This window comes from Pseudomonas sp. NY15374 (assembly GCF_048068255.1).
Taxonomy (GTDB): domain Bacteria; phylum Pseudomonadota; class Gammaproteobacteria; order Pseudomonadales; family Pseudomonadaceae; genus Aquipseudomonas; species Aquipseudomonas machongensis.
This window is the reverse complement of sequence record NZ_JBLUPZ010000010.1, coordinates 230,686-287,660: the sequence shown is the minus strand read 5'-3', so window position 1 is coordinate 287,660 and position 56,975 is coordinate 230,686. Positions and strand designations below refer to the sequence as shown.

Genomic DNA, 56,975 nt, shown 5'->3' with positions numbered 1-56,975 from the left:
CTTCCTTGTCGCCGTGCACCACATTGAGGATGCCCTTGGGCAGGCCGGCCTCCAGCAGAAGTTGGGCAATGAACAGGGTCGAGCTCGGGTCACGCTCCGACGGTTTGAGGATGAACGCATTGCCACAGACGATCGCCAGTGGGTACATCCACAGCGGCACCATCGCCGGGAAGTTGAACGGGGTAATGCCAGCCACCACGCCCAGCGGCTGGAAGTCGGACCAGGCATCGATGTTCGGGCCGACGTTGCGGCTGTACTCGCCCTTGAGAATTTCGGGCGCAGCACAGGCGAACTCGACGTTCTCGATACCGCGCTTCAGTTCGCCAGCGGCATCCTCGATCGTCTTGCCGTGCTCTTCGCTGATCATCTGCGAAATGCGCGCCTCGTTCTGCTCCAGCAGTTGCTTGAAGCGGAACATCACCTGGGCGCGCTTGGCCGGGGGCGTGTTGCGCCAGGCCGGGAATGCGGCCTTGGCCGAGTCGATGGCTTCCTGGATGGTGGCGCGGCTGGCGAGTTCGACCTTGCGCGTAGCTTGGCCGGTCGACGGGTTGAAGACATCGGCGGTGCGACCGCCCTTGGAAACCAGCTCACCATTGATCAGGTGCTGAACGATGCTCATGCAGAACTCCAGATAAAGAAGGTAGAAACAGGCGCGCTCAGGCGCCTGTCGTCAGCGTCGGAAAGATCAGTCGATCTGGTTCAGGGCTTCGCCTACCGCGTCGAACAGGCGATCCAGTTCCTGCGGCTTGGTGTTGAAGGTTGGGCCGAACTGCAGGGTGTCACCCCCGAAGCGGACATAGAAGCCGGCCTTCCACAGTTTCATGGCCGCCTCGTATGGACGCACGATCGCATCGCCATCGCGCGCTGCGATCTGGATCGCGCCAGCCAGGCCGTAGTTACGGATGTCGATGACATTCTTGGTGCCCTTGACGCCGTGCAGCAGGTTCTCGAAGTGCGGCGCCAGTTCGGCGGCGGATTGCACCAGGTTTTCCTTCTGCAGCAGGTCCAGCGCAGCGATACCGGCAGCGCAGGCCACAGGGTGAGCCGAATAGGTGTAGCCATGGGGGAATTCCACGGCGTACTCCGGCGTCGGTTGGTTCATGAAGGTCTGGTAGATTTCGCTGCTGGCGATCACCGCCCCCATCGGGATGGCGCCGTTGGTCACCTGCTTGGCGATGCACATCAGATCCGGAGTGACGCCGAAGGCTTCGGAGCCGGTCATCGCACCCATACGACCGAAGCCAGTGATCACTTCATCGAAGATCAGCAGGATGTTGTGCTGGGTGCAGATTTCACGCAGACGTTTCAGATAACCCTTCGGCGGAGGCAGCACGCCAGCGGAACCGGCCAGCGGCTCGACGATCACAGCGGCGATGTTCGAAGCGTCATGCAATTCGATCAGCTTGAGCATCTCCTCGGCCAGGGCGATACCGCCCTCCTCCGGCATGCCGCGGGAGAAAGCGTTCACCGGAAGCACGGTGTGAGGCAGATGGTCGACATCCAGCAGTTGGCCGAACATCTTGCGGTTGCCATTGACCCCACCCAGGCTGGTGCCAGCGATGTTCACGCCGTGGTAACCACGGGCACGACCAATGATCTTGGTCTTGGTTGCCTGGCCTTTCAGGCGCCAGTAGGCACGCACCATCTTCAGCGCGGTGTCGGCGCACTCGGAGCCGGAGTTGGTATAGAAGACATGGTTGAGGTCGCCCGGCGTCAGCTCGGCGATCTTCTCGGCCAGCTGGAACGACAGCGGATGGCCGAACTGGAAGGCCGGCGAATAATCCAGTGTGCTCAGCTGGCGCGTCACCGCGTCGGTGATTTCCTTGCGGGTATGCCCGGCGCCGCAGGTCCACAGGCCCGACAGTGCGTCGAAGATCTTGCGCCCCTTGTCGTCAACCAGGTGATTGCCTTCGGCGGCCACGATCAGGCGTGGATCACGCTGGAAGTTGCGGTTGGCGGTGTAGGGCATCCAGTGAGCATCCAGCTTGAGCTGGCTGGCCAGGCCGGACGGGGCGGTTTCGGGCATGTTCATCGGCGGTTCCTCGGAAGACGACTAGGCAACGATGGCTGTTGTTGCAGCTAAATTGTCACGGGGATAAAGTCTGAAAAAGCCAACATTTCTAATCTTCAGTTAGCAGCGGACTAAACTTATGAGTCGTCGCCCCGATCCTCTCGCGCAAGTCAGCGATTTCGATATTCGTCTGCTGAAGATTTACCGCAGTGTCGTCGAGTGCGGCGGCTTTTCGGCGGCGGAAAACGTACTGGGTATCGGACGCTCGGCCATCAGCCAGCAGATGAACGATCTGGAACAGCGCCTGGGCTTGCGCTTGTGCCAGCGTGGCCGGGCAGGCTTTTCGCTCACCGAAGAAGGCCGCGAGGTCTACCAATCGGCGCTGCAACTGCTCAGCGCCCTTGAGAGCTTTCGCACCGAGGTCAACGGACTGCACCAGCACCTGCGTGGCGAACTCAATATCGGCCTGACCGACAACCTGGTTACCTTGCCTCACATGCGCATCACCCACGCGCTCGCTGAGCTCAAGGATCGTGGGCCGGATGTGCGCATCCAGATTCGCATGATCGCCCCGAGCCAGGTCGAACAAGGGGTGCTGGACGGCAGCCTGCATGTCGGCGTGGTGCCGCAGACCAGCCCGCTCTCGGGCCTGGAATACCAGCCCCTGTACAGCGAACGTTCATTGCTCTACTGCGCAGTCGGCCACCCCCTGTTCTATGCCGAGGATCAGAAAATCGACGATCAGCGCCTCAACAGCCAGGAAGCCATCGCTCCGACCTTCCGCTTGCCAGCGGACATCCAGGCGCACTACCAGGCACTGAACTGCACCGCCAGCGCCTCGGACCGCGAGGGCATGGCATTTCTCATCCTCACCGGCCGCTACATCGGCTACCTGCCCGATCACTACGCCATGTTCTGGGTCCAGCAGGGCCGCCTGCGAGCACTGAAACCGACGCAACGCTTCTATGACCTGAGCCTGAGCTGGGTGACGCGCAAGGGACGGCGTCCGAATCTGGTGCTGGAAAGTTTTCTCGAAAGCCTTGCGGCAACGCGCTAATGCTTGTCACTTCGGCACAGGCAGGTAATCTGTCCGACATCCGTTGCCCACAGACCCCGTACGGAAACGTCCATGACCTTTGAAGTCCCTGCGCATCGCCTCTCCGCCTCGGGCAAGCCCGCCGGCCGCATTCGCCAAAAGAACGAACAGGCCATCATCCAGGCCGCCGAGGACGAATTCGCCCGTCATGGCTTCAAGGGCACCAGCATGAACACCATCGCGCTGAAGGCCAACCTGCCCAAAGCCAACCTGCACTACTACTTCACCAACAAGCTCGGCCTTTATATTGCCGTGCTCAGTAACATCATCGAATTGTGGGACAGCACCTTCAACGCCTTGAGCGTCGAGGACGACCCAGCCGTGGCGTTGAGCCAGTACATTCGCACCAAGATGGAGTTCTCCCGGCGCAACCCGCAGGCATCTCGGATCTTCGCCATGGAAGTGATCAGCGGCGGCCAGTGCCTGAGCGAATACTTCAGCGCCGACTACCGCGAGTGGTTCCGCGGGCGCGCCGCAGTGTTCCAGGCCTGGATCGAGGCCGGCAAGATGGACCGGGTAGACCCTGTGCACCTGATCTTCCTGCTCTGGGGCAGTACCCAGCACTACGCCGACTTCGCCACCCAGATCTGCCAGGTCACCGGCCGCAGCCGCCTGACCAAGCAGGACATGGAAGACGCCAGCAACAACCTTATCCACATCATTCTCAAAGGCTGCGGCATCACCCCGCCCGCGTGACCCGGACCTATGCCCTCTACCCTGCTTGAGCTCTGCGAGTTCCGCGAAGACATCCGCAAGAGCCGCTTCATCACCCTCGCCGGCCCTGTCAGCAGTGCCGCCGAGGCGATGAGCTTCATCGAACGTCACAGCGACCTGGCCGCCACCCACAATTGCTGGGCCTGGAAAATCGGCGCGCAATACCGCAGCAGCGATGATGGCGAGCCGGGCGGCACCGCCGGACGTCCAATTCTTGCGGCGATCGAAGCCCAGGACTGCGATCAGGTGGTGGTGCTGGTCATCCGCTGGTATGGCGGTATCCAGCTCGGCACCGGAGGCCTGGCCCGTGCCTATGGCGGGGGTGCCAACAAGTGCTTGCAACAGGCGCCGAAACGGCTGCTGGTACAGCGCAGCGAATTCACCTGCAGTTGCACGTTCAGCGAACTGGCCTTGCTCAAGCTGCGCCTGGCCGAGGCCCACGGGCTGGTGCTGGACGAACAGTTCACGGCAAACGGCGTCGATCTACTCCTGGCGCTGGGCAAAGAGCACGTACAGACCTTCCAGCAGCAATTGTCCGACCTCAGCCGTGGCCGGATTCGTCTCGAACCTCGCTGAAAGGTGCTCACAACTACTGTGGGCCTGCCTGTGGATAAGCTTGGGGCATTCTTTGGCAAGCCTTGCCACGTATGGCTTTCAGCCGATTGAGCATATTTTGATCACTGTTTGATGACACCCGCAAACGACTGAAACCCGGAGAGTTATCCCCATCGCCCGGTTTTCACGAGCTTTCCCGCTGCCCACGCGCTTGCACACAATAACTGTGGAACAGCCTGTGGATAACCCGTGCGCCAACAGGCAGGGCGCCCACCAGCACACGGCGCGGAGCGTCTGATCATTTTTTGTACAAACGCAACGCAGGCGAGTCGCCCCCGCCTGGAGTATCCTCGATATCCTTCTTCAAGCGACCTCGGAGCATCCACATGTCCACAAGCAAAAACGCCCTCATCATCGGCGCCTCCCGCGGATTGGGACTGGGCTTGGTACAACGTCTGCGTGAAGACGGCTGGAACGTGACAGCCACCGTGCGCGATGCAAGCAAGCCGGGTGCCTTGAAAGATGTCGCAGGTGTGCGCATCGAATCCCTGGAAATGAACGATACCGCCTTGCTCGACGACCTCAAGCAGCGTGTGCAAGACGAGATTTTCGACCTGGTCTTCGTCAATGCCGGAGTCATGGGACCGTTGCCACAAGACCTGGAAACCGTGCAAGACACGCAGATCGGCGACCTGTTCATGACCAATGCCGTTGCGCCCATCCGTGTGGCGCGTCGCCTGGTCGGGCAGATCCGCGAAAACACCGGGGTGCTGGCGTTCATGAGCTCGGGCCTGGGTAGCGTGACCAGCCCTGATGGCAACGAGATCTGCCTGTACAAGGCCAGCAAGGCCGCGCTCAACTCGATGATCAACAGCTTCGTGGTTGAGTTGCAGCGTTCCGACCTGAGCGTGCTGGCCATGCACCCAGGCTGGGTGAAGACCGACATGGGCGGCGAAAACGCGGAAATCGACGTGTTCACCAGCACACGCGGCATGCTCGACCGGATCAACGAGCAAAGCGGCCAGGGCGGCCTGCGCTTTATCAACTACAAGGGTGACGCCCTGACCTGGTGAATTGAAAGCCACGTGGCGAGGCAGTAGACTCGATGCCTCGCCTCGCGGCGGACCTGGATCAGCAGACAGGGCAACACTGAGCTGGCTAACCCTGAACCCACTTTCAGAGGAGCCGGCACCATGCCTGCGACCCGTATCTGGTTGAAATCCCCCCTTGCCATCTTCACTGCCAACGGCACCGATGCCCGCGGTGGCCTGGTCATTGAAAACGGCCGCATCACCCAACTGCTCGCCCTCGGCGAACAGCCCGACACCGCCTGTGACCAAGTGTTCGATGCCCGTGAGCACGTTGTGCTGCCAGGTCTGATCAACACTCACCACCACTTCTACCAGACACTCACCCGCGCCTGGGCTCCTGTGGTCAACCAACCACTGTTTCCCTGGCTCAAGACCCTCTACCCGGTGTGGGCACGGCTAACCCCGGCCAAACTGGCGCTCGCCAGCGAGGTTGCACTGGCCGAACTGCTGCTGTCGGGTTGCACCACCGCCGCCGATCACCATTACCTGTTCCCGGAAGGTCTGGACCACGCCATCGACGTACAGGTAGAGGTCGTACACAAGCTCGGCATGCGCGCCATGCTGACCCGCGGCTCGATGAGCCTGGGTGAAGCGGACGGTGGCTTGCCCCCGCAGCAGACAGTGCAACAAGGCGAAGTGATCCTGGCCGACAGTCAGCGACTTATCCACAGTTATCATGAGCGTGGCGAAGGTGCGCGCATCCAGATAGCCTTGGCGCCCTGCTCACCCTTCTCGGTCACGCCTGAGATCATGCGCGCCAGCGCCAGCCTGGCCGAAGAGCTGGACGTGCGCCTGCACACCCACCTGGCCGAAACACTCGATGAGGAAGACTTCTGCCTGCAGCGCTTCGGCCTACGCACCGTGGACTATCTGGACAGTGTCGGCTGGCTCGGCCCACGCACCTGGCTGGCCCATGGTATCCATTTCAACCCGGACGAAATCACGCGCCTGGGCGCTGCCGGCACCGGTATCTGCCATTGCCCGAGCTCGAACATGCGCCTGGCCTCGGGAATCTGCCCGACCATCGAGCTCGAAGCGGCCGGGGCCGCAGTCGGCCTGGGTGTAGACGGCTCGGCGTCCAACGATGCCTCGAACATGATCCTCGAAGCGCGCCAGGCCCTCTACCTGCAACGCCTGCGCTACGGCGCCGAGCAAATCACGCCCGAGCGCGCGCTGGGCTGGGCAACCCGTGGCTCGGCGCAACTGCTGGGCCGCAGCGACATTGGGGAGCTGGCGGTGGGCAAGCAGGCGGACCTGGCGTTATTCAAGCTCGACGAACTGCGTTTCTCCGGAAGCCACGATCCGCTGTCGGCGCTGCTGCTGTGCGCGGCGGACCGGGCTGACCGAGTCATGGTCGGCGGACACTGGCGCGTGATCGATGGCCAGATCGAGGGACTCGATGTCCAGGGCCTGATCGCCGACCATCGTCAGGCGGCAGCCGCACTGGTCGCCGGTTGAAGCACAGCGGGGCTGTCGGTCAGCCCCGCCCTACCGAATAGCGCATAGCCCTGTAGAATGTCGGCCAACCGTACCTGATTCGAGATCACACCCTATGTATGACTGGCTCAATGCCTTGCCCAAGGCCGAACTGCATATGCACCTGGAAGGTTCGCTGGAGCCGGAACTGCTGTTCGCCCTGGCCGAACGCAACAAGGTCGCCCTGCCCTGGGCCGACGTGGAGACGCTGCGCAGCGCCTACGCGTTCAACAACCTGCAGGAGTTTCTCGACCTCTACTACCAGGGCGCTGATGTATTGCGCACCGAGCAGGACTTCTACGACCTGACCTGGGCCTACCTGCAACGCTGCAAGGCGCAGAACGTCATTCACACCGAACCCTTCTTCGACCCACAGACCCATACCGACAGGGGTATCCCCTTCGAGGTGGTGCTCGGCGGCATCAACCAGGCGCTCAAGGATGGTCGCGAGCAGTTGGGTATCAGCAGCGGCCTGATCCTGAGCTTCCTGCGCCACCTCAGCGAGGCGGAGGCCGAGAAGACCCTCGACCAGGCCCTGCCATTCCGCGATGCCTTCATTGCCGTGGGCCTGGACAGCTCGGAGAAAGGCCATCCACCAAGCAAGTTCCAGCGCGTCTTCGACCGAGCCCGCAACGAAGGCCTGGTCGCCGTTGCCCACGCCGGCGAGGAAGGGCCGCCCGAGTACATCTGGGAAGCCCTCGACCTGCTGAAAATCAAGCGCATTGACCACGGCGTGCGAGCTATCGAAGATGAGCGGCTGATGCAACGCATCATCGACGAGCAGATTCCGCTGACCGTCTGCCCGCTGTCGAACACCAAGCTCTGCGTGTTCGATCATATGAGCCAGCACAACATCCTCGACATGCTCGAGCGTGGGGTCAAAGTCACGGTGAACTCCGATGATCCGGCCTACTTCGGCGGATATGTCACGGAAAACTTCCACGCCTTGTACCAGCATCTGGGCATGTCCCAAGAGCAGGCAATGCACCTGGCACAGAACAGCCTGGATGCACGTCTGGTTTGAGTGGACGAGCACAGCCGGCATTACAGGGGCACTTCAGCCCACCTGCAATGCCGGCACCCGCGCGATACGGTTGATCTCTTGAATACCCAGGGAAGAAATCTGCATCACGCGGGACCCCTCCTGCTCGCGTATCCAGCCAGACTGCATGAACAACCTGAGCATCGCTTGCCCAACACCACCGCCCAGGTGGGGGCCGTTGTCACTCCACTCGCTGCTGTGGCAGACCACACAGGCACCGCGCTGGCGCGGCGCCAGCGCATCGATGTAGACGCCAATCGCGGCCAGTTGCACACGCCCTTCCAGGCTCACGGTAGGGTGCAGGTCATTGCCCTCCAACCAACCAGCGGACACCATGCGCCGATACAGGTCTACCGCAATTTCGCCACCCAGGTGATCGCCACAACGTCGCGCCCTGCGCAACGACAGTGGCACCTGCAACGGCCTGACCGATCCCTGGCATTCGCCACGACCACCAAGCTGCACGCTGGCCAGTGCCTCGACCGCGGCGATCACCTCGGGGGTGGCCAGTCGAAAATAGCGCTTGCGCCCACGTGCCTCGAGGCGCAGCAGGCCGGCAGCCGACAACAAGGACAAGTGCGCGCAGGCCGATGACGGCGTAACGCCAATCATGAGTGCCAACTCGTCAGCGTGCCGAGAAGATCCATCGATCAGGGCCCAGAGCATGGCACTGCGCTTGGGCTCGGCCATCAGACCGGCGATCTGACTGATACTGCTGACTGCTTTCATACTCTATCAACTCCATTGCAAGGTCCGTTTTTTATCCAATGGCCATCATGGCAGTGGGACTGGCCAGAGGTTGCAGCAGATAGTGTGGGTTGCAGCCTGTCAGGCAGTGTGGGAAACACCGCCTGGTGGGGAAACCGCTCCTGGGGGCAAGTATAAGCCGCCGAAAGCCCTGTACTAGCTGGGTTTGGCCAACGTTTCGCGACACAAGACCGAGGGTAGTAGCACCCTTCACGAGATCGAAAAAAGCCGGTAAATGACGAGCGCTATCAGCATCCCCTCTAACATCCCGGACCTGGCCAGATTCCTTGCCAGATAAAGGCCACAGCAGAGGAACAATGCCGACAGTCGAGTTCCACAAGTAGGGCAAGAAAAAGCGAAGGTTCGCATCTTGGTTGAATCAGCCTTTCGTCCCTCGGGTGACCGTCAGTCAGGACGTCACCCCGGCATGTGGCGGGCAATAGGGACGGCGCTACACTGATTTCGCTCTCACCCCGACTGGAGGATGCCGCGATGAAGATTGTCGTCAGTACATCGAACCGCCACCCCAACTGCCCCTGGCAGGTACAGCTCGATCAACATGTGGTGAGTTTTCGCAGCGAGGCGGAGGCCCGGGCATTCGTCGCCGTTCTGGAGACACGCCTGAAGGCCCCTCACCCCCTCATGCAGCCTGCCTGGACTGGAGGCGTCGAGTCAGCATCGCGACATTGACCACCAGCACACCGCACAAGCTGATCACCAAGGCCATCGGCACTGCGCTGCCATCGTGCAGAACCCCCACCAGCGCTGCCGCGCCTGCGGCGACGCTGAACTGCAGGCTGCCCATCAATGCCGATGCGCTGCCGGCCCTGGCCCCCTGCCCGTTCATGGCACAGGCCGAGGCGTTGGGAATGATGCAGCCCAGGCTGGCGATGCAAACGAACAGCGGCACCAGCAATGGCCACAACTGCGTCGGACGCAGCAGCGCCACCCCCAGCAGTACCAACCCGGCAGCCAGGTAGAGCCATACCGCTCGGGCCAGCAGGAAGGCAGGGCCGCGCTTGGCCAGCAGTCGGGCGTTGACCTGGGCGCAGAGGATGAAACCGGCAGCATTGGTGCCAAACAGCCAGCCGTAATGCTCGGCCGGTACACCATAGAGCTTGATGAACACGAACGGGGAACCGGCGATATAGGCGAACATGCCGGCGATGGCGATGCCGCCCGTCAGCGCATGCCCCAGGAACACCCGATCGCCCAGCAGCCGCAGGTACTGACGCAAGGCACCCGACAGCGGCTGGCGGGGCACATGGGCTGGCAGGCTTTCCGGCAGCCCCAGGCTCACGGCCAGCAGGCAGGCGGCGCTGAACAGGCTGAGCACCAGGAAGATCGACTGCCAGCCAGACACATTGATCAGCACGCCACCGAGCATTGGCGCGAGAATCGGCGCGAGCCCCATCACCAGCATCAATTGCGAGAACGCTTTGGCTGCCCCCACCGCGTCACATTTGTCGACGACGATGGCACGCGACAACACCATGCCCGCACACCCACCCAATGCCTGGATGAACCGCGCCACCACAAGAGTGTCGAGGTCCGGGGCGTAGGCGCAGGCGAGCGACGCCAGGGTGAAAAGGCTGATACCGAACAACAGTGGCTTGCGTCGGCCGAAACGGTCGGCGATCGGACCATAGGCCAGTTGGCCAAGCGACAAACCAAGGAAATAGGCAGCCAGGGTCGTCTGGACGTGCTGTTCATCGGTGCCGAAGGCCTGGGCCATGGCAGGGAACGCGGGGAGATAGAAATCGATCGCCAATGGCGCGAAGGCCGAGAGAGCGCCGAGGATCAACAGGATGCGCAGGTTCATCGGAAATCCATAGCAGGCTAAGCAACGGGCTAGTCTAACTGCACTGGGGTCGGCCTGGTATGAAAAGCTTTGTAACAGTTACGCCCAAAAACGGTGATACCCGCAGCAGGTACCACCGTTCATCGTCGTCAGGCCGGATCGACCTGATAACCCTCTTCACGGATCGCCTCCAGGATCTGCTGCGCCCCGAGCTGGCTCTGCACCCGCACCTGTTTGGCGCCCAGGTCGACCTCCACCTGCGCCGTCGCATCCTGCTCCTGAACCGCACGGGTCACTGCCTTGACGCAATGACCGCAGCTCATGCCCTGCACATTGAAGACTTGCATTGGAACTACCTCCATCTGGGTTTTGCGGAGAGTTTCAAGCTTGCCATCATGGCAAGGTCAAGTTCTGCACAAAACGGCCGGGCTGGAAATCCGCGAGCGGCTCGGCCAAGCTGCGCTTTTGACGACTCGCCAACCAGGAGAAGTTTCATGATCAGGGCAGCATTGGGCCTCGTCGGGCTGCTGAGTGCCGTGGCCGTCGTGCCACCGGTCAGCGCCGAGGGCAATTCGGACTACAGCGTGCTGATCATTTCCCGGGAACGCCTGGAAGTGGCCACCAGCTGCGAAATCGGTGTGTATCTCAACGACCAGCTTTCCGGCCGTGTGTTCCAGGAACAATCGACCTCGTTCAACCTGCCGCCTGGACCGGTGGACGTGCGCCTGCGCCTGCTGCCCGGGCAGGTGCCCGGTTGTGCACCCGGCGTCGAAGACCAGCGCAGCACCCGCCTCAACCTGCAAGCGGGCCAGATCAACAAATACCGGATCGCCGTGGGCCAGAATGGACTGGAATTGAAGCGAGCCGGCCTGGGGTATTGACCTTACCAACATGGCAAGCTTGATGCTGCAGGCTCGATCACGGAGGAAAGCCCATGTCCGCATCAACTACCTTCGACCTGCCGATCAGCGGCATGACCTGCGCCAGTTGCGTCGGCCGCGTCGAGCGCGCGCTGCGTAAGGTCAACGGCGCCGAACAGGTCAGCGTCAACCTTGCCACCGAACAGGCCAGGGTCCAGGCTCCGGCCGAAAGCCTGCCGGACCTGCTCGAGGCCGTGCGCAAGGCCGGCTACAGCGTGCCGAGCCGCACCCTTGAACTTCAGGTGGGCGGCATGACCTGCGCCAGCTGTGTCGGCCGCGTAGAGCGCGCCCTGGGCAAGGTGTCCGGCGTCGAGCAGGTCAGCGTGAACCTGGCGAGCGAACGCGCCCACCTCAGGGTGCTCGAGGGCGTCAGCGACGACGCCTTGATCGGCGCCGTGGAAAAGGCCGGCTACAGCGCCAGCCTGCCACGTACCGCCCAGGACGATCGCCATGACGCGCAGCGACGCCTGCGCAACGAACGCCTCGCGGTGATCGCCGCCCTGCTGCTGGCCTTGCCCCTGGTACTGCCAATGCTGGTGCAGCCGTTCGGCTTGCATTGGATGCTGCCGGCCTGGGCTCAGTTCGTACTGGCGACACCGGTGCAGTTCATCCTCGGCGCACGCTTCTACAAGGCCGCCTGGAAAGCCGTGCGTGCCGGCGCAGGCAACATGGACCTGCTGGTGGCGCTCGGCACCAGCGCTGGCTATGGCCTGAGCCTGTATGAATGGTCGCAGGCCCATGTGGGCATGGAGCCTCACCTCTATTTCGAAGCCTCGGCCGTGGTAATCGCCCTGGTATTGCTGGGCAAATACCTGGAAAGCCGTGCCAAGCGCCAGACCGCCAGTGCCATTCGCGCCCTGGAAGCCCTGCGCCCCGAACGCGCATTGCGCGTGGTCGAAGGCCGCGAGGAAGACGTAGCGATCAGCCAGTTGCGCCTGGACGATCTGGTGCTGGTCAAGCCCGGCGAGCGCTTCCCGGTCGACGGCGAGGTGATCGAAGGCAGCAGTCACGCCGACGAAGCGCTGATCAGCGGCGAAAGCCTGCCAGTACCCAAACAGCCCGGCGACAAGGTCACCGGCGGTGCGATCAACGGTGAAGGACGCCTGCTGGTGCGCACCCTGGCCCTGGGCACCGAAACCGTACTTGCGCGGATCATTCGCCTGGTCGAAGACGCCCAGGCCGCCAAGGCACCGATCCAGAAGCTGGTCGACCGGGTCAGCCAAGTGTTCGTCCCGGCAGTGCTGGTGCTGGCTTTGATCACCCTGGTCGGCTGGTGGCTGGCCGGCGCACCGCTGGAAAGCGCACTGATCAACGCCGTGGCCGTGCTGGTGATCGCCTGCCCTTGCGCTCTGGGCCTGGCCACACCAGCGGCGATCATGGCCGGCACGGGTGTGGCAGCCAGCCATGGCATCCTGATCAAGGACGCCGAAGCATTGGAGCGAGCCCATGCGGTCAATCGGGTGGTCTTCGACAAGACCGGCACCCTGACCTCCGGCAGCCCCCGCATCGTCCACAGCGAAGCCGCCGTCGGCGATACACACGACCTGCTGCGCCTGGCCGGAGCCCTGCAACGCGGCAGCGAGCATCCGCTGGCCAAGGCCGTGCTGGATGGTGGCGCTGAGCAAGGGCTGGAGATGCCCCTGGTAAGCGATAGCCAGTCGCTCACCGGGCGCGGCATCGCCGGTACGGTCGAAGGCCGGGTATTGGCCCTGGGCAACCGACGCCTGCTCGACGAAAGCGGCCTCGAGCCCGGCGCCCTGCTCGATAAGGCCCAGGCCTGGGAAGCCGAAGGTCGCACGTTGTCGTGGTTGATCGAGCGCGCACCGCATGCCCGCGTGCTCGGGTTGTTCGCCTTTGGTGACAGCCTCAAGCCCGGCGCCGAGCAGGCGATCGCGGCACTGCGCTCACAGGGCATCAGCAGTCACCTGTTGACCGGCGACAACCGCGGCAGCGCCAAGGTGGTCGCCGAGGCGCTGGGCATCGACGATGTGCACGCCGAAGTCTTGCCAGCCGACAAAGCGGCCACCGTCAACGCACTCAAGCAGAACGCCGTGGTGGCCATGGTCGGCGACGGCATCAACGATGCCCCGGCCCTGGCCGCCGCCGATATCGGCATCGCCATGGGAGGCGGCACGGACGTAGCAATGCAGGCCGCCGGCATCACCCTGATGCGCGGCGACCCTCGCCTGGTACCTGCGGCCCTGGAAATCAGCAACAAGACCTACGCCAAGATCCGTCAGAATCTGTTCTGGGCGTTCATCTACAACCTGATCGGTATCCCGCTTGCCGCCTTTGGCTTCCTCAACCCGGTTCTGGCTGGCGCGGCCATGGCGCTCTCCAGCGTCAGCGTGGTGAGCAACGCCTTGTGGCACAAGACCTGGAAGCCCACCGGCATCGCTTCGAAGGAGACGCCATGAACATCGGCCAAGCCGCCCGGCGCAGCGGGCTCAGCGCCAAGATGATCCGCTACTACGAGTCCATCGGACTGCTCAAGCCGGCGCTGCGCAGCGACAGCGGCTATCGGCTGTACCAGCAGGAAGACCTGCACAGCCTGGCGTTCATCAAGCGCTCGCGCGACCTGGGGTTTTCCCTGGAAGAAGTGTCCCGGCTGCTGACACTCTGGCAGGACCGCCAGCGCGCCAGCGCCGACGTCAAGGCGCTGGCGACACAGCATATCGACGAACTGAACCGGCGGATCGAGGAGATGGTGAGCCTGCGCGATACCTTGAGCGAGCTGGTCGCCCACTGCCAGGGCGATGATCGCCCCGACTGCCCGATTCTCAGGGACCTGGCGAACGAAGGTGAATGCTGCCACTGAGCGCTGCCGGGGGCTGCCTGACGGCCCGCGGCAGTATTTTGGTATGCCATATTAGCCATCCCTGGCCGAACCGACCTCAATTTCAAGTTTCATCCAATAAATACGGGAGTTTCACTCAGAAATTCCTGCGCCCTGCCGATGCCCTGTATACCAGTTTCATGCGTCGACAAGAAAAAATCCGGGAGCGTGGATGAACATCAAGCAAAAATTGACCTGGGCCTTCGCCGTCATTGCCGGCCTGCCCATCGTTCTGGTCGCCACCGTAGTGGTACTGAACCTGCGTGAAGAAGCGCAGGACGACTTCCTGGATGGCAGCAGCCGGGAGATCCGCCAGGTCGGCAACGCGATGAACATCTTCTTCCAGGGCATTGCACAGAACGTCGAGTACCTCGCCAGCCAGCCCTTGGTCACCGCCAGCGCCGACAATCTCAAGAAGTACATTGCCGCCGACGCCGCGCAGATTCCCCTGGGCGAGCAGGACAAGGCGCTGTACGACCAGTTCACCCGCCTGGCCCAGAGCCACCCCGACTACGCGTACGTGTCCTACGGCGTGAAAGACGGCGGCTATGCGTTCTGGCCGGGCGATCCGAAGATGGCCAGCTACGACCCACGCACCCGCCCCTGGTTCCAGGCCGCCATGGCCAGCCCCGGCAAGACCCTGCGCACCGCGCCCTACTACTGGGCCGGCGACGACGCCGTGCTGGTCAGCACCGTGCGCACCGTGGCCAACCAGCTCGGTAGCCCGGGCGGCGTGGTCAACATCGACGTCTCGCTCAAGGGGCTGACCGAGATCGTCAAGCAGATCAAGCTGGGTGACAGCGGCTACCTGATCCTGATGGAGAACAACGGCAACGTCATGGTCGACCCGCGTGACGCCAGCCACAACTTCAAGCAGCTGGACAGCTTCGGTGGCGGCTACGCCGAGTTGGCCAAGGCCGGCAAGGGCCTGGCCCAAGTGACACTCGACGGCGAGCGCTACATGGCCAACATCTACCCCGACGAGCGCCTGGGCTGGACTTTCATCGGCCTGATCCGCCAGGACGAGGTGATGCAGACCACCACCCGCCTGACCTGGCTGATCGGCACCCTCGCACTGGTGCTGGCGGCAGTCTTCGCCGTGGCTGGCGCTGCCTTCGCCAAGCTCATCGTCCGGCCGATCAACAGCGTCACCAGCGGCCTGGAAGACATCGCCCAGGGCGAAGGCGACCTGACCCGTAATCTCGAAGTGCGAGGCAGCGACGAAACCGCGCAACTGGCCAACTGGTTCAACCAGTTCCTGGGGGCGATTCGCAGCCTGATCCAGCATATCGGCGGCGCCGCCGGCAAGATCCTCAGCACCTCGGCCAGCTCCACCCGGGTGTCCGGCGACATGGCCGAAGCCGCCGGCCGTCAGCGCGAGGCGGTGGACATGGTGTCCACCGCCTTCCATGAAATGGTCGCCACCGCCAACGAAGTGGCGCGCTCCTGCAGCCAGGCTGCGCAGTCGGCCGACAGCGGTCAGCAACAGGCACGCGAAGGGCAACAGCAGATAGATGCGGCCGTACAGAGCGTCGACCGCCTGAGCCAGGAGATCGAGCAATCGGCGCAGTCGATCCAGCAACTGGAGCGCGACAGCAACGCGATCCAGTCGATTCTCGGCACCATCCGCTCGATCGCCGAGCAGACCAACCTTCTGGCCCTCAACGCCGCCATCGAAGCGGCCCGCGCCGGAGAGCAGGGCCGTGGCTTTGCCGTGGTAGCCGACGAAGTCCGCGCCCTGGCCAAGCGCACCGCCGACTCCACCGCCGAGATCGACGGGCTGCTGGGCAACCTCGCCAACCGTACCGCCGAAGTGGCCGAGCAGATGCATGCCAGCCTTGAGGTGTCGCAGCAGTCGGTCAACCGCATCGGCCTGGCGCGCGACAGCTTCGGGCAGATCCGCGAGTCGGTAGACATCATCCGTGACATGAACACCCAGATCGCCACCGCCGCCGAAGAGCAGCACCAGGTGGCCGAGGACATCAATCGGCATATCAGCCAGATTCACGGCGATGCGCAGTTGGTGGCCGAGCTTGCGCAAGCAGCGCGGCAGGACTCCCAGAGCCTGGAAGGGTTGTCCAACGAGCTGGATGCGTTGGTGCGGCGGTTCAGGACCTGACGTTCACGCGCCACACCGCAACCCTCGGTGTGGCGCGCCTCACTCAGAACGAGTGGCTCAGGCCGAGGTTGATCCCATAACGCTGATCAACATTGCGCCCGCGGGCCGCCTCAACCTCCGTGCTGATTGTCCAGCCTGACAGCACCTCGGACGATACGCCCAATGCCATCTCGGTGCGCCCGCTGCTGAACCTGTTGTCGAGTTCATGACCGTTGAGGCTGACCCTGCGCGTGCCACCCAGGTTGTCCATCACCGCGATGCGGCCATGAGTCGACAGTTCCAGACCATTGTTCAAGACGATGACGCGCCCCCCCTTGATACCGAGCGCCCCCATGTTCAGGTGTTGGTTGGATGACTCGACCTCAAGCCCATTACTCAAGCTGCTGCGCTGCCCCTGCACGATCGCGGCACTCAGTTGTACAAAAGGCTGCACATACCAACCTTGATCAAGGCTCAAGCGACGACCAGTCTCCAGCGTGAGCCCATACCCCCCCTGACGGCGATTGCCGGACACCTTGCGTCCATCGTGAGCCCGGGCATCGAGGGTGCCATCGAACAGGTTGAGCTTGAGCGCAGCATCGGCGTAGTAACCGGAGTTGTCGCCCCAACCGGCATACAACGCGGAGAAGTAGCTGTTCAGTGTTGCAGATGAGCCGCGCTGCAGGCCAATCGCCGAATGACTGAGTCCCACTGCCGCACCGACCCGCCAAGTATCATCGAGCAAAGTATCAGCGCCCAAGGCAAAGCCACCAACGCGCTGGGTATAGCGGGTGCCGACGGCACTGTCGACATCAAAGCCGGTCGTGCCGGTATGCATCCACAACCCGGCTGAACCACCATTGGTCCGCAGTTTTTCGAGGCGTCCGACAACCCATCGGGACTCGACCTGCGACGCGGCTTCAAGCGAACTGTCGAACGCCATCGCCGTCTCACCGGCATTGCTCAGTCTCGCCTTGCCCCGCATGTCGACCTGTGGCCGTAAACTCCACTGGTCGCCTTCGCGGACCAACTCGTGAGCAAAGGCCCCTGCATCGACCGGGCCGGATGCCAGATCGAACGTCGCATCACCACTGCCGATTCCGACCACCGGCCCCTGTGGCTCATGGCCAGAACTTGCCAGGTGCAAGGCAAAGCTGCCGCTGGCATGACTGTCTATCTGCAAGCGGCCATGGTCGAGCCAGAACGTGCCTTCTCCTTGCAAGGTCTCGGCTCGCAAAATACTGCCTGACTGCACGACTACCGAACCCTGGCGCAAGTCGAGAGCGCCGACCTGAGCGTCCGCTACCGTCTCCCACCTGGACTGCGCGCCAATCTGCAACTGCTGGACATTATGTAGCTGACCGCGTAACTGCGCCGCATTGTCCAGGGTGATATCAGCACTGGCACCCTGCTCGACGCGGATGTCGCCTTCCAGGCGACTGTTGCTCACGTGAAGCGAGGCCTCGCCCCCCTCGATGACCTCAAGCAGCACGCCGTTGGCGCCTTTGAGTTGGCCTCCGTCGGCCACCCGAATGTCCACCTGTGCGTCACGAACCACTACCGCACTACCCTGCAGACCCTCGATCAGACTGGCTTGAACAACGACCTGATTGGACAGATCCTTTTGCCAGAACTCCGGTGTACCAACTTCCAGGCCGACGCCCCCCGACACCACGGTCCCTTCATGCAACGCAAGTGTTCCGCCCTTGAGTACCACACCTGCTCTGTCACCGTGGATGCGCGAACTGCGCGCGTGCAGATCAGCCGAGTCCAACTCCACCCCAGTGGTGGCACCGCGCACACTGCTGCCGCTCAAGATTGCCGTAGACGTCAAAGTGTCATCGCCCAGCGTTCCAAGGGCCATACCGATGGAGCCTGTGCTGACTACCGTGGCGTTGGTCAGGTTGACCGCACCGTCCACGATGCTGATCGCAGCCCTGTCGGTCGAACTCACCTTGGCTCCCTCGACGTTGACCTGACCGCCGTCGAACCCTGTGATACGCCCGGTCTCGGCGCCCGGACGCACGTCAAGACGCGCTCCGCTGCCCAGGTGCCAATCCTCGACAGGGTCTCCAGGGGAGACCTGCGCAAACTCGCCAGGCCCCAAGTCCGCGGCATTGGCAGCCAGACTTGCGCCCAAGGTGAACGTCAGGGTTGCCGCCAGCGGATGGCGCCGCAGTAAAATCAGTGATCCAGTCATGGAAATGCCTCTCAGGATATTGGCTCGAGAGGCGGACGTTACGTTGGAGCAAAAGGAAGATCGGTCAGACAGTTCCGTATTGAACGTGAGAAGCGAGTTGTTCGCATTAACCGTTCGAAGTAACGCCGGGTAAAACTTGGTCGGTCGTCGCTAGAAACGAAGCTCCCCAGGCGTCGCACCGAACAGTTGCTTGAACGCCGCGATATAGGCCGATGTCGAGTCATACCCGCAGCCTAGTGCTGCATCGGTCACACTCTCCCCCGCCTCCAGCAACGCCAGCGATGACAACAGCCGCATGCGCTGGCGCCAGTTACGGAAGCTCAGCCCCGTTTCGCGCTGGAACAGGCGCATCAGGGTCTTCTCCGAGCAGCCCAACTGCAGCGCCCATTGCTGCAGGGTCTGCGCCTGGTCCGGCGCGGCGATCAACTGATTGCACAGTGCGAGCAACCCGGCATGGCGCGGCAGCGGCAGCGAAAACCCCACCTGCGGCAACGCCTGCAACTGGTCGAGCAAGACGGCTACCAGGCGCGCCTCGGCGCTGTCGCCTTCGGGATACGACGCTGGCATCTGGCAGAACTGCTTGATCAGCTCCCGCGCCAGCGGAGTCACTTCGAGTACCCGGCATTCGTCGGCAGCCCAGGTACAGGCATCGCGACGCACATACAGGCTGCGCATCTCGGCCTGCATCGAGGTCACCACTTCGTGTTCGAGACCGGCCGGGATCCATACCCCCCACTGCGGTGGCGCGAAGTAGCTGCCACCGCTGGTGTAGACCCCCAGCACACCGCTGATCGCGTAGGAAAACTGCACCCAATCGTGCCGGTGACGCGTGGTCCAGGAGCCCGCGCCAAGGCTTTCGGCACGGGCGTAGAGTGGCCTGGGCAGTTGCTCGAGGTCGGGGATGGCGCGGGGGGCGGAAATCTGTCCGAGGGTCTGCATGGCACTGTTAATTGTCGTGGGTCCGACAAGGTTAACACCTCAACGCTCGACGATCGCCGTCACCCCCTGCCCGCTCGCCGCGCAGATCGAGATCAAACCGCGCCCCTTGCCCGCCGTGGCCAGCAGCTTGGCCATGTTGGCCAGAATGCGCCCACCGGTGGCGGCGAACGGGTGCCCTGCCGCAAGCGAGCTGCCCTTGACGTTGAGTTTGCTGCGATCGATCGACCCTAGCGCGCCCTCCAGCCCCAGTGTCTCGCGACAGTACCGCTCGTCCTCCCAGGCCTTGAGCGTGCAGAGCACCTGGGCCGCGAAGGCCTCGTGGATTTCGTAGTAGTCGAAGTCCTGCAGGCTCAGGCCATTGCGCGCCAGCAGCCGCGGCACGGCATGAACCGGCGCCATCAGCAGCCCCTCCTGGCCTTTGACGAAGTCCACCGCCGCGGTCTCGCCATCGACCAGATAGGCGAGTACGGGCAAACCGCGCGCCTCGGCCCAGGCCTCGCTGCCCAGCAACACCAGCGAGGCGCCATCGGTCAGCGGCGTGGAGTTGCCGGCAGTCAGGGTGCCTTGAGCGCCCTTGTCGAACACCGGTCTGAGCTTGGTCAACTGCTCAGGGGTGAGGTCCGGGCGCAGGTTATTGTCGCGGGTCAGGTCGAGGTAGGGCGTGAGCAGGTCGTCGTGCCAGCCTTCGGTGTAGGACGCAGCCAGATGGCGATGACTGAGCAGTGCCAGTTCGTCCTGTTCGGCACGGCCGATCTGCCAGGTCTGCGCCATGCGCTCGCAGTGCTCGCCCATCGACAGCCCAGTGCGTGGCTCGCCGTTGCGTGGAAACTCAGGTTTCAGGAAGCTCGGACGTACCTTCAGGAAGGGCTTCAGGCGCTCGCTCAACTGCTTGCCCCGGTTCGCCTGCAGCAAGACTCGGCGCAGCCCTTCATTGATGGCGATCGGCGCGTCCGAGGTGGTATCCACGCCGCCAGCAATACCACTGTCGATCTGCCCTAGAGCGATCTTGTTGGCCACCAGCAGCGCCGCCTCAAGGCCCGTGCCACAGGCTTGCTGGATATCGTAGGCAGGGGTTTGCGGCGACAGGCGTGAACCGAGCACACACTCGCGGGTCAGGTTCATGTCCCGCGAATGCTTGAGCACCGCCCCCGCCACCACCTCGCCCAGGCGCTGGCCATGCAGGCGGTAACGCTCCACCAGGCCTTCGAGAGTGGCAGTGAGCATCGCCTGGTTGCTGGCAGTGGCGTAGGCGCCATTGGAGCGGGCGAAGGGAATACGGTTGCCCCCCAGGATCGCGACCCGTCGAGGTGAATGCATGCGCTGATTCCTCCTGAAACAATTTGATCCGATTGGATGACGGGCTCAAGGCCTGTCACTTCGGCTAGCTTGGCTACAGCCTAGGCGTTTTTGCCGCATTCGAACGACCTTGCCGCAAACATGGTCCACACTTGCATGCTTGCCTTCAGGGAGACCCGCACCATGAGTGACCGCTATCTCGGCTTTGCCAACTCCAACCTCGGCCGCCGCCTGGTCGATGCCCTCGGCCTGCCGCGCCCGGCGCCGCTGGAGCGCTGGCAGGCCGGACGCCTGCGCCCGATCGAAGGCGCGCTGGTGCTGGGCGGCGGGCCGCTGGTACGCAAGGTCGAAGCCATCGCCCCGGCACTCACCGACGAGCGCTACAGCTTTGCCGGCGAAGACCTCGAGGCTCCCGCCTGGGTCGCCGGGCTCGGCCCGAAACTCAAGGCGGTGGTGTTCGATGCCAGTCATCTGTCCGACAGCGACGAGCTTCGGCAGTTGCGCGAATTCTTCCAGCCGCTGCTGCGCAGCCTGGCACCCTGTGCCCACGTAGTGATCCTCGGGCGCCCCCCTGAGCAGGTCGAAGCGCCCCAGGCCAGCGTCGCCCAGCGCGCCCTTGAAGGCTTCAGCCGCTCGCTGGCCAAGGAGCTGCGCAACGGCGCAACGGCGCAACTGCTGTATGTCGCCTCCGGCGCGGAGGATCAGCTCGAAGGCGCGCTGCGGTTCTTCCTTTCACCCAAGAGCGCGTTCATTTCCGGCCAGGTGCTACGTCTTGAAGCCTGTGCAAGCCAGGTGCAGGACTGGACGCGACCGCTGGCAGGCAAACGCGCATTGGTCACCGGGGCTGCCCGCGGCATTGGTGCATCCATCGCCGAAACCCTCGCCCGTGACGGCGCCGAGGTGATCCTGCTGGACGTGCCGCCCGCGCAGAAGGACCTCGATGCCCTCGCCGCACGTATCGGCGGCCACGCCCTGGCTCTAGACATTTGCGCCAGCGATGCCTCGGCCAAACTGCTCGAAGGGTTACCTGAGGGCATCGACATCGTGGTGCACAACGCCGGCATCACCCGCGACAAAACCCTCGCCAACATGACCCCGGAATACTGGGACGCGGTCATGGCAGTGAACCTCAAGGCTCCCCAGGTGCTGACCCAGGCCCTGCTCGACGCCGGCCAGTTGCACGACAACGCGCGCATCGTGCTGCTCGCCTCGGTCAGTGGCATCGCCGGTAACCGGGGCCAGGCCAACTACGCCGCGAGCAAGGCCGGCCTGATCGGTTTCGCCCAGGCATGGGCGCCTGAACTCGGTGCGCACGGCATCAGCATCAACGCAGTGGCACCCGGCTTCATCGAAACCCACATGACCGCCGCCATGCCCATGGGTCTGCGCGAGGCTGGCCGTCGCCTGAGTTCGCTGGGCCAGGGCGGACGCCCACAAGACGTCGCCGAGGCTGTCGCCTGGCTCGCCCAGCCCGGCACTGGTGCGGTCAGCGGCCAGTACCTGCGCGTCTGCGGGCAAGCACTGATGGGGGCATGAACATGAACCGGACATGGCAGGACCTGCACACCCCCGATACTCGCACCCGGCTTTACCTGCGAGCGCTCGGCAAGCGCAAGATCAGTGGCGACCGCCTGCCCACAGGTGGCTTGCGTTGTTTCCTGCGGGTCGACCCGACAAACCTTGCGGCTTATCGTCGCCTGTGCCACTTCAGCGACGATGGTCGCCTGCCGCCCACCTATCCGCACGTGATCGCGTTCAACCTGCAGTTGCAACTGCTGACCGCCAGCGACTTTCCCTTCCCCCTGCTCGGGCTGGTGCACCTGCACAACGAGATCCAGGTGCTGCGCCCGTTGGGCGCCATCGAAGGCCTGCGTTTTGCCGTGCATGCCGACAACCTGCAGGCACATCCCAAGGGTGGCACCTTCGACCTGGTCACCGAGGCCCAGGACGGGCTGGGTCTGCTCTGGCGCGAAACCAGCCGCATGCTGGTGCGGGGGCTGAAGCTCGAAGGCGAAACGCACGAGGACAACGACGAGCCAGCCATCGAAACGCCGGAAGTGACGCGCTGGTATGCCGACAGCGATATCGGCCGCCGCTACGCCAAGGTGTGCGGCGACTACAACCCCATCCACCTGAGCGCGGCGAGTGCCCGGCTGTTCGGTTTCCCCAAGGCCATCGCCCACGGCATGTGGAACAAGGCCATGGCGCTGGCGGCACTGCGCGGGCATCTGCCGGTGGCGGGCTATGAGTTCGCGGTGGACTTCCACAAGCCGGTGCGCCTGCCTTCGGAGGTGGTACTCGGCGCGACTGCCGCTGGGCCGCAAGGGCAACTGAATCTGACCGGGCACGGGGGCCTGCTGCACATGACCGGCAAATGGAGCGCCCTGTAACCAAATCAAGCGCGCGCCAGGGCCGCTCCCTCGGCTCCAACAATGGCCTGCAATTCACTTGATTTGCTCCCTGGCGCCCCCGAAGCTATGCGCCAGAAGGAGAGCCCTCGATGAACCTGCAAGAACTGACCGACCGCCTGCACCGGATCCGCGACAACAACGACTGGCGCGGCTTCCACAGCCCGAAGAACCTGGCCATGGCCGCCAGCGTCGAGATGGCCGAGCTGGTGGAAATCTTCCAGTGGCTGAGTGAAGACCAGTCACGCCAGCTCGCTCCCGAGCAGCTCGCCCACGCCGGCCAGGAAGTCGGCGACGTGGTGCTCTATCTGTTGCTGCTGTGCAGCGAGCTGGGGCTGGACATGGAAACCGTGGTGCGGGCCAAGCTCGCCGACAGCGAGAGGCGCTTCGCCCGATGAACGACCGTCATTTCGATGAGCTGGCCAGCCGCTTCGCCGAGAAGATCTACGGCGGTGCCAAAGGCGCGATCCGCCTGGCGGTGCTGCAGGCGGACCTCGCCGAAAGCCTGCCCGACCGCCCCCTGCGCATCCTCGACATCGGCGCGGGCCTGGGCCACATGGCGCTGTGGCTGGCACAGCGGGGGCACCAGGTGACCCTGGCCGAGCCCGCCGCGCCGATGCTCGACGGCGCCCGCGCGCGCTTCGCCGAGGCCAACCAACCCGCCACCTTCATCCAGGCGCCCTGGCAGGACCTGCTCGGTCAGCTCACCGAGCCCTTCGATGTGGTGCTGTGCCACGCCGTGCTCGAATGGCTGGCCGAACCACACAGCATCCTGCCGGTGCTGCACCAGCTGACCACACCGGGCGGCTGGCTGTCGCTGGCGTTCTACAACCGCGATGCGCTGGTCTACCGCAACTTGCTCAAGGGTCACTTCCGCAAGCTGCGCAGCGACCGCCTGGCCGGCGAAAAACAGAGTCTCACCCCGCAAAAACCTCTTGATCCGCGAGAACTGCGCGCGCAACTTGAACCCATGTGGCAGGTCGAAAGCGAGAGTGGGGTCAGGGTTTTCCACGACTACATGCCCAAGGAATTCCAGGACAAGGCCGAGCTGCTCGACCTGCTGGAAATGGAATTGGCCCACCGCCGTCATCCGAGCTTCGCCGGGCTCGGCCGTTACCTGCACTGGACCTGTCGCCCACGCTGATCTCGCCTGCCGGGAGGAATACATGCCGTACCGTCTGTTGTGCCTGGCCTTGCTTTCCTTCGCCCTGGCGGCGTGCCAGAGCAGCAATCCCTATGTCGCCAGTTCCCGGCCACTGCCACCGGCACCGCCCCAGGCTGCGACCACCTTCGATGCCAGCGCCTACCCGGCCGCGCCACGCGACTATGGGCGCTATCGCAGCTGGAGCTGGCGCAACGGCCAGTTACCCAGCGGCAGTGCCAATGCCGATCCCGCGCAACTGGCCGATGCCATCAGCGGTGCGCTCGACCAGCATGGCCTGCGCCCGGCACGCGGCGCCAGCGGCGATCTGCTGGTCAGCGCGAACCTGCGTCTGGAACGTCGCCTGCGCCAGGTCCGCGATTACGACTACGATCCCTACTACGGCCCCGCCCCCTACGGCGGCATCGGCTATGGCGGCTACCGCAACGGCTATGGTGCCTACGGCAGCGTACCGATCCTGCGCACCTACGAAGTCGAGGTGATGGTGGTGCGCATCGACCTGTTCGATGCCCGCAACGGCCAGCCGGTGTGGAGTGCCAGCGCCGAAAGCGGCAGCGAAAAAGGTTCGCCGCGCGACCGTGAAAACGCCTTGCGCGAGTCGGTGCGCAAGGCCCTCAGTGGCTACCCTCCCAGTTAACGCGTCAGGAGAATCATCATGTTGCGCCGCCTCGTTCTGCTGTCCTTCGCGCTGCTGGTCGCCGGCTGCTCCAGCAACAACGTCACCCAGGATTTCGATGCCAGCCGTGACTTCGCCGCCTACCGCAGCTGGGCCTGGCAGGAACCGGCCCTGCAATACCGCCCGGACGATCCGCGGATCAAGAGCGATCTCACCGAGCAGCGCATCCGCCAGGCCGTGGCCGACCAGCTCGACCAGCGCGGCCTGCGTCCGGCACAAGGCAGTGCCCGGCCCGATGTGAAAGTGCGCGCCTACCTGATCGTCGAAGACCGCCAGCAGCAGGTCACCACCAACTATGGCGGGGCCTGGGGTGGCTACTGGGGCGGTTACTGGGGTGGGCCGATGTACAACGAGACCCGTAGCGTCGACTACAAGGTGGCGACCATCCAGGTCGACCTGTTCGATGGCCGTGACGGCAAGTTGGTCTGGCGCGGCAGTGCCGAGCAGATCATGAACAGCTACCCGCCAAGCCCGCAGGAGCGCAATGCCGCAATCCAGAAGACAGTGACCCAGGTGATGAGCAACTACCCACCGCGTTGAGACCCGACGCCCTATCTGTAGGAGCAACTGTCTTGCTCAAAATCTAAAAACCAGCCCAATCCCTGTGGGAGCGGGCTGGTCCCGCGAACACGGGCGTAGCCCGTGCCAGGCAGCGCGGTGTTTTTTTCGCAGGCAAGCCCGCTCCTACAACCGGGCGGCGTGAAGGCTGAGAAAAGGCAAGATGCCATCACCCTGACTACACTCCTGTAATCGCAATCGCGATGCCTGGCCTTCGGCCTGCAAAGGAGTGCCCGTGGTTTCCTCTTCCGCTGCGCGCCAACGCGGCGCGATCGGCCTGATGGCCGTGATCACCCTCGGTATGGCCCTGCTGTTCCTGTTGCTGGCAATCGACAGTGGGCGGCTCTACCTCGAACAACGCAAGCTGCAGCGCATCGCCGACATGGCTGCACTGGAAGCCGCCGGGCAGTTCGCCGTGTGCATCGGCACCGGCCCACAGGCCAATGCCATCGCCCGCAATGCCGCCAGCCGCAACGGGCACGCCCCCGGCAACCCGCTGCAGGCCAGTTGCGGCTACGTGCAGACCGGCGCCAACAGCCTGCGCAGCTTTACCCGCGACGACAACCGCAACGAAGCGATCCGGGTCGATGTCAGCAACACCGTCACCACCAGCGTCGCGGCGGGGGTGTATGCCCTGGTCCAGGGCAACGGCGTGCCGCTGACCACCACCCTGCAGGCCCACGCTGTCGCCTCGGCACCACTGCCGCCGCAGGCGATGCTTAGCATCCGCACGACCCTGGCCACGGTCGATTCGCGCCAGTCGGTACTGCTCAACGCCCTGCTCGGCGCCCTCGGTGGTGGTGTGCAGCTGGACCTCGCCGGCTGGAAAGGCATCGCCGCCACCGACATCAAGTTGCTCAGCTATCTCGATCAACTGGCAGTCGACCTCAACCTCACGGTCGGCGACTACAAGCAGTTGCTCAACGCCAACGCCACCGCCACCCAACTGCTGCAAGCGGCGGTCAAGGTGTTGCAACAAAGCGGTGCGGCGCTGGAGGTGGTGACCAACCTGGGCAAGGTCGCCCTGGGGGCCGGCAACAGCACGCTGGTGCGCCTGGGCGATATCCTCGACATCCAGAACGGCACCGCCCAGGCCGGCCTGGATGCCAGCATCCAGTTGCTGCAACTGGTGCAAGGGGTGATCCAACTGGCCGCCAGCGAAAGCGCCGCCAACGTCGACCTGCCGCTCAACGTGCTCGGCCTGGTCAACGGACGGGTTCGCCTGAAGGTCATCGAGCCGCAGCAGATCTCCTCGGTCGGAGACCCGCGTACCGACGAACTGCGTGTGCACACTGCCCAGGTGCGGGCGATGATCTCCCTCGACCTGCCCTTGCTCGATGGCATCTTCGGCCTGGTCAACGCCGTGCTCGACCTCGCCGCACCGCTGACCAACGTGATCAACAACCTGCTCAGCCTGAACCTCGCCGCCACCGTGCAATCGGTGCTCTGCCTGCTCGGCGTGCCCTGTACGGTCAGCGATATCGTCCTGGTGCCCGGCAAGCTGCACCTGGACATCGGCCTGGAAGTCGCCGAAGCCAGTACCCGCCTCAATCCTGCTGCCCCCGATACCTTCAGTTGCTCACCCAAGCGCCTGACCACCCGCAACCAGAGCTCGGCGGTCAAGATCGCGGTAGGCCAGTTCGCCTCACCGGATGAGTTCTTCACCAACGGCACCACTGCGGTGAAGTCGCTGCCCCTGATCGACATCGGCACCAAGCGCTGCACCCGGCTGTTGATCCTGCCGCTCGGCCAGTGCGAGGAGCGCATCCCCTTCGTCGGCGGCGGCATCGGCCTGCGGGTGGACAGCAAGGTGCTGGGCAGCGGCGCCCAGGAGCGCGCGCTGACCTTCCAGGCCCCCGACAGCGTACCGCCGAACATCGGTCTCAAACCTGCCTATCTACCCATGAGAAGCGCCAACGACAACGTGGTCGGCAGCCTCAGCGACACCCTGCTGGGCATTCAGTTGGAGGCCTACCGACCGACCGCCAATAATAGCGGTCTGGGCCAGGTGCTGGTGCTCGTGGGTGGGGTGCTCGATGGCGTCAAGGCGATACTCGAGCCGCTGATCAAAGGCCTGCTCAGCCCGCTGCTCGACCCCTTGCTGAACGTGCTGCTGAAAGTGCTAGGCGTCGACCTGGTCAACGCCGAAGTCGGCGCCAACCTCAGTTGCTCGACAGGCCGCGCTCAACTGGCGCTGTAGAGCGGCAGCAGTATGCAGAAGCACGCGCCGTCCGGGCCGTTGAGTACCTCGAGGCTGCCGCCCATGGCCTCGACGATGCCATGGCTCACCGAAAGCCCGAGCCCCGTGCCGACACCCGCGGGCTTGGTGGTGAAGAAGGGCTCGAAGATGCGCCCGAGCAGGCGCGGGTCGATGCCGCCCGCGTTGTCCTCGACCTGCAGGCAGACGCGCCCCTCGACCCGCTGTTGGCTGACCCGTATGGCCGGCGCCAGGGCTTGGCGTTCGAGCAACGCGTCGCGGGCATTGATCATCAGGTTGATCAACACCTGCTCGAGCTGGTCCTGATGCCCCAGCACCGTCAACGCCGACTCGGGCGCCGCGATATGCAAGGCCACACCCTTGCCCCGAAGCCCCTCGGCCAGCAACGCGGCCGCACCTTCCACCGCGTCCCAGGCCACGAATGCCTGACGCTCCAGTTCAGAGCGACGGCCATAAACGCGCATGTGCTCCACCAGCCGCGCCGCCCGCTCCACCTGCGCCTCGATGCGGTGCAGCTTGTCGGTCAGGTAATCGGTATCCGCCGCGCCGTTCTCCAGACGCTTCAAGGTATTGGCCACGGCCATGCGCATCACGTTCAGCGGCTGATTGATCTCATGCACCAGCCCGGTCGCCAGCTCACCGAGCGTCGCCATCTTCGCGCCCTGCAACAACTGGCGCTGGCTGCGTCGTACCTCGGTGTTGTCACGCCCCACCGCCTGGATCTCCTGGAGCCGCCCCTGCGCGTCGAACAGGCCGCGGTCAGCCCACACCCACCAGGCGTTTTCCCGCCCCGGCAGTTGCAGGCAGATCTCCGCGCTGCTCAAGGGCTGCTCAGGGGTCAACGTTGCCAGGCGCTGCTGGAACGCACTGCGTTGCGCGTCGGACATCCACTGACCAAGGTTCATGCCGGCAAGTTGCTCCGGCGCACACTCCAGGTGGTCAGCCAGCGGACGATTACCGAACAGGAGTTCGAGATCGGGACGATAGCGGCAGATCATCGCCGGCGAATCCTCCACCAGCACTCGATAACGCTCCTCGCTGTGGCGCACGCGCTCGGCAGCCTCGGTCGCCTCGCTGACGTCCAGCCACAGCCCGACCACCTCCACGGGCTGGCCGAGGTCGTCGCGCAGCAGACGGGCTTCATCGAGGACCCAGTGATAGCCACCCGACTGGTCGCGCAGGCGGTAGCGGCAGCGCGCCTGGCCATCGCGCAGCAGTGTGCGCGTGCGCTCCAGCCACAGGCTGCGGTCGTCAGGGTGCACTGCCAGCCCCGGCTGACGAGCCTGTTCGCTGTCGCTGTGCCAGCCCAGCATTGGGGCCAGGCTGGCGCTGAAGAACTCGCTGTGCAGCGCGCCCTCGGCATAGCGCTGGATATAGATCACGGCCGGCGAGCTGGCGATCAGGTTCTCCAGCCGTGCACGGGCGGCGCCAGCCTGCAGTTCCTGAGCCTTGAGCGCACTGATGTCGAGTAGAAAGCCGCGGACCTGGCGCCCCTGCATCTGCCCCACCCAGTGCAGCCAACGCGGGCTGATCTGCGGGGCGTGCTCGTGCAGGCGCAGGCTGAGGCTCAGGGCACGGCCTTCACGCAGTTGCTCGAGCGCCAGCTGCGCGGCCTCGCGATCCGCCGGGTGCACTCGCGCCAGCCATTGCTCGACGGTGATTTCACGCGGCAGGTCGAAACTGGCCGCCAACGCGGGGTCCAACTGCAGCGGCCCCTGCAATGGCCACTCCCACCAACCGGCGCCCAACTGCCGCTGCAGCGCGTCGAGGTGCTGGTCGCTGCGCTGCAACTGGCGCTGTCGAAGACGCGCCAGCAAAGGGTCCAGCAACGCCTGCAAGAGCCGCTCTCCCGCCTCGTGTACAGGCGGAGCACCGCTCGCCACGCACAGCAGGCAGGCCTGGATGTCCGGCCCCAGCCGATAGGGCAGCAGCGACACCGGCAAGCCGCCGCACAAGACCTGCAATTCGTAACGCTCGCACGCATCGAGCTCGCCCCGTAGCGCATACTTTTCAAGCCACGGCCGCAGTTGCCCGTCATCGGCCCAGGGCCAGTCATCGCCACTGTCGGCATGGCTGCGCCAGACGCCGGCCTCCAGCAGCATCAGCCGCACCGAATCGGCCTGCCAGTACTCGACCAGGCGCTGCAACTGCTCGCCGGTCACCTGCGCCAGGCGCTCCTCGCCGCAGCCGCGTACCGCACGGCCGATGTCGCCAGCCAGGCGCTGCAGGCTCAAGCGCTGCCCCTCGTGGTCGTGCGCGCGCACCAGGTCGCCGATATCGAACAACTGCAGCAGCCAGCCCTCGGCCTGGCGTTGCAGCCAGCCACGGGTGTGCAGTGCATGGCCGTGCACGGTACGAAAATCCAGATCCAGCGGCTGTCCCTGCCAATCGGCGGGATCACCTTCGAGCACCAGCCAGCTATGGTGCTGCAGGTAATCCTGCACCCGTCTGGCATGCTGGGGCGGCATGGCCAACAGGGTGCGTAGCGGGCCAGACAAGCGCAGCACCTCACCCTGCTCATCGAGCCAAACCTGCAGACCGACCGCCAACGGCGCCTCGGCCACCGATGTCTGGCCACCCAACCAGCGATCGAAAACGCCGCTCACAGTTGCAGGCTCGCTTGGGCCTGCAAGCGCTGGGGCAGCCGCGGCACTTCGCCGATCAACGGCAGCACCAGTACCGGCATGACATTGGTCAGTTTGTTTTTCGGGTAGTCGATGGTCACGGTCAGCAGGTTGCCGGGGGCCAGTACGATCCGTGCATCGGTGGCGGGCTGAAAGTCCAGCGCAGCGGGCATCCAGCTCAGTTGCTGGGCGATCACCTGGCGCGCCAGGTTCTGCACATCGCTGGCATAGGTCGCGCTGTTCGGGTCCAGCGCCACGCAGCGCCGTACCGCCTCGCTACTGGCCTGATTGAACGACTGCAGCATGAGCATCGGCAGGCTGTAGCTGACCAATCCGTAGAACACCGCGAAAAAGATCATGAAGACTGCGACAAACTCGATGGCTGCCGCGCCTTTTTGCCGTACTGCCAAGCTTGCTCGCATGTTCACGTCTACCCTGACTAGAAGTCCTGAGTGACAGAATAGAACCCGTTCAACGAATAGGGATGGCCAATTGCCAATGCAAAGCATTGTTCTCCTGATGTGGCTTGCCTTGTGCACCGAACAAGATGTCCGTGAACGGCAGATCTCCAACACCCTGACCCTGGGTGTCGCCGCCTGCGCCCTGGCCTGGCTGTTCGCCACCGGGCACAGCTGGATAGGTGCCGATGCCAGCGATGCGGGCTGGGCCTTGGCCATCGTCATGCTGCTGACCCTTCCCGGCTACATGCTCGGCCGCTTCGGCGCCGGCGATGTGAAACTGCTCGGCGCCCTGGCTCTGGCCACCAGCCACCAGTACGTGCTCGGCACCTTCATCGGTGCAGGCGTGACAGTGCTGGTGTGGATGCTTGGCCGACGCCGCCTGTGGACCCTGGCCAACCCCAAGGTGAAGAAGCGCCTGCAGCGCCTGGCCGAACAGGTGGGCGACAAACAACCGTTCGCGCCCTACGTGCTGGCCGGGTTTCTCCTGACCGCCGTCTGGATCCAATGAATGACCAGTGGGTCGATTCGGCGTGTATAGACCTTGTACATAATTGCAAAGTGCGACTACTTTTCTTAAGGGCCAGGCTGGCTGGCCAACGGAGCGGGGCACGTACGAACAGGGAGTTGAACGTGAACAAGTCTGCTAGTGAGGTGAAAGTACTGGTTGTGGACGATCAGCCGTTGATCGTCGAAGAGCTTTGCGAATATCTCGAAAGCGCGGGCTACCACTGTGTGCCGGCGCACTCCACTGCGCAGGCCATCGAGCGCTACGGCGCGGACGAGTCCATTGGCCTGGTGCTGTGCGACCTGCACATGCCCGAACAGGACGGCATCGCGTTGATGCGCGCGCTGAAGGACATCGCCGGGCAGCAGCGGCTGTTCGAGGCGATCATGCTGACCGGCCGCGCCGACAAGCAGGATGTCATTCGCGCGCTGCGCGAAGGGTTTTCCGATTACTACCAGAAGCCCATGGACCTGGCAGAACTGCTCGAAGGCCTGCGCCGCCAGGAAGCAGCGCTGATGGAGCGGCGCCGCAACTTCCGCGAGCTGGGTAGCCTGAACCAGCGCCTGCAGGAGCTGGCCGAATCCATCGACGACCTCTACCACGACCTGGAAAAGGCCCGTGGCCAGGGTGCCCATCGCCGGGCCGGTGACGGGGAAGAGCTCGAGAGCGAACTGCCACCGGTGTTCGAAAAGCTCTCGCCGCGCCAACTCGAAGTGGCCAAGCTGGTCAGCAAGGGCAAGACCAACTACCAGATTGCCTGTGAGCTGGGGATCACCGAGAACACGGTAAAACTCTATGTGTCGCAGGTGCTGCGCCTGACCCATATGCACAACCGCACCCAGTTGGCCCTGGCTCTGACGCCGCGCTCCTCGCCTGTGCATCAGCGGTTCACTACCCACTAGGTGCAGGAGCGGCGGTTCGGCGCCCCGACTTGCCCGCGAAAAAGACACCGCGCTGCCTGGCACGGGCTACGCCCGTGCTCGCGGGACATGTCGGAGCGCCGAACCGCCGCTCCAGCAGCTATCGCACTCAGTCGTTCGAAGACGTCATCTTGGTCCAACGATAGAAATCCGGGATCACATACTTGTAGGTGTCCAGCCAGCGCTGCATCGACTGGTCGCGCTCCTGCGCCGTTTGCACCTGCAACCGGTTCGACGCCTGCTCACCACTGGACTGCACCCGCAGCAACGCCTCGGTGGCCGTCTGCGCTTCTGCCTGGCGAGGTGGCTCCTGGGCCATCGTCACTGACACGCAAGCACACCCGGCAAGCACCATCAGATACCTGAACATGACCACCCTCCTCCTGCTCAATTGACCACCGCCTCGGCACCATTGGCCAACGCAATGGGACCACGCCCGGTGGATTTCACCTGCCTGGCCCGGGCCTGGGCATCGGCGAACTGCTCAGGGCGCAAGTGCAGGCGACCGACCAGATCGGTCGCCTGTTGCCAGTTGTCCTGTACCAGCGACAGGGTCACCAGGTTTACCGCCGCCAAAGCGTTGTCGTCCTTCAGCTCGATGGCCGTGAGGAACTCGAAGCGGGCCTGCTCGTAACGCCCCAGGTTCATCAGCACCACGCCCAGGTCGTTGCGTACGCGCTCGTCAGTGGGCGCCAGGCGCACCGCGCGCTGCAGGCTCTGCAAGGCCTGCGCATCGTCACCACGCGCCGAGGCGAGCTGACCCAGACCATGCTCGCCCTCGGCCGCCAGGCAGCCCCCCAGCAGGCTGCGGTACAGGGGCTCGGCCTCGCTACGGCCCAGCAAGCGCGAAACCCTGGCCTTGCGCAGGCGCACCTGGTCGAGGGTGTTCGGCAACTGCTCAAGGTGCGCCAGGCTGGCATGCGGGCGCCCCTCATTGAGCATCTCGTCCGCCAGGTTCAACGCCAGTTGCTGGTCGGCATCCGGCTTGCCGCAGCCTGGGCCGCCGAACAATGCACCCAGCCCCTGCGCCGACTGCCCGGCACAACCGCCCAGCAGCAGCATGCCGGTGAACAAAAGGATCGTTTTCATCCCTCTCTCCCTAGACTCAGGCCCTAGACCCCCAAGGCCCGTGCCAACGCAGAAAAACCTGGCCCGGCCAGGACAATGAGCAAGGCCGGGAACAGGAATACCATCATCACCGCCGACATCTTTGCCGACATCTTCGACACTCGCTCCTGCAGGTGCGTGAGGCGTCGATCGTCGAGCAGCGCCTTGAGCGCCAGCAGCGACTTCATCCCGCCACTGCCCTGCACCAGCAGTTGCTGAAGGATCACGCAGGTGTCGACGAACTCATCCACTGCCAGTACCCGCGCAGTCTTCTCCAGCTCCGGGCCAAGCGACAGCCCCGAATCCACCCGTTGCAACACCTGCCGCAGCTCTTCGCTGATCTCCGGCACCAGTGTCCGTCCCTCCTGGCTGAGCACACGCAACGCCTGCTCCACGGCCAGCCCCGTCTCGAAGAGAATACGCAGCAGCGGAATCATCAGGCTGACCTCCTGGGCGATACGCTGTTGCCTGCGCGTGGCAGCCAGTGCCAGCAGACGCTTGGGCAACAGGTAGCCGATCACCAGCGCGCACACTGGCAGCACCAGCCAATGCAGGGCATCGACGCCGATGAAGGCATGCTGCAGCAGCAACGCCAGCCCCATGGCCAGCAACGGCAATCCCAGTTGCACGGCGGCGAACAGCGCGCGCTGGCGACTGCGACGCCAGCCGATCCGTTCGAGCAGGCCCTGGGTTTCCCCGTCGAGCGTCTGCAAGCGTTGCCCCAGCGGGCTGCTGCCCAGCCAGTGGAGCATGTCGCCCAGGCGTTCCTCGCGGGCCAGGCGCCCTTGCAGGCGCCGTGTAACCAGGTAGCGCGCACGCAACTGGCGCGAGGCCTGCAGCCCCAGCAACAGGGCGACGACGAGCAGGCACAAGGCGCAGATCAACAGGGCCATGTCAAAGACTCCTCATCATGCGCCACAGCACCAGGCAGCCGATCGCCTGCAGGGCAAAGGCCAGGAACAGTAGCCACTGCCCACTGCTGTCGCGCCACAGGCTCATCAGGTAGTTGGGGTTGACCGTCAGGAAGTAGCCGACCATGAACAGCGGCAAGGCCCCCAGCACCCACGCAGTAACGCGAGTTTCGCCGGTCATGGCCTTGAGCTGGCGCGCGCCTTGCTCACGTTCGCGGATCAGCTTGATCAGGTTTTCCATCAGTTCGCTGGCATTGCCGCCATAGCGCTGATTGATGCGCAGGCCCAGGGCGAACAGGCGCAATTCGTCCTGGTCGTACAGCTCCGCCAGCTCGCTCAGCGCATCCTCCAATGGCACGCCCATCTGCACATTGCGGCGCACACGGCCCATGGTCGAATGCAACGGTTCACGCGTGCCGTCGATGCCGCCGAGCACCGCATCGCTCAGGGTCCGACCGGCCTTGAGGCTGCGCACGCTGTAGTCGAGCAGACCGGGCAGTTGCTCGACGAGCTGACGCATGCGCCGACGGCATCGCCAACTCAAGTACAGATAGCCCGACAGCGGCGCACCGAGCAGCACCATCAGGCCGGCCAGCCAACCGGCCAACAGCACCGCCAGCAGCACCAGCCCACACCACGCCAGCAGCCAGCGTTGCGGACGCACGTCAGCGCTGATCAGGCCGGCCCGTTGCAGCAGCGGGTCGAGCCAGTCGCGCCGGGCGCTGCCCGTTCGAATCGTCTGGTAGGCGCGCCCCAGACGCTGCAGGACGCGCTCCTCGCCGCGCTTGTACAAGCCCAGGCGAAACAGCAGCATGGCGGCCCCCAGCAGCAGCGGCGCCAGCGCCAGCAGCAACGGCCCGATCACGACACACCGTCCTGACGCAGTTTGCTGCCTGCCGGGTTCGGCGCCTCGCGCTGGAAGGTCTCGCCGCCGCGTCGGTCGAGGCGGAACAGGGTATTGGTCACATACACATCCTCACGTACGCCGACCACCTCCAGCACTTCGCTGACGCAACGCCTGCCATCAGGCAAACGCGTCAACTGGATCACCACATCCAGCGCCGCGCAGATCATCTGGCGCAAGGTCTTCTCGGCGATCTGTCGGCCGCTGAGGCCGACCAGGGTCTCCAGGCGCAGCAGGGCGTCCTGTGCAGTGTTGGCGTGTACGGTGCTCATCGAGCCGTCGTGGCCGGTGTTCATCGCGGTGAGCACATCGAGCACCTCGGCGCCGCGAATCTCGCCAAGAATGATGCGGTCAGGGCGCATGCGCAGGGCGTTGCGGATCAGCTCGCTGGGCTTGATCTCGCCATGGCCCTCGGCGTTCGGTGGCCGGGTTTCCAGGCGCACCACGTGGGGGTGGTGAAGCTGCAGCTCGGCAACATCCTCGATGGTCACCAGGCGCTCGCGCGGCGCGATCATCTGGCTGAGGATATTGAGCAGCGTGGTCTTGCCAGTACCAGTGCCGCCGCTGACCAGGATGTTGCAACGACGGCCCACGGCGCGCTCGAAGAAATCGAAGATGGGTTGATCGATGGCGCGGGTGGCCAGCAAGTCGGCACTCTTGAGCATGTCCTGGCGGAACTTGCGGATCGACAGGCACGGCCCGTCCAGCGCCACTGGCGGGATGATCGCGTTGACCCGGCTGCCATCGGGCAGACGCGCATCGACCATCGGCGAAGACTCGTCCAGGCGTCGCCCCAGGGGCGCAAGGATGCGCTGCATGACCCGTTCGACATGGTGCGCATCGATGAAGCGCAGGTCGGTCTGCTGCAACAACCCGGCCCGCTCGACGAACACCCGGTGCGGGCCGTTGACCAGGATCTCGGTGACGCTGGCATCGCGCAGCAGCACTTCCAGCGGGCCGAAGCCGGTGAGTTCATCGACCAGTTCCTCGGCCAGGCGCTCCATCTCGTAGCGCGACAACGCCAGACGCAAGCGCCCGACATAGTCACCCACCTGTTCGAGGACGAACTGGGTCAACGCCGGGCGTGCGCCTTCGAGCAGGTTGCGCCCGCTGTCTTCGATGGCGTCGATCGCGAAGCGATGCAGCGCACGCTTGAGCGCGTGCGGGTCGCCCGAGGCGTGGCGCTGACCGCCGAAGGGTTCGTCGCCGCTCATTTGCTACCCCACAGCCGACGCAGCCAGGGGAAGCTCGGTGGGGCGAGGTTTTCCGAGCGCCGGGCCAGGCGCTCGCCGAGGGCACGCAGGGCTTGGGTCAGGCCTTCGCGTGGGGCCAGTTCGAACAGGCTCAGGCCTTGGTTCTTCACGTTCAGGCGCACCTCGGGGCAGTCCGGCATCACCTTGAGCAGCGGCAGGCCATAGCGCTTGGCGAGCGCCTCGGCATCCGGGGCGACGTTGCGCAGGTAGCGGTCCACCAGCAAGCTGGCATGCTCGAGCTTGATGCCGCGGTCGCGCCACTGTTCGAGCACTTCCAGGTTGCGCCGGCAGTCGAGGATGTTCTGGTCGGTGTAGACGATCAGCTTGTCGCAATGGCTGACGATGGTACGCAGCGCTTCGCTGTCGGCATGCCCGGTCAGGTTCACGACGATGTGCTGGAAGTGTTGGCGCAATGCACTGAGCAGCATGTACAGCTCGGCGGCGCTGGTCTGGCGCAGCGGATCGTCGTTCTCGGCATAGCTCAGCAAGCGCAGGCCGCCTTTGTCGCGGGTGAAGGCGCTGTCGATCAGCGTGGTGTCGAGCCGGCGCAGGTGGCGCAAGGCATCGCCGAAATAGAATGACGCCTCCAGCCCGAGCAGGGCCAGGCTGTCGCCGCGCGGCAGACCCAGGTCGAGCAGCAGGGCCTGCTGGCCGCTCTCCTGCACCACCCGCGCGAGGTGGGTGGTCAGCAGCGCGCCATCGGCGCCGCGCTGGGCACCATAGAGCACGGTCAGGCCCCCCAGTTTGGGGTTGTTGGTCACCGTCGGCAGGCGCTTGCCAAGCCTGCGCACCAGCCCGGCCACCTCGCTGGCACGCGAGCCGTAGGCGACGAAATCGCGCGCACCGGCACGCATGGCATGCAGCACCAATTGATTGTCCATGCCATCGCCCAGCGCGACGATGGCCAGCATCGGCTTTGCTTCCAGCACGCCTTCGATCAGCGCGCACTGGCTGACCAACTGCTCGCGGTCAAGGCCGATGAACACCAGATTGCTGAACGTCACATCCAACAGCGCCAGCAATTCGTCGAGGGTGCCTGCGCTGGCGCCGATCACCTGCCCCTGCGGCGCCAGGGCATCTTGCAGCCACTGCAGGTCGTCTTCGTTGCGGGTGATGGCCAGGTAAGTCTGGTTGAGGCTGTCGTTCATCGTGATAACCCCCCCTGACCTTCGAAGTTGCCGTTTTCCATGAAGAACAGCTGGCCCCAGCTCGGGTCGTAGGTGCGCAGCGCTTCGCCCGGCAACTGCGGCAGGCGCGCATTGGCCGCCAGCGGCTGGACCAGGTGCGGGGTGACGATCATCAACAATTCGGTCTCTTCGCGCACCAGCGCCGACTGGCGGAAGAACGCGCCGAGGATCGGCAGGTTGCCCAGGCCGGGGAGCTTGTCCACCGAGGAGCGGGTGTTGTTGCTGACCAGGCCGCTGATGATGAAGCTCTCGCCATCGGCCAGGGAAATGCTGGTATCGGTGCGCCGCACGCTCAGCCCCGGCACCAGGGTGCCGGCGATGTTCACCGCGTTGTTGTAGTCCAGCTCGCTGACCTCGGGGGCAACCTTCAGGGTGATGCGGTCGCGGCTGACCACGGTCGGGGTCAGCGCCAGGCGTACGCCGAACTCCTTGTATTCGATCGACACGTTGTCGCTGCCGGAGCTGGGCACCGGGACCGGGATCTCGCCGCCGGCCAGGAAACTGGCCGTCAGGCCGCTGAGCACGGTGAGGCTGGGGCGCGCCAGGGTGTAGGCGAAGCCGCTGTTTTCCAGGGCGTTGATCGCCGCCAGGAACTTGCTGCTGCCACCGCCCCAGACGATGTTGAAGACGGTGTCGTCGAGCGGGATCGCGGGGCGGGTGATCGGCACCGAGCCTGGAGTGACAGCAGTATTCGGCACCGCTCCCGGCGAGCCGATCAGGCTGTTGTTCGAGCCTTTGAAGAACAGCCGCGCACCTGCCTCCTTGTACTTGCTGCGGCGCACTTCGACGAAGCGGATATCGGCCTGCACCTGGCTTGGCAACTGCGCATCCTGGGACGGTAGCAGGCTGCCTTCTGCCATGTCGGCACTGGCGCGCCCCTTGACGAACAGCATGGTCCGATGCGGCGCTGGCGCGCAGGCGGTCCACAGCATCAAGGTGGTATTGCCCGGCCCCACGGCGGTCAGCAGCACCGCGCGATCGCCGCTGGCCTGCACGTCGGCGACCTTGGGCTCGCCCACCGCCGCCCGGCTGATCGCCAGCGGCAGGCGCAGTTCCTGCTGCAGGCCCTGGTCCATCTCGATCACCGAGGGCAACTGGCCGAAAGCCTCGCACCCCTTCACCGCCGCCTGGGCGTGGGGCACCAGTGCCGTCAGGAGCAGTGCACGGCACGCATGTCGGAAACTACGCTCGGAACGTCGCATCGCTGCATCCTTGCCTGGTCAGGGAGTCTTGTCGATGTCGGCAGCCTTGGCGCCACGAATGATCTGCATGCTGGGCGCAGCGTTGGCGGGAGCAGCGCTGGCCACGGGAGACTGGGACAACTGGCTGAAGCGATAGAGCTCGCGTCCGGCACTCTCGACCTGTGGTCGCGCCTCAGGTTCGGCCCAGTAACGCGCCAAGCGCTGTTCATCGGCGCTGCGTACGGCCAGGCGCAGGGTACCGGCCTGGGCAGCGAGCATCAGTCGGCTGGCCAGAGCTTCGGGTACGGCCAAGGTGACGGTGCGGGTAGCGCCGACGCTGCCTTGGCTCCCGTGCTGTTCGCGCCGGGCCTGTTCCTCCTCGACGGTTTGCGCCGGCCGGCCATCGTTGGCCAGCCCCATCTGCTCGCCAACACTCAGCACGCGCAGGGCCGGCAGCACCACCTGGGCTGAAGACTGCGGGTTGTTGTTCTCCTCGCGCAGAAACAGCAACACATCCACGTAGTCGCCTGGGCGCAGCAGTCCGGCCGCCCCCACCACATCGTCGACGCCCACGGCCACCGCGCGCTCGTGGGCACGAATCATCCGCGACAGTGGTCCGCCCGCCTGAAAGCTCGCCTCGTCCAGCCAACTGCCCGCCGACAGCGCACGCGCGCTGGAGCGACCGAGCACCTGGTCGATGTGCTGGAACGCACCGGCAGGCACCACTTGCAGGCGCTCGAGCAGCACATCGTCCTCGGTCAGGGGCGTGTTCGCCGGGAGCGCCCTGCGCAACACAACGATGGATGTACGTGCCGGTTCGGGCGGTTGGGAAGGTGGCGCAATCACTTCGGCAGGCGCTTCGGCGACTGTGGGAGCAGGACTGACGGGGGGTGTGGACGGGCGGCTGAGCACCAGCCCCCAGTAACCTGCGAGTACTGCGCCGAGAAGAAACAGGACAGCCAGGACCATGGTCAAGCGACTGCTCATCTCCGCCTCCCTGCGCCATTAGATTGCTGGCAAAACGAAACTATTTCGCTATTGAACGGTAGCGCAGACCTCACCGTTCGCCATGAGCGGAAACGGGATTTTTTCGTCTGGCACGCGGACATGCAGGGAAAACAGGTACTTAGAAAAAGCCTTGGCTTCCAATACTTTAGGGTTAATGCCTTTTTACATTTGCAGGCTTCGCCAGCTTGGCAATTCTATGATGGCAAATGGACGTTACTTAGCCACGTCCTTACCCCGCGCCGTCGGCGCAAGGAGATGTGCCATGCAACTGCAACGGATCCTTCAGCACTGCAAGAACTTCATCACCCGCAAGGACGGCGCGTCCGGTATCGAATACGCGCTGATCGCCGCAATGGTCGCGGTGGTGCTGGTGCCATTCGTACCGACGATCTCCGGCAAGATCACCACGATGTTCACCGCCATCTCCGGGGCGCTATGACCTTGAGCAGCACGCCGCAGCATAACGCCAGGCCAACAGGAGCCAAGCATGCCGAACTCTTCCTCGCGCCAGCAGATTCTTTTGGTGGACGACGAGGAAGAGGCATTGCAGGAGCTGGCTGAATTGCTGGAAAACGAAGGTTTCAAGTGCCACACCGCCAACTCGGTGAAGACCGCCCTGCAACAGCTCACCCGCTACCCTGATGTGGCCCTCGTGATCACCGACCTGCGCATGCCCGAAGAAAGCGGCATCGGCCTGATCAAGCGCCTGCGCGACCACACCGCCCGCCAGCATCTGCCGGTGATCGTCATGTCCGGCCATGCCGATATGGACGACGTCAGCGACCTGCTGCGCCTGCACGTACTCGACCTGTTTCGCAAACCGATCTACCACGCCCGCTTGCTGGAGACACTCGACAATCTGTTTCCCAAGTCGGTGATGCAGGTGGTGGGGCGGTAGGCCAATGCGTTCAGATCAACAAGGCGAAGTCGCGCAAAACTCCTGCCGTCTGCGGTAGGCCTTGCCTTGAATAGCACTCCAGCAGGGCTTCGGCGGTGTAAGGCATACGAACCAAGCTGCGCCGCATTTCAGCCACAGCCTCCAGAACAGCAGCCTGATCGAGGTCCCACAAGTCCATGATGAATTCGTCAGGGTGCTGTGCCTCTACACCGAAACAGCGCAATGCGGATGGGGGAAGTCTTTCAGGTTGAACGTCACGATGACTTCCGCGTTGCTTCTGATCGCGGCGGCAAGAACATGTACGTCATCGGGGTCGGGCAGATTCAGAGCCGGGTACAAGGATTCATGACCGACAACCAGTGCATCGGGAATCGCCGCTTCCATCAGTGTGGAAATACGGTCCAATTGCCCCCGGGTAAGATCCCGCCGTTTCAGCAATAGATTCCTTTTCCATTCATCATCGATCTGGGCGCTCCATCTGGCTCTGTAAAGGCCCTTGCCAGCGAGCCTGACCAGCAAGTCGCGCAAAGGGGCGGGATAAAGAACGCATGCGTCGTAAATCGTGGTGAACGGTGAGTGACGCATCAATACCCCAGGTCAAGCTCTTCCGATAGCGCGGTCAAGTCGTCCATCGCCTTGCGGCTGGCCTGATCCCGCTGCTGTTTGTAGGTCATCAGGTCAGAGAAGAGAACACGACGATGTCGACCGGCCTTGTGATGGGGCAATGCTCCTTCCTCGAGCAGTTTCACCAGATGAGGGCGCGAAACGCTCAGCAGATCCGCGGCCTCCTGCGTGGTCAGCTCCGCGTGGACCGGCACTACCCGCACAGAGTTGCCCTGTGCCAACTCTCCCAGTATGTCCAGGAGCAACCGCAGCGCACTGGTTGGCAGTTCGACGGCATGCGCCTTGTTATCGGCGTCGTAGATCTCGATGCGCTGCATGTCAGCCTGGGTGCATAGCACGGCTGCCAGGTCTCGTTGCCCCTGCACAGCGGCTGCTACTTCACGGGCCTCGGGAAACTCGGTACGGATAGGCACAGTCATGAACTTTCTCGCTGAAGACTTCTGTTCACTTCAACATATTCGAAATAAACGAAAAATCAAGTATCACCAACTTCCCTTCCCTGACGTCCTCGCAAAGACTAGACAGGCCCCCCATGAGCGGCAATCAGACGCTATTCGACAGATCAGGTCAGACAGTTCCTAGGAAGATCCATCCCCCCTACAGTTGATAACTGAAGCTCACCGTGAACCGCGGCCGCCGGTTCAGACTGTCGAGGGCGATGTCCGACATGGGCTTGGCCACCTCCAGCGCGATGTTGTAATAGCGCGCATCGCCAAACCGCAGCCCTACCGCCGCCGACGACATCTTCGCCTTCTGCACCTCCAGTTTGTTGAACCAGGCCCGCGCGGTATCGAGCACCACATAGGGCTGCAGCACCTTCAGCCACTGGCCTTGGCGCTGGATGCTGTAGTTCAGTTCGTAGGCCAGGCCCCAACCCTTGTCGCCGGAGGCCTGGTCGCTGGGGTAGCCACGACCGAAGTTCTGCCCGCCGAACACCGCCCGTTCGCTGTCGGGCAAACTGTCGTTGCTCCAGTAACCGGCAGCGGACACGACCCCTTGCCAGTGTTCGAGGAAATTGTCGCTCTGCACCCCGGACAGACGCAGCCGCAGAAAGTCCAGGTCGTAGCCTGCATTGGTGCGTGCGCCAAAGTGGTCGAGGCCCTGGTAAACCCCGGCGCTGAGGATGCGCAGGCGCTTGGCCTCGGCCTTGCGCCAGTCACCCTCGAACGACAGCGCGCGAATGTCGGTGTGGCTGTCGAGCTTCAGCGGGAAGCCCACGACCTGGTAGTCGATCTGGTCATTGACCGCATAGAAGCGCCCGACCACATCCAGCCATTCGGTCGGCGAAGCGATCAACGCCTGGCTGAGCCCGATCGAGTAACGCTCGTTCTCGCGGTGCTGGGTCAGGTCGATACCGTTGTCCAGGCGAATGCGCGCCTTCGGGTCGCTGCGATAGCGCGATGCCGACAGCAGCAGTTGCGTACCCTCGTCATCCACGAACTGGCTGTAGTCGACGCGGTAATAGTGTTCCTTGTCCTCGCCCGCTGGCACCAGCACACTGGCGCTCAACTGCTCGGCGAAGCGAGTCTGGGCATTGCTGCTGGCGCCCAGCAGCGCTTGCAGATCGTCACGGTTGCCGTCGCTGAGGTTGAGCGTGGTGGTGAAGGGCTTGCGCGAAGCCTGGGCAATCAGGCGCGTGGCACCGTCGGTGGTACCCGGTGGCGGCACCTGGGCCTGGAAGGTGACACCGGGGATACGGCTGATCAGGCTGGTGTAGCGCTCGAAGGTCTTGCGCGTCAGCGGCCGTTCGGCCTTGAGCTTGTTCACCAGACGCTCGACATAGCCCGATGCGGAGCCGATATCGCCCTGAACCTCGTAGTCGCGGATATAACCTTCCACCAGCACCACCCGCACGCGGCCATCGGCGAAGTCTTGCGGCGGAAGATAGGCGTACGACAACAGATAGCCGTCCTGCTGATAGCGCTGGGTCAGGCGTCGGGTGACCTCGATCAGTTCAGCGAGGGTCACGCTGCGATTGAGTATCGGTTGGTAATGCTCGCGCAGATCCGCCAAGGGGTAGACGGTCCCGCCCTCGAAGCGCACCTTGCGCACCAGGACCTGGGTGTTCATCTGCAATGGCGTTTGTTGGGGTGCCGCTGGTGCCGGTACATTCAGCCCAGGCTTGCCCGGACGGTAGGCGTCCACCGGTAGATTCGGCGTGGGCAGGCGGCGTTCGGTTTCGTTGCTGTTGAGAAAACTCGGGAGGGGTTCGGCGCGGGCCACGCAGGCCCAGGACAGCGCCAGCATCGTCACCAGCAGTGGACGCATTCGGACACTCCATGATCCTGTGGAACCAGGGGCGCCCGGCAGGGACGCCCTTGTCAATGCAAGCGTAGGTGCTGAGCGCGCCGTCGTCTAACCGAGCGCCCGGCGGATCAGCGAAAAAGATCCGCCGGGCACTTTATCAGCGCTGCGCGCCGCCCAAGGCACCGGTCACACCACCCAGTACGCCGCCGAGCCCGCCACTCTGGCCACCGCTGGCATTGACCAGCGTGCCAGCCTGGCCAACGGTGCCACCGACTGCACTGACCGTCGCCCCCACCTGGCTGACGACCGGGTTGCCAGTGGCCGCGCCAAGCTGGCTGCCTGCACTGGCCACCGCACCGCCCACCTGATTGAGCAACCCGGCGACCGGCGCACCGACGCCCGTCGCAGCACCAACCTGCTGGGTGACACTGGCCACGCCACTGACGACCGGCGTCACACCGGCGCTCACCTGTTGCGTCACCGCGGCCACCGGAGCACCTGCTGCCGTATTGGTGACGCCATTGCCACCGAGCACCGTGCCGAGCGCAGCGACGGTGTTGCCAACCTGGCCCGTGCTGCCACCTACCGACGCTACCGCCGGATTACCAGTGCCCGCCGCCAGCCCGCTGCCAGCGCCAGCAACCACGCCGCCAACGGTTTCCAGCAGGCCAGTGCGTGCGCCGCCGGTTGTCGGGGCCAGGCCGCTGGTGGTGCTGACGGTGCTACCCACATTGCTCACCACCTGCCCGAGCGTACTGGTCAATGGATTGCCGTTGCCGGTACCTGCAACCTGTTGCCCAGCCTGGTCGAGCGCCCCGCCGACCTGGTTGAGAGTCTGGTTCAGCGGGCCAGCGAGCCCGGTTTGCCGGGTGACATTGGCAGTGGTGTTTTCCACCAGCGACACCACCGGCACCAACGCATTGCTTACCCCCTGCGTGGCGCCCGCCAGCGGGCCGCTGGTACCGACAGGGGTCAGCGTGTTGCCCAGCATGGTGACCGCCTGACCGACACGGTCGACGCCTTGCCCGGCGCCTGCCACCACTTGGTTGACCAATGGAACCTGCTCGACCGGTGAGCTCGTTGCGAGCGCCCCTATGCCCTGTCCCAGGCCGGATACGCCGGTCCCGAGGTTGGAAGTGGCTGCCCCCACCACGCCGAGTGTCGTACCAACGGCATTGTTTCCGGTGCCCAGTTGCCCAAGCCCCTCGCTCAGGCCGGAGCCGACACTACTGACTGCATCACCCGTGGACGACACCAGCGAACCGACGCCGCCGGTCAGCGAAGTGTTCCCCGCCACCGGCAGCGAGCCGATCATCTCACCCAGGTTGCTGACACCATCGCCCAAGCCGGAAACAGTATTGCCGACCTGGCCGACGACCTGACCGGTGACCAGCGGGGTCGGCGTATTACCGCCACCCGTACCACCATCACCACCGCCTGGCGTTCCGCCACCGTTACCAGGATTGGTACCGCCGCCTCCCGTACCATCTCCTCCACCACCGGTGCCACCACCAGTGCCACCGTTGCCTGCGCCGTTGCCACCACCCGCCATACCGCCGCCATCACCACCGCTGCCGCCCGATCCGTCGGAGCCGCCGCCTGCACCTGCACCAGCGCCACCATCGGTGGACGAGCCATCAACCTCGCTGTGATGACCACCACCACCGCTGCTGCACCCGGCAAGCCCAAGGGCCATGACCAGCGCCAATGCCGTACTCGCTTTCATCCAAACCTGAGTTTTCATGGGCGACTCCCGCACTGCTTTGTTGTTGGATAGGCGCGCTGGCCAGGCTGGCCAGCGTTATGCCTTCAGTCAGCAGTGAAGCTCTGGCGGTTCGCCGGCGGTAGGTCGTAAGTTGGTATTAATACGGGGGAATAAGGCGCTGACGGCGCTGGAAAGCCTATGAAATTCAGTGAGTTGTGAGGGCAGCCCGAATGGCTGACCGAAAGGTTTAATACCATGTCATTAGTACAAGGAAGCGCTGGCTGAGAGCGGCTACTCCGCCACCTGGAACTCGACCCGTGCCGTCTCGCCGCTCTCATCCAACGCACTCAACTCGATGCGTCCTGACTGCTCGAAACGCACCAGCAGGCTGTCCTGCCCTTCGGTCTCGCCCAGCGGCCGGCCATTGAGGAACCACCAGCGCCGCCCAGCCCCACCCAGTGCCGATACGTGCAGTTGCAGTGGCTCGTGACTGGTGAGCGGCCGGCGCAAGTTGTCGCCTGCGCGCACACCGACGATCGACAGCGGCGGCGCGCTGGGCGGCACCTGCGGTGGACAGGCAGGATCGACCATCGGCAGCCGCGCACTACGCCGCTCTACCCGTGGCAGCCAAGGTTCCAGAGGCGCAGGCCAGAGGGCAATTTCCAGTGCTTTCGCCCCAGGACAGCTGGCATCGACCCGCAAGCCGCGCTCATTGACCCATACCGTTTCCCGCAGGCCCAACCCCAGCGGCTGGTCGGCAGCCTGCAAGGTCGGTGGCGTGGTGCCGTCGAGGGTCCAGGCAAAACGCTGGCGGCGGCATTGCGGGTCCTGACGATTCATCGGCTGCCCCAGCGGCCAGCAGATCGCTGCGACGCCGACACTGCCCGGCACGTTCTCCACGGGCACGGCAACACCGCGCTGGCTGTCGCGGTTGCTCAGCAGGTCGTGCACCTGCAGCATCAGCGGCGCTGCCGAAGCCAGGCCGAACTGGCCCGGTACCGGCGTGCCATCGGGCCTGCCTATCCAAACGCCAATGATGTACCGCGGGCCGACCCCGACCGACCAGGCATCGCGAAAGCCATAGCTGGTGCCAGTCTTCCAGGCCAGTTGCGGGCGCTGCACCAGCTCGGCGTGCGGATCGCGGTCCGGACGTGCCTGGCCGCTGAGAATACGCCGCACGATCCACGCCGAACCCGGCGACAACAGGCGCCGCTCCAGCAGCGGGTCCTGGGGCTGCAGGCGGATCCTCGCGCTCTTGCCTTCACGCGCCAGCGCGGCATAGCCACCCACCAGGTCCTCCAGGCGGCTGCCCGCGCCGCCGAGGATCAGCGACAGGTTCGGCTCGGCCAGTGGCGGCAGTATCAGCGGCACCCCACCGATACGCATCTGCGCGGCAAAGCGTTTGGGCCCATAGGCCTCGAGCAACTGAACCGCAGGCAAGTTGAGCGACAACGCCAGCGCCGAACTGGCCGACACCGGCCCACTGAAGCCCATCGAGAAGTTGCCCGGACGATAGTCGCCATAGCGACGCGGCACATCCTGCAACAACGATTCGGAGTGGATCAGCCCATCGTCCAGGGCCATGCCATAGAGAAACGGCTTGAGGGTCGAGCCTGGCGAGCGCAGGGCATGCACCATGTCGACATGGCCGAAGCGGCGCTCATCGCCCAGGTCGATGGAACCCAGGTAGGCACGCACGGCCATGGTCTGCGCCTCGACCACCAGGATTGCCGCCGAGGTGCGCTCGGGCAAGCGTGCACGCCAACCGAGCAGCAGGTCTTCGAGACGACGCTGCAACGATGCATCGAGCGTGGTGCGGATCAGCGTCGGGCTGTCCGCCGTGTTCAGGCGCCGAGCCAGCAGTGGCGCCAGCGCCGGCTCCTGGCGTGGGGCGAGCAGCAAAGGCTCCTCGCGCGCCTCGGCAATCCGCTGCTCAGGCCACACCTGGTAATCGGCCAGGCGTTGCAGCACCTTGTCGCGGGCACGCTGCGCACGCTCGGGATGGCGATCCGGGCGCAGGCGGCTGGGCGCCTGGGGCAATACAGCGAGCAATGCCGCCTCGGCAGGCGTGAGGTGCTTGGGCGACTTGCCCAGGTAGGCCCAACTGGCGGCAGCGACGCCCTGCAGGGTGCCGCCGAAGGGCGCGCGATCGAGGTAGATCTGCAGGATCTCGCGCTTGGACAGGTGCCATTCAAGTTGCGCCGTACGCCACAGCTGACGCAGCTTGCCGGCCAGGGTGCGATCATGGGGGTCGAGCAAACGTGCCACCTGCATCGACAGCGTGCTGCCGCCGGACACCACGCGTCCGCCACGCAGGTTCAGCCAGGCCGCGCGCGCCAGGGCCAGCGGGTTGACCCCGGGATGGTCGTAGAACCAGCGATCCTCGTAGGTGAGCAGCGCCTCCAGATACAAGAGCGATACCTCCTCGGGGCTGACCGGATAGCGCCACACGCCGTCGGCATCGGCGAAGCGCCACAGCGGCGTGCCGTCCTCGGCGAGCACCACCCGCGCCAGGTCGTCGCCCGGCATCGGCAACGGCCACAGGCGATCCGCCAGCCACAGCAAGACGACGCTCGACAACACAGTAATGCCGATACCACGCAAGATCCTTGCGCTGCGCGTACGCGGGCGAACTATGCTTGCGCCTGGCATCGGGAACCGACCCCATCGAACGATGGCCAAAGGCTTGGGATGATCATCAGGAAGCAGCTATGCATGTAGAAGGGTTTTTCGAGTGGTTGGGCCAGGCGCTGGGCGCGGTGATCAAGTTCATCGTCGATGTCATGAGCGGGCTGTTCAATCTGCTGGCCAATGCCGGCGGCAATTTCATCGACGGGCTGGCGCGCACCTTGGGCATGGACACCTCGCTGGTCAGCATCCTTGCGCTGATCGTCGGGCTGATGCTGCTGTACTCGGCGATCCGGGCGTTCATGCGGGCGTCGATCGTGATGGGCATCATCTGGCTGGTGCTGGGCTTGTGGGTGTTGAGCTGGATCATTCACTGACCCAAGGCCCGCCATCCATGAACCTGTGGGAGCGGATTCACCCGCTCCCACAGTCGCATCAACGGCTACGCACCACCATCTCGCCCTGGCTGTCCCCCACTGCCTGCAGGTTCGGCCGGTACATCGACTCCACCTGCGGCGGCGGAATGCGATAGCTGCCCGGCGTTACCGCACGCGCCAGGTACAAAAGGTGCGTGGTCCCATAGCTGTCGAGCTTGAGGGCGGCCACATAACGGTCGTCGCGGTACTCCTGGTGAACCACGCTGGCGTTCTGCATCGATTCGCGCCATTGCTTGACCGCGCTGCTGGCGTTGTCGAGGCTGGCCGCGCTCTGCGCCAGGTTCTGGTTTTCCAGCTCCAGGCCCGCCGGCAGCAGGTCGACCACCAGCGCATCCGGCACCTGGCTCTGGGCCTTGAGCGCCAGGTGCACCAGCACCAGGTCGCCACTGCGCAGGTTGCGCAGGTCCAGGGCCTGGCCGTTCATGCCCAGGTATTCGCGACGGATCTCCATGCCATTGCTGCTGGCCGCAGGTGCCTGGCGCGGATAACCGGACAGGGTCAGTTGCTGGTAGAGGGTCTCGCTGCCCTGGTTCTGGATGCTCAGCGGCGATGCCAGCAACGGGCCTTCGAGCTTCATGCCCGATTCGGCGTTGTTGAACTCGCGAACCTCGCCGGCGCTGTCCAGGCGCGCCTGCCAGTTACCTTCGGGCTTGCCCAGCAGGCCACGACCGGCGAGGAACAGCGCGTTGCGCTCCTGGGTCGACAGCCAGCGGTTGGAGGCCAGTTCGTCGGACAGCGCAAACAGCCGCTGATCGACCTGGTTGCTGGCCAGGTTGTTCTCCTGCAGCAGGGCCAGGATCAGTGCCTGGTCACGCACGGCGCTGCCGTAGTCGGCCAGCCAACCCTTGCCACGGCCGATGGAAAGACCGGCCTGCAACGCCTGCTGCGAACGCGGCTTGTCGCCCATCTTGTCCAGTGCCACCGCCAGTTGCACCAGCGGCAGGCCGGAGCGGGCGTCGCTGCGGCGCTCGAACAGGCTGCGCAGCGCACCCAGCGGCGCCTGCTGGCTGCGGGCGAGCACCAGGGCGGCGTAGGCCTGCACGGCGAAGCGGGTGTGCTCGGCGTCCTGGCTGTAGTCGACCTCGATCAGGTTGCGTTCCTGCAGGTAGCGCAGCAGCCGCTCGTTGGCCTTCTTCAAGGCATCGGCAGGCACGCCGTAGCCTTGCTCACGCGCACGCAGGAGGAAGTCGGTGACGTAGGCGGTCAGCCAGTACTCTTCCTCGCTGTCCGAACTCCACAGGCCGAAGCTGCCGTTGTAGCGCTGCATGCCCAGCAGGTGCTCGATGCCCATTTCGATCTTGCGCTTGCGCACATCGGCCGGTTCGCCCTTGATACCCAGGCGCTTGAGACTGTCGGCATCGGCATAGAGCGAGGGGTACAGGCCGCTGGTGGTCTGCTCCAGGCATCCGTAAGGGTAGGCTTCCAGAGCGCGGATCTGTTCGGCCAGGTTCAGCGGCGGGCGACTCGACAGCGCCAGGCTGGCTTCAAGGCCTGCCGATTCGAACTCGGCCAGCTCATTCTCTGGCAGGGTCCAAGGCTGGTCCTTCAGCGCCACGCGGTAGTGCTTGAGCATGGCCGGATACGCCGGGCGCACACCCAGGGTCCATTCGCGCTCGAAGCCGGTGGCCGTCTCGCCCGGCAACTGCAGGCCATCGACACGCACGTGTACCTTGCCCTGCCCCAGGCCACCACGGGCCTGGACCGGGATCATCAACGTGCTGCGCTGGCCCTCGGCGAGGTTGATGTTCTGTTGGGCAGCCCCAGCGAGGTCGAGCTGCCCGTCGGTGGTCACCTGCACGTTGAGCTGCTGGGCGCGGCCAGACAGGTTGGCCAGGTCCAGGGCCAGGCGGGTCTGGTCGCCACCGGCAAGGAAGCGCGGCGCCGACAGCTCGGCAATCAGCGGTGCCGCTACGACCGTCTTGCCTTCGGCCATGCCGAAGTGCTCGTCGGTCCAGGCTTGCGCCATCAGGCGCAGTTCGCCGTTGAAGTCAGGAATATCGACCGTGGCCTGGCCTTCGCCTTTCTCATCGAGCGTTACCGGCAGGCTCTGCTGGGCGACGATGGTGACCGTGGTATTCGGGCGCTTGCCGCCCTTGGCCATGGCGGCGTCGCCACCAAAGGCCAGGCTCGCCAGACGCCCCTGGCCGGCTTCGATCAGTTGGCCGTAGATGTCCAACTGGTCGGCGCCGTAGGCCTTGCGGCCGAACAGGCTGGCGAAGGGGTCGGGGGTCTTGAAGTCGGTGATGTTGAGGATGCCCACATCCACCGCAGACAACAGCACATGCACCTGTTTCGGCACGCTGCCATCAGCATTGACGGCCTTGAGCTTGACGGTCAGGGGCTGCTTGGGACGCATCTTTTCCGGCGCCTGCAGGCTGACCGCCAGCTTGCGCTCGGCACGGTCCAGCGGCAGGTGCAGCACACCGACGGCGCGCTTGGGCGTGGCATTGACCTTGCGCTCGCCCGGACGAATCACCAGGGCGCTGATATAGAGGTCGTGACGGGCCCATTTCTTGTCCAGCTCGATCTCGAAGGTCTTGCCCTCGGCAGGTACGTCGATCTCCTGCCACCACAGCGGGCCGTCGCTCGACTCGATCATCAGGTAGCCGCTGCCTGCGGCAGGCGGGGTGACGGTGACCTTGGCGGTAGCACCGTCGGCGTAGGACGGTTTGTCCAGTGCCAGCTTGACCTGGTCCGGGCGTACCGCGCCGCCTTCGGCGTTGTCCTGGGCGCGGTAGCCGGCCCAGAAGCGCTCGCTGGATACCAGCCCAGTCTCGGGGTCCTCGACCTCGACGCGGTATGGACCCCACTCCACCGGGAAGGTCAGCTTGGCGGTGGAGCCGGCCTTGATGCTGACGGTTTCTTCGCTCTGGGTGAGTAATTTCTCGTTGTAGTTGTAGCTCCAGCCATCGCTCTGCGAGTAGTTCCAGTAGTAGTCGCGCCGCTCACGGATCAACCGCACCTTGAGGTCGTCGGCGGCGAGCTTGTTGCCGTCGCGGTCGGCGACCAGCACCTCGAACTGCACCGGGGCATCGCTGTCGGTCTCTTCGCCATCGAACAGGCCGCGCAGGCCCGGCAAGCGATCGGCCGGCCAGATCGGCTGCTCCAGGCGACGGGTGATCGGTCGACCGCCAGACTCCTGCAGGCTGGCCTGCACAGTCAGTTGCAGCGGCGAGCGGGCCTCGGCCCAGCGGCTCTCGATATCGACAGTGGCCTTGCCGGCCTGGTCGAGGGTGACTTCATCGAGTTCCAGGTCCTGGGTCAGCTCGCTCTCGGTGACCGAGCCGAACTGATAACCCGGCAGCGCCGGCACGGCTTCACGCAGCGGGCGGATGTAGGCCTGGCCGCTCAGGCGGTTGCCGGCGGCAGGCGCGCCATAGAGGTAGCGACCATTGACCTGGATGCGCGCGGTTTGTTCGGGGCTGAGCGGTGTCTTGCTGCCCTTGAGCTCCAGCGCCAGGCGCTCGGGCAGGAAATCTTCGACGAGGAACTCGTAAACCTGCTTGCGGCCGCCGCCCAAGTCGAGCAGCAGCTGCCAACGCCCGGTGGGCGCTTCGCTGGCCAGTTGCAATTGGTACTGGAACAGGCCGTTCTGGTCAGCCTCCCAGACGAACTTGCGGCTGACCTGCTCATCAGGGCGACGCACTTCGACCGTCACTGGCTGGGCCTTGACCGGCTTGCCGTCCTGGTCGCGCAGCAAGCCGTTGAGCAGCACGGTTTCGCCGGGGCGATACAGGTCGCGCGGGCCGAAGATGAAGAACTGCAGCGGGTTGGCCTGGGGGCCGGTGATGTCGAACTCGGCCAGGTCCAGTGCGGCGGTGTTCAGGCGCAGCAGCGTGGTGTGCACGCCTTGGGTGGCGATCAGGGTGTCGGCCTTGGCCGTGATCGGCAACTCGGCATGGCCCTTGCCATCGGTCTTGGCCTGGGCCAGCAGCTTGCCCTTGTCGTCGTGCAGTTCGAGGGTCACGTCACTCAGGGCCTTGCCGCCTTCGAGGGCCTGGGCGAACACGTCGAGGCGGTCGCGGTAGCGGTGGGCGGACACGCCGATATCACTGAGGGTGAACAGGGTCGCCGGTTGCGAATAGTCGTAGGTCCCGGAGGCGCGCATCACCGCCAGGTAGACGCCCGGTTCCTGCAACGGCTTGATCCCGGCGATCGGCAGCAGCACCGTTTCGCGGGTGTTGCGTGCAGGGTTCAGGTCGAAGCGGCCGCTGTAGACCAGCTCGGCCATGTCCAGGGTTTCCTTGGACTGGTAGTAGTACAGGCTGCTGTTACGGCCCCAGTTGACCAGGAAGGTCGAGAGCATTTCCGGTTTGACCCGGAAGAACTCGACATCGACCTTGTCGACGTTCAAGGCGATGACCGGCAAACCTTCGGCCAGGCGGGTAGGCAACAGAGAGCCACGGCTGGCAAAGCCGATGGTCGGCTGCATGTCGCGGGTTTCCAGGCGGCTGACCGACTCGCCCTGCAGCGTCTTGCCGTTGACCGCGAGCAGGCCCTTGTCGACGGTCAGCACCAGCTTGCGCTGCGGCTCGAGGTGGCGCAGGCGCAACTCCATCTGATTGTCGGACAACTCCCAGGCGCCGTCGAGCTTGCCCTTGACGGTATCGACCAGGTGCACCTTGGCGGCGAAGTCCTGATTGGCATCGAGCGGCACCGAGAAGCTGATCGACAGGGTACTGGCACCGTCGAGCTGGACCTCCGAGACGTCCAGCACGTTGAGCTCACGGTCGGCGTAGCGCTTGGCGAGCGCTGCCGGGTCCTCGCGCTTGGCGGGCTTGGCTTCGGCTGGCGCGCTGGCCGCGGGCTTTTCCGCCGGCGCGGGGGCGTCCTTGGAGGAGGAATCACAGGCACTGAGCAGGGCCAGCGCGCAGGCCAGCAACAATCCTTTGTTGAACATGGGAGAGAGGACTCTTCGGCAGCAGGGTGGTGAGGGCAGGAACTATAGCGCAACGTAAGGCAGGCTACCTGCGCTGCAGTGGCAAATGAGACCGCGTTCGCACGGATTGGTTGCCTGGCCGGTACAATGGCCACCAGCCGAAAACCGGGGCCGCCGTGCGCCCCTTCGCGGGCAAGCCCGCCCCACAGGATAAGCGCTCCCGCATGCCCTCACTGCTCACCGACTGGCAGCACCGCCTCACCCACCGCAAGGTCTGGGCCCTGGCCGCGCCGATGATCCTTTCGAACATCTCGGTGCCGCTGGTGGCACTGGTCGACAGCACGGTCATCGGCCATCTGCCCCACGCCCACCAGCTCGGTGCCGTCGCCGTCGGCGCCACACTGTTCACCTTCATGGTCGGCCTGATGGGGTTCCTGCGCATGGGTTCGACCGGTTTTGCCGCCCAGGCCGCCGGCCGCGCCGACGGCGCCGCGCTGCGCCAGGTGCTGGTACAGGGGTTGCTGCTGGCGCTGGCGTTCGCCGTGCTGATCGGCCTGCTTGCCCTGCCATTCAGCCAGTTTGCGCTGCACATGATGCAACCCGGCGAAGCATTGCACAGCGCCACCGAAGACTTCTTCCATACCCGCCTGCTCGGCCTGCCAGCGGCACTGGCCAGCTATGCCCTGGTCGGCTGGTTCCTCGGCACCCAGAACGCCCGCGCACCGCTGGCGATCCTGCTGACCACCAACCTGCTGAACATCGTCCTCAACCTGTGGTTCGTGCTCGGACTGGACTGGGGCGTACTCGGTTCGGCGCGGGCCTCGGTGATCGCCGAATGGAGCGGGGCGCTGCTGGGCCTTGCCCTGACCCGCCCGGCGCTGCGCGCCTATCCTGGGCGCATCGCCTGGGCCGCGCTGAAACGCTGGCAGGCCTGGCGCCCGCTACTGGCGGTCAACCGCGATATCTTTCTGCGCAGCCTGGCCTTGCAGTTGGTGTTCCTTCTGATCACCGTGCAGGGCGCGCGCCTGGGCGAGGCGACGGTCGCGGCCAACGCGCTGCTGCTCAATGGCCTGCTGCTGACTGCCTATGCTCTGGACGGCCTGGCGCATGCGGTCGAGGCCCTGTGCGGCCACGCCATCGGCGCACGTGAGCGCGACACCCTGCGCCGCTCGCTGGTGGTCGCCTGTGGCTGGTCGCTGATCGTCAGCCTGGTCTTTGCCGGGCTGTTTCTGCTGGGTGGGCACCTGTTCATCGATTTGCAGACCGATATCCGAAGCGTGCGTGACGCGGCCTACCCCTACCTGCCTTACCTGGCGCTGCTGCCATTGGTAGCGGTGTGGAGCTATCTGCTGGATGGCCTGTTCATCGGTGCGACGCGTGCCCGCGAAATGCGCAACGCGATGCTGGTATCGGTGGCGATCGCGTTGCCGCTGGCATTCGCCCTGCGAGGGTTCGGCAACCATGGACTGTGGCTGGCGTTTCTCGGATTCATGGGATTGCGCGCGGTGACGCTGGGGTGGGTGGGGTGGCGGTTGCAACAGCGGGCAGCATGGATCGGTTGAAGCAGGGCCGCTCCTGCAAACCTTGCAGGAGCGGCCCGCCGATCACGACGACAGGTACGAGGAGCGGGTCAAGCCCAGACGCAGGGCGTCGAGGAACTGAGTCCGCTCACGGGCGGTAATCTTGGCGCTGGCGACCTTGTCGCGGTAGTGAGTCATCAACTCCTCCGGCGACAGGTGCACGTAGCGCAGCATGTCCTCGATGGTGTCGTGGGTCTCGATGCCGGCGTGGTACACGCTACCGTCAGCGTTCTGGTAGATGTTCACCGAGTCGGTGTCACCGAACAGGTTGTGCATGTCGCCGAGAATCTCCTGGTAGGCGCCGACCAGGAACACACCCAGCAGGTAGTCCTCGCCTTCGCGCACCGCATGCACCGGCATGCTGGTTTCGATGCTCTGCTCGTCGACGTACTGGTTGATCTTGCCATCGGAGTCGCAGGTCAGGTCCTGCAGCACCGCGCGGCGCATGGGCTCTTCGTCCAGGCGGTGCAACGGGATGATCGGCAGTACCTGGCCGATGGCCCAGGTGTCCGGCAGGCTCTGGAACACCGAGAAGTTGCAGATGTACTTGTCGGCCAGCTTGTCGTTGAGCTCGTCCAGCACCTGGCGGTGCGAACGCTGGCGAGCCTTGAGCGAGTTGTGCAGGCGACGGCACACAGCGAAGTAGCATTGCTCGGCCAGGGCTTTTTCGGAGAGGCTGATCTTGCCGTCGGCATACTGCGCGGCCACGTCACCCATGTAGTGGGTGGCGCGCCAGTAGGTCTCGGTGACCATCTCGATGTCGGTCGGGCCGAGCAAGTCGGCCAGCCACTGCACGGTCTCGGGCAGCGCCTCCTTGTTCTCGATGGTCGGCACTTCGTCGTTGTGGCTTTCGACGTCGGTGACCTGGATCACCAGCATGGCGTGGTGTGCAGTCAGCGAGCGACCGCTCTCCGAGAAGATGTGCGGATGCGGCAAGCCCTGGGCGTCGCAGAACTCCTTGAGCATCCCCACCACCACGCCGGCATAGTCATCCATGTCGTAGTTGATCGAGCTGGCGTTGCGCGAGTGGGTGCCATCGTAGTCGACGCCCAGCCCGCCACCGACGTCGATGTGATCGACCGGCAGGCCCAGGCCGCGCAGCTCGCCGTAATAGCGGATGGCTTCCTTGAAGCCGTGCTGGTAGTCGGCGAGGTTGGCGATCTGCGAGCCCATGTGGAAGTGCAGCAGACGAATACCCTGGTCGAGCCCGGCATCACGGAAGCGGCTGACCACCGACAGCAATTGCGCAGCCGACAGGCCGAACTTGGATTTCTCGCCCCCGGTGTCGGCCCACTTGCTCGACGCCAGCGACGACAGGCGCACGCGCAGGCCGACCTGTGGCTTGACCTTGAGCTCGGCGGCCTCCTCGATCACCAGGGCGACCTCGGACTCTTTCTCGATGACGATGAACACGTTGTGGCCGAGCTTCTGGCCCATCAGCGCCAGGCGGATGAACTCGCGGTCCTTGTAGCCGTTGCAAACGATGGTGCCGCCCTTGGGCGCCAGCGCCAGCACGGCCAGCAGCTCGGGCTTGGAGCCGGCTTCGAGGCCAATGGAGACGTTTTGCGTGGCGATGATGTTCTCGACCACCGCTTCCTGCTGGTTGACCTTGATCGGATAAAGGGCCGTGTACTGGCTCTGGTACTCCAGGCGCGCGATGTTGGCGTCGAAGGCACCGGTCAGTTGGCGTACGCGGTCCTGCAGGATGTCCGGGAAGCGGACCAGCAGGGGCAGCGACAGGCCACTCTGGCGCAGCTCGTCGACCTGCTCGAAGAGATCGATCGGCGCGCTGTCGGGGCCGTTGGGGCGCACTTCGACACGCCCGGCTTCATTGATGGCGAAATAACCAGCGCCCCAATGGCGGATACCATAAACACTGCGGCTGTCGGCCACGGTCCATTGGCTGCCATCGTCTTTGCGTGTGCGTCGTACGGACATTCAAGTCCCCTATAGATAAGTCAAGACACTGCCCCGCGATGGGTGCGGGCGCAGTGTAGAAGCTGAAAATGACGATTCGTCCGTCTTCGGGGGTAGACCCCGGCAACGGAAACGAGTTTAGAAAGCACTGGGCG

General features: G+C 64.6%; 48 protein-coding genes and 2 pseudogenes (1 of these 50 running past the window's edge). 25 read left to right on the top strand and 25 right to left on the bottom strand.

The features are described from left to right. Window positions 1-619, bottom strand: partial view of a CoA-acylating methylmalonate-semialdehyde dehydrogenase gene (locus ACNFHO_RS21160; protein ID WP_065861696.1) — the 5' end (the start) only. It extends 875 nt beyond the left edge of the window; 619 of the gene's 1,494 nt are visible here — the first part of the coding sequence; its start codon is at window positions 617-619; its stop codon lies off the left edge, out of view. 66 nt (window positions 620-685) lie between these two features. Next, window positions 686-2,032: an aspartate aminotransferase family protein gene (locus ACNFHO_RS21155; protein ID WP_414154324.1), complete on the bottom strand. Its 1,347-nt coding sequence runs from the start codon at window positions 2,030-2,032 to the stop codon at window positions 686-688. A 118-nt stretch (window positions 2,033-2,150) separates the two neighbouring features. Here ACNFHO_RS21155 and ACNFHO_RS21150 point away from each other — a divergent pair, with 118 nt between their 5' ends. The 6 genes from ACNFHO_RS21150 to ACNFHO_RS21125 all read left to right on the top strand — a co-directional run bounded on the left by ACNFHO_RS21150 (window position 2,151) and on the right by ACNFHO_RS21125 (window position 7,967). After that, window positions 2,151-3,068 carry a LysR family transcriptional regulator gene (locus ACNFHO_RS21150; protein ID WP_063546234.1) on the top strand — a complete coding sequence of 306 codons (918 nt, stop codon included), beginning with the start codon at window positions 2,151-2,153 and terminating at the stop codon, window positions 3,066-3,068. A 72-nt stretch (window positions 3,069-3,140) separates the two neighbouring features. Continuing rightward, window positions 3,141-3,803 (top strand): TetR/AcrR family transcriptional regulator, encoded by a 663-nt coding sequence (locus ACNFHO_RS21145; protein WP_054895183.1) that lies wholly within the window; start codon window positions 3,141-3,143, stop codon window positions 3,801-3,803. Window positions 3,804-3,812: 9 nt separating this feature from the next. Continuing rightward, window positions 3,813-4,397: an IMPACT family protein gene (locus tag ACNFHO_RS21140; RefSeq protein ID WP_416767247.1), complete on the top strand. Its 585-nt coding sequence runs from the start codon at window positions 3,813-3,815 to the stop codon at window positions 4,395-4,397. Window positions 4,398-4,762: 365 nt separating this feature from the next. After that, complete coding sequence (locus ACNFHO_RS21135) at window positions 4,763-5,449, top strand: SDR family oxidoreductase (protein ID WP_416767246.1); 687 nt, start codon at window positions 4,763-4,765, stop codon at window positions 5,447-5,449. Window positions 5,450-5,569: 120 nt separating this feature from the next. Then, complete coding sequence (locus tag ACNFHO_RS21130; protein ID WP_416767245.1) at window positions 5,570-6,925, top strand: 8-oxoguanine deaminase; 1,356 nt, start codon at window positions 5,570-5,572, stop codon at window positions 6,923-6,925. A gap of 94 nt (window positions 6,926-7,019) precedes the next feature. After that, entirely contained in the window at window positions 7,020-7,967 is a 948-nt protein-coding gene (locus ACNFHO_RS21125) for an adenosine deaminase (RefSeq protein WP_416767244.1), read from the top strand. A 33-nt stretch (window positions 7,968-8,000) separates the two neighbouring features. Here ACNFHO_RS21125 and ACNFHO_RS21120 read toward each other — a convergent pair whose 3' ends face one another. Beyond that, window positions 8,001-8,714 (bottom strand): ArsR/SmtB family transcription factor, encoded by a 714-nt coding sequence (locus ACNFHO_RS21120; RefSeq protein WP_063546244.1) that lies wholly within the window; start codon window positions 8,712-8,714, stop codon window positions 8,001-8,003. Window positions 8,715-9,224: 510 nt separating this feature from the next. On the opposite strand from ACNFHO_RS21120, the gene ACNFHO_RS21115 reads away from it, so the two are divergent. Beyond that, window positions 9,225-9,422 (top strand): hypothetical protein, encoded by a 198-nt coding sequence (locus tag ACNFHO_RS21115; RefSeq protein ID WP_081255318.1) that lies wholly within the window; start codon window positions 9,225-9,227, stop codon window positions 9,420-9,422. Here the strand turns inward: ACNFHO_RS21115 and ACNFHO_RS21110 are convergent. Together ACNFHO_RS21110 and ACNFHO_RS21105 are read right to left on the bottom strand one after the other, a co-directional pair. Further along, window positions 9,373-10,554 (bottom strand): multidrug effflux MFS transporter, encoded by a 1,182-nt coding sequence (locus ACNFHO_RS21110; protein ID WP_054895188.1) that lies wholly within the window; start codon window positions 10,552-10,554, stop codon window positions 9,373-9,375. The genes ACNFHO_RS21115 and ACNFHO_RS21110 overlap by 50 nt on opposite strands. Before the next feature lie 128 nt (window positions 10,555-10,682). Continuing rightward, window positions 10,683-10,880: a heavy-metal-associated domain-containing protein gene (locus ACNFHO_RS21105; protein WP_416767242.1), complete on the bottom strand. Its 198-nt coding sequence runs from the start codon at window positions 10,878-10,880 to the stop codon at window positions 10,683-10,685. A 147-nt stretch (window positions 10,881-11,027) separates the two neighbouring features. Between ACNFHO_RS21105 and ACNFHO_RS21100 the strand changes: the two genes are divergently transcribed. The 5 genes and pseudogenes from ACNFHO_RS21100 to ACNFHO_RS21080 all read left to right on the top strand — a co-directional run bounded on the left by ACNFHO_RS21100 (window position 11,028) and on the right by ACNFHO_RS21080 (window position 16,408). Beyond that, window positions 11,028-11,414 carry a hypothetical protein gene (locus ACNFHO_RS21100; protein WP_054895190.1) on the top strand — a complete coding sequence of 129 codons (387 nt, stop codon included), beginning with the start codon at window positions 11,028-11,030 and terminating at the stop codon, window positions 11,412-11,414. Between the two features lie 53 nt (window positions 11,415-11,467). Then, window positions 11,468-13,870 (top strand): heavy metal translocating P-type ATPase, encoded by a 2,403-nt coding sequence (locus ACNFHO_RS21095; RefSeq protein WP_416767241.1) that lies wholly within the window; start codon window positions 11,468-11,470, stop codon window positions 13,868-13,870. Continuing rightward, on the top strand, window positions 13,867-14,271 hold the full coding sequence (gene cueR / locus ACNFHO_RS21090) for a Cu(I)-responsive transcriptional regulator (RefSeq protein WP_054895192.1): 405 nt from the start codon (window positions 13,867-13,869) through the stop codon (window positions 14,269-14,271). The genes ACNFHO_RS21095 and cueR overlap by 4 nt, the downstream gene beginning before the upstream one ends. A gap of 190 nt (window positions 14,272-14,461) precedes the next feature. Then, a pseudogene (locus ACNFHO_RS21085) lies at window positions 14,462-15,550 on the top strand (cache domain-containing protein); the annotation flags it as partial. A 90-nt stretch (window positions 15,551-15,640) separates the two neighbouring features. Further along, window positions 15,641-16,408: a methyl-accepting chemotaxis protein gene (locus ACNFHO_RS21080; protein WP_370671049.1), complete on the top strand. Its 768-nt coding sequence runs from the start codon at window positions 15,641-15,643 to the stop codon at window positions 16,406-16,408. Window positions 16,409-16,451: 43 nt separating this feature from the next. Here the strand turns inward: ACNFHO_RS21080 and ACNFHO_RS21075 are convergent, their stop codons facing one another. From ACNFHO_RS21075 to ACNFHO_RS21065, 3 genes are all read right to left on the bottom strand, one after another. Continuing rightward, window positions 16,452-18,587: an autotransporter outer membrane beta-barrel domain-containing protein gene (locus ACNFHO_RS21075; RefSeq protein ID WP_416767240.1), complete on the bottom strand. Its 2,136-nt coding sequence runs from the start codon at window positions 18,585-18,587 to the stop codon at window positions 16,452-16,454. Window positions 18,588-18,737: 150 nt separating this feature from the next. Further along, window positions 18,738-19,526, bottom strand: a complete 789-nt coding sequence (locus ACNFHO_RS21070) for an AraC family transcriptional regulator (protein ID WP_054895195.1) — start codon at window positions 19,524-19,526, stop codon at window positions 18,738-18,740. 39 nt (window positions 19,527-19,565) lie between these two features. Next, window positions 19,566-20,843 (bottom strand): acetyl-CoA C-acetyltransferase, encoded by a 1,278-nt coding sequence (locus tag ACNFHO_RS21065; protein WP_416767239.1) that lies wholly within the window; start codon window positions 20,841-20,843, stop codon window positions 19,566-19,568. Window positions 20,844-21,005: 162 nt separating this feature from the next. On the opposite strand from ACNFHO_RS21065, the gene ACNFHO_RS21060 reads away from it, so the two are divergent. The 7 genes from ACNFHO_RS21060 to ACNFHO_RS21030 all read left to right on the top strand — a co-directional run bounded on the left by ACNFHO_RS21060 (window position 21,006) and on the right by ACNFHO_RS21030 (window position 27,826). Next, window positions 21,006-22,358: a 3-oxoacyl-ACP reductase gene (locus tag ACNFHO_RS21060; protein WP_416767238.1), complete on the top strand. Its 1,353-nt coding sequence runs from the start codon at window positions 21,006-21,008 to the stop codon at window positions 22,356-22,358. Window positions 22,359-22,360: 2 nt separating this feature from the next. After that, the gene (locus ACNFHO_RS21055; protein WP_416767237.1) at window positions 22,361-23,212 is read left to right on the top strand and encodes a MaoC family dehydratase; all 852 of its coding nucleotides are present in this window, start codon (window positions 22,361-22,363) and stop codon (window positions 23,210-23,212) included. Window positions 23,213-23,322: 110 nt separating this feature from the next. Next, window positions 23,323-23,628, top strand: a complete 306-nt coding sequence (locus tag ACNFHO_RS21050; RefSeq protein ID WP_054895198.1) for a MazG-like family protein — start codon at window positions 23,323-23,325, stop codon at window positions 23,626-23,628. Further along, window positions 23,625-24,374 (top strand): methyltransferase domain-containing protein, encoded by a 750-nt coding sequence (locus ACNFHO_RS21045; protein WP_054895199.1) that lies wholly within the window; start codon window positions 23,625-23,627, stop codon window positions 24,372-24,374. Before ACNFHO_RS21050 ends, ACNFHO_RS21045 begins: the two co-directional genes overlap by 4 nt. A gap of 22 nt (window positions 24,375-24,396) precedes the next feature. Continuing rightward, window positions 24,397-25,029, top strand: a complete 633-nt coding sequence (locus ACNFHO_RS21040) for a DUF4136 domain-containing protein (RefSeq protein WP_416767234.1) — start codon at window positions 24,397-24,399, stop codon at window positions 25,027-25,029. Window positions 25,030-25,047: 18 nt separating this feature from the next. Further along, the gene (locus ACNFHO_RS21035) at window positions 25,048-25,608 is read left to right on the top strand and encodes a DUF4136 domain-containing protein (protein ID WP_416767233.1); all 561 of its coding nucleotides are present in this window, start codon (window positions 25,048-25,050) and stop codon (window positions 25,606-25,608) included. 253 nt (window positions 25,609-25,861) lie between these two features. Next, the gene (locus tag ACNFHO_RS21030; RefSeq protein ID WP_416767232.1) at window positions 25,862-27,826 is read left to right on the top strand and encodes a pilus assembly protein TadG-related protein; all 1,965 of its coding nucleotides are present in this window, start codon (window positions 25,862-25,864) and stop codon (window positions 27,824-27,826) included. Here ACNFHO_RS21030 and ACNFHO_RS21025 read toward each other — a convergent pair. Together ACNFHO_RS21025 and ACNFHO_RS21020 are read right to left on the bottom strand one after the other, a co-directional pair. Next, complete coding sequence (locus ACNFHO_RS21025; RefSeq protein WP_416767231.1) at window positions 27,811-30,450, bottom strand: ATP-binding protein; 2,640 nt, start codon at window positions 30,448-30,450, stop codon at window positions 27,811-27,813. The genes ACNFHO_RS21030 and ACNFHO_RS21025 overlap by 16 nt on opposite strands. After that, a complete protein-coding gene (locus ACNFHO_RS21020; RefSeq protein WP_063546264.1) occupies window positions 30,447-30,890 on the bottom strand; it encodes a TadE/TadG family type IV pilus assembly protein in 444 nt (147 codons plus the stop codon). Before ACNFHO_RS21020 ends, ACNFHO_RS21025 begins: the two co-directional genes overlap by 4 nt. Window positions 30,891-30,966: 76 nt before the next feature. On the opposite strand from ACNFHO_RS21020, the gene ACNFHO_RS21015 reads away from it, so the two are divergent. Both ACNFHO_RS21015 and ACNFHO_RS21010 read left to right on the top strand, forming a co-directional pair. Next, window positions 30,967-31,437 carry an A24 family peptidase gene (locus tag ACNFHO_RS21015; protein ID WP_054895204.1) on the top strand — a complete coding sequence of 157 codons (471 nt, stop codon included), beginning with the start codon at window positions 30,967-30,969 and terminating at the stop codon, window positions 31,435-31,437. A 122-nt stretch (window positions 31,438-31,559) separates the two neighbouring features. Further along, complete coding sequence (locus tag ACNFHO_RS21010) at window positions 31,560-32,336, top strand: response regulator transcription factor (RefSeq protein WP_054895205.1); 777 nt, start codon at window positions 31,560-31,562, stop codon at window positions 32,334-32,336. Window positions 32,337-32,463: 127 nt separating this feature from the next. Here the strand turns inward: ACNFHO_RS21010 and ACNFHO_RS21005 are convergent, their stop codons facing one another. Genes ACNFHO_RS21005 through cpaB form a run of 8 tightly spaced genes read right to left on the bottom strand, consistent with a single transcriptional unit; the run spans window position 32,464 to window position 39,884 of the window. After that, window positions 32,464-32,724 carry a DUF3613 domain-containing protein gene (locus ACNFHO_RS21005; RefSeq protein WP_112899253.1) on the bottom strand — a complete coding sequence of 87 codons (261 nt, stop codon included), beginning with the start codon at window positions 32,722-32,724 and terminating at the stop codon, window positions 32,464-32,466. Window positions 32,725-32,741: 17 nt separating this feature from the next. Then, entirely contained in the window at window positions 32,742-33,443 is a 702-nt protein-coding gene (locus ACNFHO_RS21000) for a tetratricopeptide repeat protein (protein ID WP_063546270.1), read from the bottom strand. A gap of 23 nt (window positions 33,444-33,466) precedes the next feature. After that, complete coding sequence (locus ACNFHO_RS20995; protein WP_054894180.1) at window positions 33,467-34,354, bottom strand: type II secretion system F family protein; 888 nt, start codon at window positions 34,352-34,354, stop codon at window positions 33,467-33,469. Between the two features lies 1 nt (window position 34,355). Next, on the bottom strand, window positions 34,356-35,237 hold the full coding sequence (locus ACNFHO_RS20990; protein WP_054894181.1) for a type II secretion system F family protein: 882 nt from the start codon (window positions 35,235-35,237) through the stop codon (window positions 34,356-34,358). Continuing rightward, a complete protein-coding gene (locus ACNFHO_RS20985; RefSeq protein WP_054894182.1) occupies window positions 35,234-36,490 on the bottom strand; it encodes a CpaF family protein in 1,257 nt (418 codons plus the stop codon). The genes ACNFHO_RS20990 and ACNFHO_RS20985 overlap by 4 nt, the downstream gene beginning before the upstream one ends. Continuing rightward, window positions 36,487-37,677, bottom strand: a complete 1,191-nt coding sequence (locus ACNFHO_RS20980; protein WP_416767230.1) for a pilus assembly protein — start codon at window positions 37,675-37,677, stop codon at window positions 36,487-36,489. Before ACNFHO_RS20980 ends, ACNFHO_RS20985 begins: the two co-directional genes overlap by 4 nt. Beyond that, complete coding sequence (locus tag ACNFHO_RS20975; RefSeq protein WP_416767229.1) at window positions 37,674-38,918, bottom strand: type II and III secretion system protein family protein; 1,245 nt, start codon at window positions 38,916-38,918, stop codon at window positions 37,674-37,676. The genes ACNFHO_RS20980 and ACNFHO_RS20975 overlap by 4 nt, the downstream gene beginning before the upstream one ends. Before the next feature lie 18 nt (window positions 38,919-38,936). Next, window positions 38,937-39,884, bottom strand: coding sequence for a Flp pilus assembly protein CpaB (gene cpaB / locus ACNFHO_RS20970; protein ID WP_416767228.1), 948 nt, complete (start codon window positions 39,882-39,884; stop codon window positions 38,937-38,939). 283 nt (window positions 39,885-40,167) lie between these two features. Between cpaB and ACNFHO_RS20965 the strand changes: the two genes are divergently transcribed. Further along, on the top strand, window positions 40,168-40,344 hold the full coding sequence (locus ACNFHO_RS20965) for a Flp family type IVb pilin (RefSeq protein ID WP_112899257.1): 177 nt from the start codon (window positions 40,168-40,170) through the stop codon (window positions 40,342-40,344). A gap of 48 nt (window positions 40,345-40,392) precedes the next feature. Continuing rightward, window positions 40,393-40,803 carry a response regulator gene (locus tag ACNFHO_RS20960; protein ID WP_054894187.1) on the top strand — a complete coding sequence of 137 codons (411 nt, stop codon included), beginning with the start codon at window positions 40,393-40,395 and terminating at the stop codon, window positions 40,801-40,803. A gap of 10 nt (window positions 40,804-40,813) precedes the next feature. On the opposite strand, the pseudogene ACNFHO_RS20955 reads toward ACNFHO_RS20960, so the two are convergent. From ACNFHO_RS20955 to pbpC, 5 genes and pseudogenes are all read right to left on the bottom strand, one after another. Next, window positions 40,814-41,388 (bottom strand): annotated as a pseudogene (locus ACNFHO_RS20955) (PIN domain-containing protein). Further along, window positions 41,388-41,846 (bottom strand): helix-turn-helix domain-containing protein, encoded by a 459-nt coding sequence (locus ACNFHO_RS20950; protein ID WP_125931330.1) that lies wholly within the window; start codon window positions 41,844-41,846, stop codon window positions 41,388-41,390. The pseudogene ACNFHO_RS20955 and the gene ACNFHO_RS20950 overlap by 1 nt, the downstream one beginning before the upstream one ends. Window positions 41,847-42,024: 178 nt before the next feature. After that, window positions 42,025-43,695, bottom strand: a complete 1,671-nt coding sequence (locus ACNFHO_RS20945) for a ShlB/FhaC/HecB family hemolysin secretion/activation protein (RefSeq protein WP_416767227.1) — start codon at window positions 43,693-43,695, stop codon at window positions 42,025-42,027. Window positions 43,696-43,831: 136 nt separating this feature from the next. Continuing rightward, window positions 43,832-45,418, bottom strand: a complete 1,587-nt coding sequence (locus ACNFHO_RS20940) for a collagen-like triple helix repeat-containing protein (protein ID WP_416767226.1) — start codon at window positions 45,416-45,418, stop codon at window positions 43,832-43,834. Window positions 45,419-45,670: 252 nt separating this feature from the next. Continuing rightward, complete coding sequence (gene pbpC, locus ACNFHO_RS20935) at window positions 45,671-48,031, bottom strand: peptidoglycan glycosyltransferase PbpC (protein ID WP_416767225.1); 2,361 nt, start codon at window positions 48,029-48,031, stop codon at window positions 45,671-45,673. Window positions 48,032-48,090: 59 nt separating this feature from the next. On the opposite strand from pbpC, the gene ACNFHO_RS20930 reads away from it, so the two are divergent. After that, window positions 48,091-48,384, top strand: coding sequence for a hypothetical protein (locus tag ACNFHO_RS20930; RefSeq protein WP_063546294.1), 294 nt, complete (start codon window positions 48,091-48,093; stop codon window positions 48,382-48,384). 58 nt (window positions 48,385-48,442) lie between these two features. On the opposite strand, the gene ACNFHO_RS20925 is transcribed toward ACNFHO_RS20930, so the two are convergent. Continuing rightward, window positions 48,443-53,344: an alpha-2-macroglobulin family protein gene (locus tag ACNFHO_RS20925; RefSeq protein ID WP_416767224.1), complete on the bottom strand. Its 4,902-nt coding sequence runs from the start codon at window positions 53,342-53,344 to the stop codon at window positions 48,443-48,445. A 203-nt stretch (window positions 53,345-53,547) separates the two neighbouring features. On the opposite strand from ACNFHO_RS20925, the gene ACNFHO_RS20920 reads away from it, so the two are divergent. Next, on the top strand, window positions 53,548-54,885 hold the full coding sequence (locus ACNFHO_RS20920; protein WP_416767223.1) for an MATE family efflux transporter: 1,338 nt from the start codon (window positions 53,548-53,550) through the stop codon (window positions 54,883-54,885). 42 nt (window positions 54,886-54,927) lie between these two features. Here the strand turns inward: ACNFHO_RS20920 and speA are convergent, their stop codons facing one another. Next, on the bottom strand, window positions 54,928-56,841 hold the full coding sequence (speA, locus tag ACNFHO_RS20915) for an arginine decarboxylase (RefSeq protein WP_054894196.1): 1,914 nt from the start codon (window positions 56,839-56,841) through the stop codon (window positions 54,928-54,930). Window positions 56,842-56,975 lie beyond the last annotated feature (134 nt).

Bases quoted from the DNA above. Each gene is read 5' to 3' on its own strand.
- ACNFHO_RS21155 (WP_414154324.1), bottom strand. From the start codon at position 2,032: ATGAACATGCCCGAAACCGCCCCGTCCGGCCTGGCCAGCCAGCTCAAG.
- ACNFHO_RS21150 (WP_063546234.1), top strand. From the start codon at position 2,151: ATGAGTCGTCGCCCCGATCCTCTCGCGCAAGTCAGCGATTTCGATATT.
- ACNFHO_RS21145 (WP_054895183.1), top strand. From the start codon at position 3,141: ATGACCTTTGAAGTCCCTGCGCATCGCCTCTCCGCCTCGGGCAAGCCC.
- ACNFHO_RS21140 (WP_416767247.1), top strand. From the start codon at position 3,813: ATGCCCTCTACCCTGCTTGAGCTCTGCGAGTTCCGCGAAGACATCCGC.
- ACNFHO_RS21135 (WP_416767246.1), top strand. From the start codon at position 4,763: ATGTCCACAAGCAAAAACGCCCTCATCATCGGCGCCTCCCGCGGATTG.
- ACNFHO_RS21130 (WP_416767245.1), top strand. From the start codon at position 5,570: ATGCCTGCGACCCGTATCTGGTTGAAATCCCCCCTTGCCATCTTCACT.
- ACNFHO_RS21125 (WP_416767244.1), top strand. From the start codon at position 7,020: ATGTATGACTGGCTCAATGCCTTGCCCAAGGCCGAACTGCATATGCAC.
- ACNFHO_RS21120 (WP_063546244.1), bottom strand. From the start codon at position 8,714: ATGAAAGCAGTCAGCAGTATCAGTCAGATCGCCGGTCTGATGGCCGAG.
- ACNFHO_RS21115 (WP_081255318.1), top strand. From the start codon at position 9,225: ATGAAGATTGTCGTCAGTACATCGAACCGCCACCCCAACTGCCCCTGG.
- ACNFHO_RS21110 (WP_054895188.1), bottom strand. From the start codon at position 10,554: ATGAACCTGCGCATCCTGTTGATCCTCGGCGCTCTCTCGGCCTTCGCG.
- ACNFHO_RS21105 (WP_416767242.1), bottom strand. From the start codon at position 10,880: ATGCAAGTCTTCAATGTGCAGGGCATGAGCTGCGGTCATTGCGTCAAG.
- ACNFHO_RS21100 (WP_054895190.1), top strand. From the start codon at position 11,028: ATGATCAGGGCAGCATTGGGCCTCGTCGGGCTGCTGAGTGCCGTGGCC.
- ACNFHO_RS21095 (WP_416767241.1), top strand. From the start codon at position 11,468: ATGTCCGCATCAACTACCTTCGACCTGCCGATCAGCGGCATGACCTGC.
- cueR (WP_054895192.1), top strand. From the start codon at position 13,867: ATGAACATCGGCCAAGCCGCCCGGCGCAGCGGGCTCAGCGCCAAGATG.
- ACNFHO_RS21080 (WP_370671049.1), top strand. From the start codon at position 15,641: ATGGCCGAAGCCGCCGGCCGTCAGCGCGAGGCGGTGGACATGGTGTCC.
- ACNFHO_RS21075 (WP_416767240.1), bottom strand. From the start codon at position 18,587: ATGACTGGATCACTGATTTTACTGCGGCGCCATCCGCTGGCGGCAACC.
- ACNFHO_RS21070 (WP_054895195.1), bottom strand. From the start codon at position 19,526: ATGCAGACCCTCGGACAGATTTCCGCCCCCCGCGCCATCCCCGACCTC.
- ACNFHO_RS21065 (WP_416767239.1), bottom strand. From the start codon at position 20,843: ATGCATTCACCTCGACGGGTCGCGATCCTGGGGGGCAACCGTATTCCC.
- ACNFHO_RS21060 (WP_416767238.1), top strand. From the start codon at position 21,006: ATGAGTGACCGCTATCTCGGCTTTGCCAACTCCAACCTCGGCCGCCGC.
- ACNFHO_RS21055 (WP_416767237.1), top strand. From the start codon at position 22,361: ATGAACCGGACATGGCAGGACCTGCACACCCCCGATACTCGCACCCGG.
- ACNFHO_RS21050 (WP_054895198.1), top strand. From the start codon at position 23,323: ATGAACCTGCAAGAACTGACCGACCGCCTGCACCGGATCCGCGACAAC.
- ACNFHO_RS21045 (WP_054895199.1), top strand. From the start codon at position 23,625: ATGAACGACCGTCATTTCGATGAGCTGGCCAGCCGCTTCGCCGAGAAG.
- ACNFHO_RS21040 (WP_416767234.1), top strand. From the start codon at position 24,397: ATGCCGTACCGTCTGTTGTGCCTGGCCTTGCTTTCCTTCGCCCTGGCG.
- ACNFHO_RS21035 (WP_416767233.1), top strand. From the start codon at position 25,048: ATGTTGCGCCGCCTCGTTCTGCTGTCCTTCGCGCTGCTGGTCGCCGGC.
- ACNFHO_RS21020 (WP_063546264.1), bottom strand. From the start codon at position 30,890: ATGCGAGCAAGCTTGGCAGTACGGCAAAAAGGCGCGGCAGCCATCGAG.
- ACNFHO_RS21015 (WP_054895204.1), top strand. From the start codon at position 30,967: ATGCAAAGCATTGTTCTCCTGATGTGGCTTGCCTTGTGCACCGAACAA.
- ACNFHO_RS21005 (WP_112899253.1), bottom strand. From the start codon at position 32,724: ATGTTCAGGTATCTGATGGTGCTTGCCGGGTGTGCTTGCGTGTCAGTG.
- ACNFHO_RS21000 (WP_063546270.1), bottom strand. From the start codon at position 33,443: ATGAAAACGATCCTTTTGTTCACCGGCATGCTGCTGCTGGGCGGTTGT.
- ACNFHO_RS20995 (WP_054894180.1), bottom strand. From the start codon at position 34,354: ATGGCCCTGTTGATCTGCGCCTTGTGCCTGCTCGTCGTCGCCCTGTTG.
- ACNFHO_RS20985 (WP_054894182.1), bottom strand. From the start codon at position 36,490: ATGAGCGGCGACGAACCCTTCGGCGGTCAGCGCCACGCCTCGGGCGAC.
- ACNFHO_RS20980 (WP_416767230.1), bottom strand. From the start codon at position 37,677: ATGAACGACAGCCTCAACCAGACTTACCTGGCCATCACCCGCAACGAA.
- ACNFHO_RS20975 (WP_416767229.1), bottom strand. From the start codon at position 38,918: ATGCGACGTTCCGAGCGTAGTTTCCGACATGCGTGCCGTGCACTGCTC.
- cpaB (WP_416767228.1), bottom strand. From the start codon at position 39,884: ATGAGCAGTCGCTTGACCATGGTCCTGGCTGTCCTGTTTCTTCTCGGC.
- ACNFHO_RS20965 (WP_112899257.1), top strand. From the start codon at position 40,168: ATGCAACTGCAACGGATCCTTCAGCACTGCAAGAACTTCATCACCCGC.
- ACNFHO_RS20960 (WP_054894187.1), top strand. From the start codon at position 40,393: ATGCCGAACTCTTCCTCGCGCCAGCAGATTCTTTTGGTGGACGACGAG.
- ACNFHO_RS20950 (WP_125931330.1), bottom strand. From the start codon at position 41,846: ATGACTGTGCCTATCCGTACCGAGTTTCCCGAGGCCCGTGAAGTAGCA.
- ACNFHO_RS20945 (WP_416767227.1), bottom strand. From the start codon at position 43,695: ATGCGTCCACTGCTGGTGACGATGCTGGCGCTGTCCTGGGCCTGCGTG.
- ACNFHO_RS20940 (WP_416767226.1), bottom strand. From the start codon at position 45,418: ATGAAAACTCAGGTTTGGATGAAAGCGAGTACGGCATTGGCGCTGGTC.
- pbpC (WP_416767225.1), bottom strand. From the start codon at position 48,031: ATGCCAGGCGCAAGCATAGTTCGCCCGCGTACGCGCAGCGCAAGGATC.
- ACNFHO_RS20930 (WP_063546294.1), top strand. From the start codon at position 48,091: ATGCATGTAGAAGGGTTTTTCGAGTGGTTGGGCCAGGCGCTGGGCGCG.
- ACNFHO_RS20925 (WP_416767224.1), bottom strand. From the start codon at position 53,344: ATGTTCAACAAAGGATTGTTGCTGGCCTGCGCGCTGGCCCTGCTCAGT.
- ACNFHO_RS20920 (WP_416767223.1), top strand. From the start codon at position 53,548: ATGCCCTCACTGCTCACCGACTGGCAGCACCGCCTCACCCACCGCAAG.
- speA (WP_054894196.1), bottom strand. From the start codon at position 56,841: ATGTCCGTACGACGCACACGCAAAGACGATGGCAGCCAATGGACCGTG.